Annotated in this window: 3 protein-coding genes and 1 pseudogene (1 of these 4 running past the window's edge); all 4 read right to left on the bottom strand. The window is 72.4% G+C overall.

Translation table 11 applies throughout. The annotated features are described in order from the left end of the window. A protein-coding gene (locus AB0912_RS22270; RefSeq protein WP_366702355.1) for a lonely Cys domain-containing protein crosses the window boundary here: on the bottom strand, positions 1-55,170 show its 5' portion. Its footprint begins 4,131 nt before the window's first position; only the first 55,170 of its 59,301 coding nucleotides appear in the window; its start codon is at positions 55,168-55,170; its stop codon lies beyond the left edge, outside the window. A gap of 3 nt (positions 55,171-55,173) precedes the next feature. Then, entirely contained in the window at positions 55,174-55,545 is a 372-nt protein-coding gene (locus AB0912_RS22265; protein WP_366702353.1) for a hypothetical protein, read from the bottom strand. Beyond that, on the bottom strand, positions 55,542-56,039 hold the full coding sequence (locus AB0912_RS22260) for a YbaB/EbfC family nucleoid-associated protein (protein WP_366702351.1): 498 nt from the start codon (positions 56,037-56,039) through the stop codon (positions 55,542-55,544). Before AB0912_RS22260 ends, AB0912_RS22265 begins: the two co-directional genes overlap by 4 nt. Further along, positions 56,040-57,671 (bottom strand): annotated as a pseudogene (locus tag AB0912_RS22255) (cell surface protein); the annotation flags it as partial.

Below are 57,671 nucleotides of genomic sequence, written 5' to 3'. Positions count from 1 at the left end.
CCGGCCGGTACCCCGGTGGAGCTGTGTCCGGTCCTCGTCGCCGGAGGACGCCGAAGCGCCGGACCCGTCGGACATCTCGGACGGGGCGGATACTTCGGTTGTGACGGAGGCTTCGGACGGGTAACCCGCGGGCAGCGCGGCGGCCGCGATGAGGTCGTCGGTGTCGTCGCCCTCGATCTCGCCCAGGACGCGGCCCTCGGACGTGGCCTCGCCGCGCAGGAACCGCTGGAAGCGACTGGGCCGGCCGGCCGGCCTCGTGGGGTCCCCGTCGGGATCGGCGCTGTCGACCTCCAGGGAGATCTTCAGCCGGTAGGGGGTGCTGTGCTGGGCATAAGCGCCTCGCAGCGAGACCGTCGCCACGTGCTGGACGGTCTCTCCCTCGAAGTCGGTCCGAGTGGTGGCGCCGGCGCCGGTCGACGTGTAAGCGGCGCCCAGGTCGTTTTCCCCGCCCCCTTCCAGCGCCCCTCGCTGGGAGATGGTCACGCCGACCTGGTTTCCGGAGGTCCGGATGACACCCTGGGCGTCGGTCTCCTTCGCGGTGAGGTCGTCGATCAGCAAGACCCCGTGATCAAGTTTTTCGAACGTGGGGCTGCCGGCGATGAGTTCGACCTTCACACGGACCTGTCTGCCGCCCACCCGGACGGTGTCCCATCCCCAGCGGCCGATCCGGGCCGACAGGGAGACGCCGGTGCCGGACTCCATGTCACCGCGCAGACTGCGGGTGACACGGCCGGACACCAGCCGACGCACGGCGTCACGGTCGGACTGACGGGTGAACAGCGCCCGCAATTGCTGCTCGAAGCGCTCCAGCACCGCGCTGGAGTCCAAGGAGTTGACGACGAATCTGCCGAACCTGCGTCCGTCCAGCCAGGATGAAGGCAGCCACACCTCGTCGGTGTAGCGCGGTATCGGGCCGAGATCGTCCCGGATGAAGCCGAGATCGTAGGCGCTCTTCTCCGCGACGGTGCCGGTCCAGCCGGCCGGCACCGTGACCTCGTAGCCGGCGGAGTCCGCCAGCCTGCCGGGGATGTAGGACGCGTCCACGGCGGAGAGGGTGCCCAGGAGCGTCGTGGCGGCGGCGATCTCATGTGTGGCGTCGGCGGTGACCAGCAGACGGTTGCCCATCTCCGCGCGCAAGGACGTGGCCGAGGCGGTCATCGTCACGAAGTTCACATGGCTCATGGCCCAGTGGTACGGCGCTCCGTTCATGCCGTAGAGGCCAGACCCGCCGGTCCCGATGGTGTTGGCCATGGCGGCCGTGCCGGACAAGCCGGCGGTGAAGGTCCTCGCGGCGGCGCGGCGACCGCCGAACTGCAGCGAGAGCAGCGGGCCTTGAACCGATTCTGAGTAGTGGGCCGGGGCGGTGACCCGCATGTTGGCCAGCGACAGCCTGTGCAGCATCACACCTCCCCTGTTCAGGTAGGGCCCGGCCGCCCACAGGCCGTCCGCCCGATACCCGGCGGGGCTCATGCTCTGGTCGATGTTCGAAGTGATGTAGGGGGCTTTGAACAGGGCCAGGGCGGCATCGTGCCCCGGGGCCCCGTCCAGCGTGAAGTGCCAGGAGCCATGCGAGGCCTCGGACAGGGCCCTCCGCGCGGCCTCAACCAGCTCGGAGCGGGCGGTGAGGGTGATGGTCTGCATGCCGTGCCGGGCCAGGTTGGGGGCCGGCTTGCCGATGCTGCCCGTGGGGCGGGCGGCCGAGCGGCGGAACGTGTCGGCCGGCAGGAGCTGCCGTACGTTGATGTTCCGGGCGGAGTTCCGGTAGGGGTTGCCGGGCCCGTCGGGGTCGGCCAGGGCGGCGTGCTCGGCCGTGGCGCTCAGCAGCACGCGGCCGAGGACAGCGTGCCCGGTGCTGACGAGAGCGGGAGGGGCGGTGGCCGTGGCAGTCGTCGACTGGCCGTCTCCACCGGCGACCCGGTGCAGGGCGAGCCGGTCCGAGTTCTGGGTGCGGACAAGGAGCTGGGTACCCAGCAGGCCACCGGAGAGCAGGCCGCGCAACAGGGCCGGCAGGCGCCAGTAGCCGCCCCGGCTGACCGTCAGCGACACCTGGTAGCTGAACAAGTTCGGCGGCCTGGTGGAGTTCGCTTCGACGTCCACACCGGCGACCGGTCCCAGGACGTTGCGCCGCTGCCGCTGAATGCCGCCGATGACACCACCGTTGAGGCCACCGAAGTTCCTGGTCGCCCCGTCCGCCGTCTTGTCCGTGTCACGGAACTGCACTCCGGCCTCGAAGCCCCCTTCGTTGGTGTGCGTGACCTGGGACTGTGAGCCGAGCTGCTCGTCACCGGCGATCGCGAACTCCACTACGTGCCCGGCCTGAGTGCCTTCGTAGCGACGGCCGGTGAGTTCGGCGTCCACCCACAGATAGCGGTAGCCGCGCTTGAACCGGGACTTCTCGCGCAGGGCGATGCGCAGCCCCGTACTCAGCATGGTTTCCAGGCCCATGGTGGCGCCGGCCTCGCTCAGGGTGCGCTGGATCTCCATGACGTTGGCAGTGACGAGGTCGAAGTGCTCCTTGTTGCGCCAGCGGGGATTGTCCGGCCCGAGGTCGCTGAGCGGCACGACAAGATCGGGGTACTCACGTGCGGCGGCGGCCAGGACGAGGTCGGTGACCCGCTCCAGCCAGGTCTCCTCAGGGCTGCCGACTCGACGCCTGCTGTAGTCGCCGTTGCCGAAGTAGAACTTCTCCACCCGGGTCAGGCCCAGCGTCGTGGGGTGGTCCTGAGTCAGATAGGGCGGGGCGTAGGGCTCCGGGGCGCCGGAGCGGTTGCGGGTCTGGCTGCCGTCGTCCCAGCCCGCGAGCCGCCTGGCCTCGACCCTGGAGAGCCGCTCGAGCGCCCATGTGGTGAAGAGTGCCGGAGTGTAGGGGGGATGCTGCCCGTCGGCACCCACGGGCAGGGTCCGGTCCCGGCCGCTGCGCTGCACGGAGACCGTCTTCTGAACCAGGTACAGGGCGGTGCCGTCACGCGGCATCAGGTCGGCCATGGTCTGCGCGGACGCCGAGCCACCGGCCGCGGTGACACGGCTGCTCTGGTGTCCGGCGCGGGCGACGGCGGCCAGGATGACGCGCAGGTCGATGCCGCCCGGCAGGAAGTCGTCGAGGAAGAAGGACGGCCCCAAGGCCGCGGAGAACTCCTGCACGCTGCTCTTGGTGAGCTGCCGCTGACCGCCCGACACGGACATCCCGGCGCCCTGCTTGAGGCGGTTGACGACGGAGTCGGTCAGCAGCATCCCGCGCCGGGAGACCGCCGAGACGGAGAACAGGCCGAGCGGCTTGTCCTTCTTCCTGCCGCCGAAGAGGGGTTCGGTCAGCACCCGGCCCGCGGAGAGACGGAGCGCGATCCGCTCGAAGTTGTCCGCGGAGAAGAACGTGTCGAGATAGGTGTGCAGGGGCGTTCCCTCGGCGGCACCGACCTCGGCGACGGCCCAGTCCCGTACCTGGCTGAGCGGGCCGAAGCGTTCCGTGACGCCAAGCCTGACGTCCGGGCGCGAGAAGAAGGTGATCTCCCGCGGAACGCGGCTCTTGGGCGCCTCCTCCTTGTCGTCCTCGGTGAGACGCGTGAGGAGGCCGTTGCGCAGCCCGAAGGCGTCCCCCGCCCTGCTGGTCCCGTCGGTGTCGAGGATCTCCGCCTCCACCCACACGTGGTCGACGTGGGCCGGAGTGTCCTTGCGTACCCGGCTCTCCGACACGCCGCTGACTTGTGAGGTCAGCCGGTAGGTGAGGGCCCGCTGCTGCCCCATCCGCATCCCCACGCGGGCGAACAACCAGGCCGGCAGCAGCAGCGGGAACAGCGGGAGAAGGACGTTCGCGTTGCGGGCGGTGTTGACCCGGGTCACCGGCCCCATGGTCTCCACGTCCTTCCAGCCGCCGCCGAGCCGCGCGCCTACGCCGTCGGGGTCGTCGAACTTCTCTCCCATGCCCATGGGCCGCAGCCGGACCTTGAGCCGCCGGGTCGCCCTGCCCTCGGCCGCGTAGGTGATCTCGCGCCCTTCGCGCAGCAGGCCTTCGGCGTCTTCCCGGAGCAGGTGTCCCAACCGCTCGCGCAGCCGGGCCGCCTCGTCGGCCGCTGTGGACTGCCGGGGGCGCGATCCGGTCTGTGCCTGGACGAAGCCAAGGATCTCGTCGGTGATCAGGGACGCGCCCCGCACGGAGGAGGCGTGCAGGCCGAGACCCCACACCTGGTCCTCGACACCGCCGACACCACCGCGGGGCATCAGGTGACGGACCACCTCACCGAGGACCCGCCTGCGGGCGCCGTCGGAGAAGGTCACTTCGCGGGGTCGGCTGCCGGGTGCTCGCAGGGCCCGGTCGACGCGCGGCGGTCGACGCCGGTCCAGTGCGTTGGTCAGTGCCTCCGGCCAGAGCGGCGGCTGCGCGGACAGCTCGCTCAACGAGCGGTCGAGGGCGGACCCCGTCTTAACAGGGGATCCGGACGGCGGTCGCTGCCATGTACGCCTGCGGGCCGGGTCCCTGCCCGTGATCGGCAGGGAGATGGGGTTGTCCCCGCGCTGGATGCCGCTCGCACCGCCGGCCACCGAGGCCTGCATCAGGGACTCACTAAGGCCCCCGATGGCCGGGCGGGGCAGCGACAGGGTGACGGAGGCGTCGCCCGGAATGAGTTCGCCCGTGTCCGGGTGGGCGACGGCCCAGTCGTGGGTCAGGTCGCGGGCAGGATCGGAGGGGACGGACCACAGTTCCTTGACCGTGGGGGATCCCGGCCTGTCGAACAGCGCGGCCAGTCCGGCAGTGATGATTGTGCGCCGGCCGGTCCGCAGGGCGACCTCGCCCTCGGGGGGCTTCGGCCGCTGGACCGTTCGCCAGGGGCCCTCGACGAGGAGGAGCACATCGACGGCTTCCGCCACGGTGTCGAGCACCGGGTCGAAGGACAGCAGTACGCCCAGTTCCGCGTAACTCACCGGATACGTCCCGGAGGGAAGGCTGAACCAGACGGCGTCCGGCCCGTTCTCCCGCACCTCGACCACGTAGGGGACCTGGCTCCAGGGAGCGTTCATGCTCCGGGGACCCTGTGGAGCACCGGGCCACACTACTTGGGACGCGTCGACGGGGTAGGGGGCCGCCGAAGGTTCCTTCCAGTTCCTGCCGATCTCCTTCCCGTTGATCACTCCGGTCGTGGCCGTGGTGTCGGCGAAGGCACCCAGCGTCTCCAAATGGAACGCGGCCAGCTGGTACCTCTCGTACGGATCACGACCGGCCGCGATCGCCCGGGTCGCGAGGTCCAGCAACCGATCACGAACGTCGGCGAAGGACTCCCCCGCCGACAGGTGCAGCGCCTCCTGAGCCGTCGCGTCCTTCTCGCCGTCCCCGATCCCCTCGATCCACAGCCCGGCACGGACACCCGCCCACAGAACACGCATCGTCTCCGTACCCGTGACCGAAGCCCCCGCCGGCAACCCCAGCACATCACGCACATGCTGGTGCAGTGCCTTCTCCCCGAAGGCACGCAGCGCGGTCAGCTCCGCCGACACCCGCGTCAGCTCCGGCAGACCCAGGAAAGACCGCAGCGTCGTACCCACCAGCCGGGCACGCGCCGTCGCCAGCACATCCCGGTAAACAGCCTCATCCACACGCCCGTTGAGAGCGGCCCCCCCAAGCGTGAACGCGGCCACATCCAGCAGATCCAGCGCGAACGGCCCCAGATGCCTCAGCTCCGGATCCGCACTACGCATCCTCTCCAACGCACCGATACCCGCCAGCAGATCACCGAACTCCGCAGCACCATCGATCTCCGGACCGAACCGCATACGCAGAGCACGCACCAGGCGCAACGTAGTCGCCCGCACACCCTCCGAAGCACCAACACCCGCACGCAACAGACCCGCCCCCCGGGCCAACACAGCAAGATCACCGTCCAAAGGCTCGGGCATGACCTTCAGAAGCGCCCCCCGATCGCCATAACGGGACGCCATAATCGAGTACAGGAACTTCCGCAGCCGGCCTGGGACCGGGGCAAGGGGCTGGCCCACCTGGACCGCCTGCCCCACGACGCGGTCGGCGCCGACCGCGAACCGGCGGGTGACGTTGGCGTGCTCCTGGGCCGCCGAGATCACACCCAGCGGATCCGGCACGAACGGACCGCGGCCCCTGACAGGGTAGAAACGCCCGCGATCTTGCGGGGCCACCTTGGCGAAGGCCCAGCACGCGAAGAACCCGGTGCCCTCACCCGGCGGACGGCTGACGAAACTGGGACGGCGCAGGTGATACCGCCCCAGCTCCGCACCACTCACCCCGACGTCACTCCCGTCCTCCAGAGGAACGTCGAAGCGCCCCGGAGCGGCGTGGCTGCTCCACCAGTAAGTGATGGCCGCGTCGTCGGGAACCGTCTGGGGGGCGCGATAAGCACCGTCCGCGTCTTCCAGGTGGTAGAGGGTCAAGCCCCGCAGGCCCCGGTGAGCCTCTCCCCGGAGCCCCATCTCCTCCTGACGATGCGCGGAGCGGCCCATCAGATTGTAGGCCGCATCGACGGTCGCCTCGGTGACCAGGTTCCTCTCCCACTCGGGGACGTCGACGGCGGAGGCCACCATTTGACCGGGCTCGGCGGGGAACCACTCACCCATCCCCCGGTCCTCAAGCATCAGCTCCCGAACGGCGACCGGCTCGGACGATCCGGGAGGGAGCAGGAAGAAGAGGTTGCTGCTGGTCGCCCAGCCCGAGCGCTGGGCTCTGTCGGCGAACTCCCTGGGAAATTCCATGTGCCCGCGGCCGAGCCGAGGGACCATGAACACAAAGCCGCCACTCCGCGGTGAGGACGTGAACAGCACATCGAGTTGCATGAGTTCGTGGAACACATCGGCGGCTATGGAGCGATAGCGGTTACGAGTTATGCGAACACTGAGGGTCGTGCCCGAAGGGTGTCCGCCCGCCGCGATGGCGAAAGGCTTGCGCTGTCCCCGCAGGCTCCACGGCGCACGGTAGAAACGGTCGGCGCGCAGATTCCACACGCCGTTCACCTGCTCCGCCAGGGCGACCCGATCCAGGTCGAGTCCCTGGCCGGGCAGGCCGATCCAGTCCCGTCCGAGAACGGCGTTGTCGGACGCCGCCCGCACCACGGAGTCCTCACCCAGCGCACCGGCGAACTGCAAATAGCGCGCCGTCAGTTGCGGCAGGCTCGTCGCACGCCGGGCGTCAGCGCTGCGCGCCAGCTCGATCAGCTCCCGCCAGTCCGCGGGAGTGACCCGCGCCCCCGGCCGCAGGGCCAGAACTTGCCGCGCCGCGATGGCGTCGAGCCCTGTCGATCCGATGTGGGTGCCAAGGAAGCCCCGCAGCCAGCGCAACCCCTCCAGTCGAGCGGTGTACTGCGGTTGTTGGGGCGCGTCCGCGCCAAAGGTACCGCGCAGGAGGTCGTACAGCCTCTGGTCACCGCCAACCGGAGTTCCGCCCGACTGCGTGGACGGCTGCCCCGGTCCCACCGGTGCGTGACTGAGGCCGGGGACCTGACTGAAGGGGGCCGACTGGGGAAGCAGCCGCCGGGCGGGCGCGCCACTCTGGATCAGCCCCGCCCGCTGCACGGCAAGGCTCCGGGTCAGGGCACTTCCCCCGGCCGGAACCATGCTCTGGGCTCGGGTACCGCCTCTCACCGGGACCAGACTCCGGGCCAGGGCGCTGTCCGTCGCCGGGGCCTGTGCCGGTGCCGGAACCGCTTCCGCGGCGGAACGGGCGATGTGGCGCAGGCGCAACGGTGCCGGAGTGAGCGCCGAACGCCGGGCCCGCTCCTCTCTCACATCGAGGGTCACGTACGCCTGATTGTGGTCGGCGGTGACCTCTCCGGGGGCGGCGGTGACCCATACGCCGCGGGCGAGGCCCTGTTCGAGAGCGGAGCGAAGCGTTTCGACCGTGCCGAGGGGATCACTCGTCGGAGGCTCGGAAATGACGACGGCCACGGTGTGCCGCTTGGCCAGGGTCTCCATGGCGGCCAGGGCGGGGTCGAAACGGAGCATTTCGGCCAGGTGTCCGTGGGGAGCGGTCACCGGCATTCCCCCCGGCATGACCAGCCGGACGTGGGTTGTCGTCAGCGCCCGGAGCCAGACCACGAACGCGGGGCTGGTCCCATGACCAGGCCACCGGGGATCCTGCCGGACGACGCCGCCGTCTTCTTCCACGACACGGACCTGAGTGTCGTCGAGGGGCAGGACGACGGGAGTGCCGGTGGCCAGGTTGCGGCCGCCGAACGGTGAGGCGGCGCCGGGTATAAGGGTCCGCCCGTCGTACGCCTGCCACAGTTCCAGGTGGAACGCGCCGAGGACGTTGGGGTCCGTCAGGTCCCGGCCGGCCGCCGCCGCTTGCAGGGCGACCTGGTACAGGGTGTCGAGGATGGACGCGTCGACGTCCAGGCCGTCCAGGTGCAGGACTTCGTCGGCGAGCGCGAGGAGCGTGTCCTCGTCCTGGGAGGCGAGCCATTCCGCCGTCCGGACCGCGGCCCACAGCAGGCGGGAGCGTTCGGCGGGGCCGACCGGGGCGGTGCCGTCGAGACGCAGGGCGAAACGGGTGACGTGATCGACCGTGTCGGGGGCGGCGTGGATGCCGCCGCTCCAGTCGTCGAGCCGGCGCAGGGCGGCCCACAGGTGCGGCAGCGGTGTGAAGTCGGCGAGGGCGGGGGCCGCTTCGTCCAGGAGCCGTGCCGACAGCTCGGCGCCCCGGGCGGCGTGCAGTACGGCGCGGACGTGTCCCGCGGAGGGGACCCGGCCGCCGGTGCCTGCCGCGTACGACCCGGCCACCCGGTGCAGCAGGTCGGCCGTGAACGGTCCGAAGACCCGCAGGTCCCGGTCGCCGAGCCACATGCGGTGCAGTGCCGCGAGGCCGGCCAGAAGGTCGAGGTACTCCGGGTCCGCCGCGACGGCGTGGCCCAGGGCAAGGCGCAGGGCGCGGACCAGGCGGAGCTGGGTGGACACGGTCTCCTCGGACACCGGTCCGGTTCCCCGATGCAGGTCCGACTCCCGCGCCAGGCGCGCGAGTTCGGTGGTTCCGGGCTCCGGCGAGAAGCGGAGCTGACGACGGTGTTCGCCTCGTGCGCCGTCGGTGATCAGTATGGCCTGCGGGGACCATCCCCTGCGCCGCTTGACGACGACCGGTGCCTCGCTGGCCGAGGTTTCCAGACCCAGCCGGTTGGCCACGAGCTGGGCCTTGGACAGCTGGGCGAGCGGGTCGGCCACGAAGGGGGGCGGGCCGGCCCGCCAGAGCTGCTCGGCCAGCCGCAGCTCCTGGCCGCCGGGCACGGCGCCGAAGCACGAGAGGAGATGGAGCCGGGTGTTCGCCGGCAGCGGGCCCACCTGGGCCAGTTGCTCGTCCACCCAGGCGGCGAACTCCGGGGCACGGCGCACCCGCTGTCGCCCGGACGCGCCGGAGGCCAGCAGGGCGACGCCGGGCAGGCCGTGGGCCCAGATGACGACACGGGGGGTGGTGCCGTCGAACTCGTCCCATTCCGGGGTCGTGAGGACACCGCCGTAGACATGGCCCGAGGCCATGGTGCGGTCGCCCACGCCCCGACGGACGACCTCGGCCTCGTCCGGACGGGCCGAGATGAGCCCCAGGTTCCGGCCGTCCGGGGTCGTGTACAGCATGGTGACCACGCCATCGCCCGCACCGGCGGACCGCGCGCGGGGAGCCGCCTTGCCCCAGCCCGGCCGGTGGTCCTGCTCGGAGACCAGGTAGAGGCCCGCGTAGCCGGGGCGGTGGCCGGGTCCGTACACCAGCTCGTCGCGGGTCCACCACACGTCCTGCCCGACCCGGTCCGCCACCGCCTGGGGGCGGGTGCCGCGTGAGAGCAGCATCGCCACAGGGCGCGGTCGTAGCGTGAACTGGCTGTCGAGCAGGATGAGTTCGGCCAGCACGTCCCACCGGACGTGGTGCTCGGACCTGCCGGCCGCCGACACGACCACGGACCGCCCGTCGGGCCCCAGGCGGGTCGCGACGACGTACGAGTCCCGCGGCCACGGCGCGGCGGCGGAGCCCGGTGCGCGGGTGCGCGCACCGCCCGGCTGATCGATGACCAGGCCGTAGCGGTGGGCGTCCGGGCCGTGGCCCTCACCCCAGGCGAGCCAGGTCCTTCCCGACGTGCCGCCCGAAGCGCCGTTCGGCGGCTTCGGGAACACGCTGTGATCGGAGAGCACACCGATCGCCTTGAGGTGGAGCGCGGCGAGCCCGGGCAGGCTGCGGGCGGTCACGGCGGCCGGACTCAGCGCCAGGTCGAAGAGCGCCCTGCGGTGCTCCTCGCTCACCGCCGTGTCGGACGGCAGGGAGAGCAGGCGGCGGGCCAGTACGTCGGTGTCGAACGGATGGCTCTGCAGCTCGGGGTCGCGGAAGCGGAGGAGGTCCAGGGTCTCGACGGCGTTCAGCAGCGGCATGTGGTCGGGACGGCTCGCGGCGTCGCTGCCGTACACCGCCTCGATGATGTCGTCGTAGGAGGTGAAGCGGTCGGCGGGCGGGATGGCCGGCGGTGTCGGCACGTCGGGCCCCGGCCCTCGGTGGAGTGAGTGCAGGCTCTGCGCGAGGGCGCTGTCCGACGCGGGGGTGGCGTCGTTGTCCGGCGCGGCGTGCGCGTCGGCGTGTTCGGCCAGGGGTTCGGCCGAGCCGCCGGCCGCCGCCCGGGCGACGGCCGGCGCGGCGGTTCCAGCGGTTGAGGGGGAACGGTAGGTGAGCGTGGTCCACAGCTCCCTGAGGAGCGACTGCGGGGTCTCGGGGGTTACGGTGATCAGTACCCGGCCGTCCTCCTCCAGCAGATCGGCCGGCCCCTTGGCCAGATGGGTCGTGATGCCGAGGGCCTGCGTGACCGGCCGGGCCGACGGCTCGCCGCCCGGCACAGCCGGGGTGGCGCCGGAGGAGACGACGAGAGCCAGCTCGACACCATCGCGCCGCCGGGACGCCAACGAGCTGTCCCACAAGAGGAGTTCGGCCACCTCGGCGTAGGGCACCGGGACCGGCCTGGGCAGGTTGGGAAGGGTCATGCGTACGCGGTCCGCTCCCGCGGCTTCGGCGAAGAGGGCGTAGACATGCTTGCCCCAGGGCGCGCGGCGCAGCGGGAGGATCGGGTACTGCGCCCTCATGTGCCGTGGCGGCTGCAGGTCGGAGAAGTCGGCGAGGGCGGTGATCTCCCGGCCGGTGCGCCAGTTGCGGCCGGCGGCGGAGCCGTCGGCCTCCCGCAGGCCGGTGGTGGTGTCGAGTGCTCCGGCCAGCAGCAGGTGGAAGGCGGCGACCGCCGTCCGGTCCGTCAGGTCCCGTCCGGCTGCGGCGGCCCGCACGAGCACGTGCCGCGTCTCTTCCATGACGGCCGGGTCGGGTCGCGTGCCGCCGGGGGGCGCGACCGTGGTGCCCGGCGCCAGGTGCAGGATCGTAGCGGCGGCATCCACCAGGTCCGGCGTGGTTGCCTCCCATCGCAGCATGGCGACCGTGGCCCACAGGGCCCTGGCGTGGTCGTGGACCGACACGGCGGCTGTGGGCTCAAGGCGCAGCAGATCACGTACGACGGAGTCCCGGCGTGATCCGCGTTCCGGTGTGGACAGGAGCTGTTCCCGCTCGCCCAGCCATTCTCGCGCGCGGTCCACCTGGGACAGGTCGAGCAGGTCACCGAGCGACGCGGCCTCCGCACGCCGCGCGAGGAGGGCACGGGCATCGGCGAGCAGCCGCCGGAACGCCTCCTGCCGAGAGGTGCCGGCGGGGAGGGCGGCCTCGTGGGTCTCGACGTCCGCTCCGAAGACCTGCCGCAGGAGTGCGACCGGTTCGGGTTGCGGCGGTGCGGCGGGGGCGGGCGGGGCGAGGTGCGCGCTCCAGCCTTCGGGGCTTTCGAACGGGGTGGCGGACCGCTGAAGCCAGGACAGCCCCGGGATGGGCACCTCGGGGTGCTCTTCCACCTCCAGCGTGCCGTCGTCCTGGTGCCACAGGGCCCGGAAGCCCTCGTACATGTCGTTGTCGGCCCGTGTGCCGGTGAGCGGGTTGACCGCCTCGTACGCCTCGCCGCCTGGCCGGCTGCCGTAGAGCCGTTCCAGCAGGGGCAGCAAGGCGGGTTCATGCGTGCGGGCCCAGTCCGCGCCGTTGTTGCGGGGAGCGTGCGTGTGACCGTCGAGACCGCTGTTGGTCCCCAGGTAGCTGTTGGTCAGTTGAGCGAAGTACTCGTACTCGTCGCGGGAGGAGTAGTTGGTGCCGGGGTGCCGGCCAGAGGGGTCGCGCAGGGGGCCGTCCGGCCAGGGCGCCTGGTCACCCTGGGCGAGGCGGGCCAGGTAGGCGTCGTGGACGAGTGCCTTCTCGGAGTCGGTGAGCGCGAACGCGTGGATGGCGTGGGCGAGTTCATGGGTCAGGTCGGAGTAGCCCTCGGCACGGGTCCCGGCGCCGGGCGTCTCGCTCGGCTCGCCGAGGAGGTTTTCCTCGCCGACCGCGACGCGGTGGCCCAGTTGCACCCCCCGCAGCGCGTCGGCGTGGCGCCCGCCGACGAGGGTGCCGCGCAGGGCGGCGAACGTGTCGAGGGAGGTCAGCGTCGTCGTCCGGGGGATGATGAAGAGCCGCGACCCTCCCCTGAGCAGCCGTACGGCGGTGTCCGGGTCGTGGAGCATCGGCGCGATCTGCGCCTGCGCCGCGTGGCGGGCCGTGACGGGCTGGTCGACCTCGTCGGGCACACGCACCAGCAGGCGGGCGGCGATGGGGACGAACTCCTCCGGCGGGAGGGCGTGGCGCAAACCGTCGATCAGGCCGGCGTCGGTGGCGAGGGCCTCCCGGTCGGCGGCCGACAGGGCGTCGAGGGCCTGAGCACGTTCCCGGACCGGCAGGGCGGGCAGGCGGGCGGCGGTCTCCCGGACGGCCTCGGAGACGGCGGGCGTGGTGAGAGGAGCGGGGGGAGGGGTGTGGCCGGTGGGCTCGCCGAGTCGGTCCAGGCCACTGTGGACGCGGGCCGCGTACTCGAAGAACGCCATCGTGAAGGGGGCGTCGGGGCCGAACCGGCCATCCCTCTTGAAAAGGGTGTACAACGCCCCCGCATCTTGGACGAGTTCGGTGTAGTCCGGCCGTTCGATGACGTCGGGTCCGAAGGCCAGACGCAGGGCGCGCAGCAGAAGCAGCGCGGTCTCGGCGTCCTCGTCGGAGGCCGGGGCGCCGGTGTCCGCGATCCCCATGAGCCCGGCCAGGTCGCCCAGTTCGTCACGTGTCGGCTCGGGCCGGAAGAGGTACTCCTGGGCGAGGGAGCGTCCGTCCGCCTGGGAGACGAGGAAGTGGTACCAGTGTTTGTTGCCCCGGTAGCCCTGGCCGATCACCCGGTCGGTCGCGTAGACGCTGTGCCGCGTCTCGTTGGCGATCGTCTGCCCTGTCTCGACGTGACGCAGCGGGTCGAGGACGTGGGGCAGCGGGCCTGCGTCCCACTGGATGCCCTGGGCGTGGGGGTCGTCGGACTTCATGGTGCCGCCGTAGCAGACGTTCAGGCCGATCAGGGCCCCCGGCGGCAGGGCGGCCACGCTGGGCCGGCGCTTGAGCATTCCGCCGTATTCCTCGGCGGTCAGGCGCTGGTGCCGCCCGTCCCTCCGGGCGACGTAGATCTCGGAGGGACGGCCGTGCGCGACGGTCCAGTACCGGACGTGACGGGCCCACTTCGACTCGGCCTGCGGTGTGATCTCCTCCCGGGTGACGTCGTCGATGTGGACGAAGTGGGTGCTGAGGTCCAGGTTTTGAAGCATCTGCTCGCCGTATGAGCTGTCGAGGAACGACGACCTGCCGATGGGCAGGCCGGTGGTCCTGCTCACGATGGTGTTGGTCCGCAGCTCACGCTCCCAGGCGGGCGCGGACGGGTCCGGCGGCCCGACGAGACCGGGGTCGGACGGGATCCATCGGACGGTCTTCCTGTCGGCGGCCGGAGCGATGCCGAACACGACCGGCGCGGCCGGCTCGACGCCCCAGAGCACGCGCCCGTCCGGGGCCCACACCCGGCGCTTGCTCTGGTCGGCCACGGCGCGCGGCAGCTCGAGTCCACGGGCTCCGGTCTGGGCGCCGACCAGCAGGATGTCGTGGTCGCCCGGACGCGAACGGACCTCGGGGTCGAGCGAGACCAGCGTGGCCAGCACGTCGGCGCGCGGGTAGCGGACGACGCGGTCGGCGCCGCGTACGACGAAGGAGGTCGCGGCGCCGTTGCCCTGCGTGACCACCGCGTAGGCGTGCTCGCTCCACGGCACGGACGTCTGCTCGCCGGTCACCGGGTCGACCGGGGTGAGGTCGATCCCGTTGGCCAGGTTCAGCCTGAGCCAGTCGCGGCCCTGCACACTGCCGTCGTCCGCCAGGATCCGCGTACTGGGGTGGTATGCGCCGGCTTCGCTGATCAGGAAACCGGCGGCCAGCCGGGCGAGGTCGCCGCGCATCCAGGCGGCGAGACCCGTCCAGTCGACGTCGTCGAGGAAGGCCTCCCGCTCGTCCTGGGTGACCTCCCGCCTCTCGGACAGCGAGAGCGTGCGCCGTACCAGAGCGTCGAAGTCGAAGGGCGCCGGACCCAGCACGGGGTCGGCGGCGCGCAGCGGCTCCAGCGTCCTGAGGAGGTCCATGAACTTCTGGTAGTCGGAGCTGTCCCGTATCGGTGGGCCGAAGACGCGGACGATCGCCTGGTCGAAGTCACTGTCCGGCGTGGTGGGGAGCGGCGCGGGGGCGCCGGCGTGCGGCGAGAGGTCCGTGGTGTCCGGGGCCGGCGAAGGCGCGCTGCCGGCCGGCGCGGACCGACGCTCCGCGCCCGAAGGAGCCGAGGTCCCGGACACGGCGGCCGTGCCGGAGCCGTCGTGCCGGGCGGGGCGGACGGAAGGACCGGGCAGCGCACGGGAGAAGAGAAGCAGCGCGCTGTTCGGCCGCGGCTTCTCGGCAGGGGTGACGGCCGCAGGCAGCCGCCGGGTGCGCGCGAGTTCGCGCAGCAGGGCGTCGACGTCGGTGCGGGGGCCGAGCCGGCCGACGTCCAGCACGGCGCCGGCGCGGTAGGCCTGCCAGCCGGCGGCCCGCCGCGAGGAGAAGCGGTCGGCGACGCGGGTCAGGAGAGGGGCCCGGGTGTCCGGGCTGCCGAAGGCTCCGATCACGTCGACCGTGTGCTCGGCCAGCGCATCGCTGAGTTCCCTGGCGAGACCGCTGCTGCCATGACCGTGCAGGACGATCCGGCGCGACGGCCGTACGCCTCCCGCGGTGAGCTTGCGGGCGATTTCCTCGGCCATCTGACGGCCGGTCAGCCGGCGGCCCCGCACCAGGTACGAGCCGTCGGGCCAGGCACGTCCGACGGCGATGGTGAGCGCGCCGGGCCGGGTGGTGAGGCGGTGGGCATGGGCGATCTGGACCTGGTTGTCGGCGATGACGAACCCTGCGCCGGCACTGTGCCACGCCGCGTCGACGGCCTCGTCGGCGGTGGCGTGGGCCAGGTCGCTCTCGTGGCGGGTCCGCTCGGTCCTCTCCTCGCCCGCCCATCGCGCGACCTGCCCGGACCGCGTGTCCGCGAGCGTGGCGAGGTTCCGCGCGGCCTCGACCGTCCGCAGGGCCTCTTCGGCCCGGCGCAGCTCCTCGCGGGACAGTTCGAGTCTGGCCCGCGCCTCCTCGGCTCCCTCCAGCGCCGGGCCGGTGTCCGCGAGCAGCGCCCGCCGCTGCCCCAGGAGCCCGGCGGCGGCCCGGGCGTCTTCCTGAGCCCGCGTCAGCGCGTCCCGCAGTTCCTGGAGTTGGGAATCGGGCGCGTCGCCGGTCCGGGTGGCCTCCTGCTCGGTGATCCGGCCGGCCAAGAAGGTGACCTGACGGGCCGTCTCGTCCGCCTGGTGTTCCAGCTGCTCCGTGGTGCCGTGCTGTTCGACGGCGGTATCGCGCTGCCGCTGGGCGGTGGCTCCGGCTCGCAGGACGGGGCCCAGTCGTTCGGCGAGGGCGGCGGTCGCCTCTCGGTACTCCTCGACGACGCGGGGGTGCGCCGTGTTGTCCGCGGTCAGCTTGGCGTGGTCGGCCCGTGCGGACGCCGCCTCGCGGTGGGCGAGGTCCGCGGGGTCGATGAGCAGGTGTTCCACGTGGTCGGGTCGCTGCCCGTCGTAGTGCACCAGCGCCAGGTCGACCGTGGCCCTGATCCGCAGAGCCAGGGCGCGGGCGGCCCGCAGGACGTCGGCTTCGCGTACGTCGCCGGTCAGGTCGGTGACGAGACGGATGGGCTCGTCCGGCGTGGTGGTGCCGCCCTGACGGTCCCGCCGGACCGCCTGCCCCAGGTCGTTGAGGAGGGCGTCGCGCGCGCCGGCGTCAGAGGGCAGGGCCAGCGCGTGCGGGTGGATGACCTGAGCGGGAAAGCGTTCGGCTGCCTCTATGGCCCACAGGCCGGGGAGCAGCCCCTCCAAGTGCTCATTCGTGGCGATGGTCAGGGCGTGCCGGCCGCTGCCCCTGACGACGTAGCTGAATGATCCGCCATAGGTGTAGGAGACGGCGTTGAAACGGCGGTTGTGTTCGACGAAGTCGCTGCTGTTGCCCTCGCTCGTGGTTCCGCTGTGACGACCCGGCTCGGCGAGCTCGGGTTCTCCGGAACCTGCCGTGGTGCCGCCGCCGATACCGAGACTGCCGTTGAGCCTGCTGGAGGCGTCACTGCTGAAGGTGGGCTCGGTGGCCTTCTGGGTGAAGGTCAGCCCGGAGAAGTCGGCGGGCGGCCCGGTCGGCCTCAGCACCCCGACGGTGACGCCGAGCGTGGGGCCGTCCTGGTCGGTGGTCAGCCCCAGCTCGTGCAGGAACAGCTTGGGCGCGCTGTCGCGGATGTGGCGGTGGCGCAGCGCGGAGAGCAGCTCCAGACCCCGGTCGGTGGTGGGGCCGTAGGCGGCGATGTGAGGTGCGGTGGAGCTGTCGACGAAGTGCGCGGCGATGGTGCGGGGCAGCGTTACCGCCGCCGCCCACTCGGCGACGGTCGCGAGGGCCGGGAAGGTGATGGCCTGCAGCTTCTCGCCGAGCAGGCGCTCCACCAGCCGCGGCCCGTCGGCAGCCCGGGTGGTCAGGGCGATCGTCGGCGGGGCCGGAACAGGCCGTGAACCGGAAGGCGTCGGGCCGGGCTCGGTGAAGAGTCGCGGCACCACGGTGCGGGTCGCCACCGGCGTCGGCCGCCCGGTGTCCGGGTCGACGGAGGTGAGGGAGACGAGGGGGCGCCGGGGGGTGTGTGCGACCCGCAGGTCGGGAAGGCGGCGGACCGGCTCGGGGAGTTCGGTGTCGGCGTAGATCTGGATGGTGAGTTCCAGGCCGTTGACGAACTCCTCGCCCAGCGCCCCGTCCGGGGCGGCCGCACGGGGATAACCGAACTCCGCCGTGCCGTCGTCCTGCGCGGAGTCCTCGCTGATCTCCGGCAGCACCGCCATACTCCTGCGGATGTCGCGTTCCATCGACGTCTCGCCGGTGTCCGAACCGTGCTCGCGCTCGTACCTGAGTGCGACGCTGCCACCGAAGTTGGAGTGTCCGTCGGGGCTGTAGCGGGCTGTCGTCCCGCCGCCGAGGGCCCACTTGAAGGAGTGCATCTTCCCCTTGCCGGACTCGCTCAGGGCCTGACCGCCGAACGTGACGGCGCCGCGCTCGCGGGTCCGCAGGTGCTGGAAGGTGCGTGGTACCCCCTTGACCAGGATGGTGACGCGCTGGGTACGGCCGACACTGACGGGGGCGCCTTGACGGCGGCCGGCGGGGACGTCGGCGAGCGGGAACTCGGCCCGGTGCGCCAGACCCACGTCGAGCAGGTCGTCGGGGTGCGAACGCAGGTTCTCTGTGTGGTACTTGACGACGATCGCGCGCCAGGTGTCCGAGGTGTCGTTCAGGTACTCCTCAGGCACCAGGCCCGAGTCGCGGAGCCCTGCCCGGATGGCGCCGAGCAGGCCCTCGCCCTGCCGTACCGTGATCCGCGTGACCTTGAGGGCGCCGGTCAGGCCGGTGCCGAGGGCCTGTCCGCTGAAGGCCGTGGCCCCGTCGTCGAGCCGGGTGGTGTAACCCGTGCCGAAGACGGTCGCGCTCCGCACGACGTGCCGTGTCTGCCGGTCCGTCGGAAGCGGCGTGAAGTGGTCCGGGTCCTTGCGGTGCGGCACGTCGGCGGCGAGCTGCGGTGTGAGCGACAACTGACCGGAGTTCTCCACGAGCAGCCGCACCCACCGCTCGGAGAGCCGCTTGCCTCCGGTCGACTGTCCGGCCATCGCCTCCAGCACGAGGTCGGCGGCCTTGCGGGTCGTGCCGGCGTCGACGTGCTGGCGCAGGCTGGTCGCCTCCAGGACGAGGTGCGCCCGCTTCATGTGCTGGCCACCGTCCTCGGCGAGCAGCGAGACGTCGATCGTGCCGTTCATGCGGCTCTGCCTGCGGCCGCGCAGCGTGACGCCCACTTCGGCCTCGAGGTCGAGGCCGATCTTCGAGGTGATGGCCCGCCGGGAGTCCAGCTTGGCCGCAGTGCCGGCTGCCTCGTGAGGGGAGTCGAACTTGACGAGGGGGCCGACGGAACCACTCACATTGAGGTCAAGCGCGCCCTTGCGGTCCTTCTCCACCTTCAGGTCGGCCTGGAGATAGCTCTCCGCCGACACGGAGGGGGCGCCGAAGGAAGCGTTCTCGTCGGCGGTGACGAGGAAGGCCCGCAAGGTCAGCGCCCGGTGGACGTTGGAGGACAGAGGACTGGAGCGGTACTCCTTCGGCAGCGACACCGCGATGCCGGTGGGCGACAGCAACTGCGGCAGGCCGGAACGCAAGAAGCCCTCCGCGACGGCGATCTCCACTTCCGCGACCGTCTCCGGGGTGCCCAGCCGGGCGGCCGCGGACGGGTCGTCGTCGACGGCGTGGTCGATCAGCATCCGCGTCACCTCGCGGACGGCGCGCGCGAGGCCCGCGAACGTCACGTGCAGTCCGTCGACGCCGGTCAGCCGGAAGTCGAGGACACGCCGGTCCTCCCGAAGGTTGATGAACTCGCTTGGCGTCAGGACCGTCGTGCGTCCGGCAGTGCCCGCCGTCTCCAGGAACGCGGCGAGGAACTCGCGCTTCCGCGCGGTGTCGGCGTCCGGCTGGAACGAGGAGTGCACGCTCAGCGGGACCCGCACGCCGTCGCCCTGGATCACCCGGCTCGCCGTCCGGGTACGGGGCCGCAGCCCGCCGCGGATCTCCTTGACGGTCACCAGGTACCGGGCCGCGTGGTCGGGGCGCGCGGCCTCCCCCTTCTCCGTCCGCAGCCGCCGGTACGACGGGGAGCCTTCACCCACCCCGACGTGCTGGTCGGCGGCGTAGACGAAGCTGAAGTCGAAGTCACCGAGCTCGGCGCGGAACATCTTCCGGGGGGTCTTGACCATGACACCGGCGCCCCCGGAGGACCCGATGTCACCGGATCGCGAGGTCGTGACCGTCGCCCCGGGCATCCCCTTGGCCTGGAGATCGATGGCGACGTCCGCCTCCGTGGTGATGGCTCCGGAGCGGTCGCGGTCGAGAAGGACCTGTTCGGCCGTCACCTCGTAGCGGCGGCCCGCGACGCGGAAGGTCTCACGGACAGTGCTGTCCATGCCGCGGCCACGGGCGGCGCGCATCCGCGCCACGCTGAGCTGGGTCTGCAGGCGCCGGTCGATGGCGAAGCGCTCCTTCGCGGCGAGCCGCTGCGAGCGGGACCACTGACTGCGCAGGCGCAGGTACTGCCGTACGAAAGCCATCGCGTCGGGGCGCAACGGTGCGGCGTCGGTGGCGGTGCTGTCGTCGACGAAGCGGTGGACCAGCCGGCGGGCCTCGACCTGGATGTTTTCGGCACCGGGGAGTTCCTTGGTCACCGCGCTGCCGAAGCCGCTGCGGGCCACGACCTCGGGGGTCTCCTGGGCGGGGTCCGCCGGGTACAGCGCGCGGCGAACGTGCGGGGCGGCCTGCTCCGAACCGTCCTCCCAGCGCACGCTGCGGCTCAGCTCGCCGTCGTGGCGCAGGGCGTACTCCTGACCCACCGGGTCCGTCAGGTCGAGGTGGTCGGGGCGGATCTCGACGACGCCGTTCGCCCGACCGTCCGCGGCCAGGGTGCCGCCGAACAGGGGGCGGCTGTTCCACTCCTCGTAGACGGTGCCCGCCTCGTCCACGATCCTGATCCGGCGGTCGGAGACGAGTCCGTACAGCAGGTCGCCGTCGGACAGCAGTCCGAGGCCTCCGGGCGTGGTGGCGGCGTGTGTCAGCCTGCGCTGGAGGACGTAGCGCTCGTCGGGGCTCATCGCCCTCAGCTCGCTCGCGGTCCTGGCCAACAGGGTGGCGGCCGGCGCCGCGGGGTTGATGACGAGCTGGAGGCCGGAGGTGCCGGCGGTGCGCAGCAGGCCGGTGAGGGCGGCGCGGGCCGGGGCGGCGGCGGTGCCCCAGTCGGCCAGGGTGCCCGGCTGCCATCCCGAGACGACGCGGCCCACCATGTTGACGATGAATCCGTGGCGGGGCAGGTCCCGCCGCTGAAGCAGGCCGCCTGCGCTCTCCCGCATGAGCCGGACGGGGAACGCGGCGTCTTTGAGCCGCTCCAGTTCGAAACGTGCCGCGTCGGTCAGACCGGACCCGCTGACCACCAGGGTACTGGAGTGCGGCCCTGTGGGACCGTGGCCCGTCAGATCGGGAAGGTGGCGCAGCGTCCAGACGGGCGGCGTGCCGCCGGGCCGCGGGGCGGCCGGGGGTGCGGTGTCCGGCGCGGCGGTGACCGGCGCGCCGGTGCTCTGCCCGCCGGCGGTGCCGGAGGTCTCGGTGCTCTGCGTGCCGGAGGTACCGGGAGCCGCCTCGGCGCTCTCGGCACGGGAGGCGATACGGACCGGGTTGGGCACGACACGGCGGCCGTTGCGCTCCCAGCCGTGGCTGACGCCCTGGTCGTCCAGGACGAAGCCCTGGGCGATGGCCGCGCCGAACATCTCGTCGGCGGGCACCGGCGTGTGGTCGACGCGGATCTCGGCGCCACGGCTCAGGGAGGCCATCTCCAGCGCGGCGTTCTCGTCGCGCGGCGCCGGAGGACGCGAGAAGGTCAGCCGCCGGACGGTGGAGCGGCCGTCTTCGTCCGTGGTACCGCTGGCGGTGCCGTCCGTACCGGTGGCGGCCGTACCGGCGGGGCCCGGCGCCACCTCGTAGACCCGCACGTCCCTGCGGGCCTGGAGGTCCGCGAGGCGCCGCGCGGTCTCCCGGTCGGGGCGCTGTCCGGCGGGCAGGACGACGGCGACGGGGCCCTTCAGCGTCGCGAGGTGGGCGATGAAAGCCGCCCGTGCCGCACGGTCGGTGCCGTCGGGCAGTCCGGCCGCCGGGAACGGGCTGCGCCCTCTGCCCCAGCTCCAGCCCGCCTGAAGCTTGTTGAAGCGCCGGTAGGTCTGCGGAACCGTACGGGAGGCCCAAGCGGCCGCGGCGCGTCCGGTCCGGGTGCTCCAGAACGCCTCGGCGGCCCGCTTCGCCCCTTCGCCGGTGAGCCGGGCAGGGCGCCGGGTCTGGGCGCGCGGCGGTTCGGGAAGCGGGGCGGCCAGGGCCGGCCCGGGACGGCTCATCCGCTTGATGAAGGCCTCCGCCTGCACCTCGGGGAGCTGGATCTCGCCCCACAGCACCGCGCTGAACGGCACCTCGGGGTCGGAGTGCAGGGCGCGCCGCTCCGCGCTGGGCGACAGTCTGCGGTCGGCCACGATTCTGCCGCGGACCAGGACGCGCGCCCTGAACCGGCGCTGTGGCCCGAAGTGCATGACGACCGTCTTGGCCTGGGCCTGGGCCCTCGTGGACACCTCGTGCTTGGACTTGGTCCCCAGCCTCAGCGGATAGATGTTGAGCATGCCGGCCGGCAGGAACATGACCTTCATGCCGACGCTCGCCTTGATGCCCTGGCCGTGATCGGTGTGGTTACCGATCTTCTGGGTCTCCGCGATGTCGTCGCGTACGAGTCCCTCCTCCGAGGTGCCGAACTCTTCCAGGGAGAGCACGTCGAGTCCGAGGAGCAGGTGCCCGGAGAAGTGCGGGGTACGCAGGTGAGGCGAGACGAGCGAGTCGCTGAACAGGAATTCGCTGCGGTCCCGCAGCGACCGCTCGTTGAGGATCTCCTCGGATGCGGTGTGCAGGACTTCGTCGGCATGCTTCAGCGGGACCATCCCCGCCTTGAGCAGCGCGAGGAGGAACTCGTTCTGAAGGCCGGTGACGTCCAGGGCGCCGAGCGTCCGCTCGAACGCCTCGACCGCCCGCGGCTCTCGCACCCCGATGACCCGCTGCGCCGGCTCGTCGGGGCCGCCGACGAAGGTCGTGGCGTGCGCGAGCGTCAGCTCCGCTCCGTCGACCTCGTAACGCGAGCGGGCCGAACGGCCTCCGCGGTCCCACACGGTGAACTCCATGACGACACCGTGCCTGGCGTGACTGAGGTTCTTGGTGGCGGCCCGGCTGCCGGACTGCAGCGCGTCGGAGGCCTTATGGCCCTCGCCGCGGCGCGTGGAGTAACCGACCCGGACGGGGATGAGGTAGGCGAGGACCTTGTTCACGCCGTCGGTGATCGGCGTGCTGGAGAACGTGCGGCCGCTGCTGCGCTCGTTGGACGTCCCCGCCTCGCTGTCGACACCGCCGTACTGGGCGCGGAACTCCCGCAGGAGCGGGTCCGCGGGCGGTGCGTCGACAGCCCTCGGCTTCACCGGGCGGAAGCGCACCGCGACCAGGGCGTGTTTGTCGCTGACGGTGATGCCGTGGAGGAGGAGATCCTCCCACCGCTCGGGGTCGCTGGAGTCGAAGGCCGCCACCAGACGCTTCTCCAGCTTGCGCCGCAGCTCGCGGGAGATCTCGGGGCGCGGCCCGGCGCTGTCCTCCGCGGACCGGTCCCCGGGCCTGCGGCCGGCGGCGGGGGCGTCGGTGATGCTCCCGGCCGCGAGATGGGCCTGCACCGTCGCGTCCGCCGGCCTGCGTACGGACATGACCTCGGCGTCGCCGAGCGCGTGGACGCCGGCGTTGCCACGGGCGTACCAGGGCGCGTTGGCCGAGCGGGTCTCCGCCGCGCCGCTCGCGCCGTCGGCGTTGGCCGAACCGCCCGTAGCGGGGCCGGTGTTCGTGGTGTCCGTGCCGCCGGCGCCACTCGCGCCGGTACCGCGCGTGGTGAGAGCGGTGCGCAACGCGCTGCCGGGGCCGGGCCGGCTGTCGCCGCTGCCCGGTGTGGCGGTGCCACGCCCCGGACCGCTCCTGCCGGGAGCCGTCCTCACCAGGAAGCGTGGGCGGCGGGACGGTTCGGGCAGCGGCGCGAAGGTGACCCGGGGGGTCGCGGGGGCGTCCTGCGCCGTGCCCGTCGGGATCTCCCCCGCGCCGCCGAGAGTGATCGAGGTGGAGAGTGCGCTGGGCAGTTCCACCGTGGGCTCCAGCCAGCGGTTTGCGGCGGGCGGAACCTGCTGCGCCTCGTGGCGGACGGTCACGACGGCGACGCCGTTCGCGACCTGAAGGGACATCAGCCCCGTGGAGGCCACCGCCTGGCGGTTGGCGGCCCGCTGCACCTGCGTCATCATCCCCAGCGAGGCACCCGGCACGGCGAGGAAGACACGGGTCGTCGCCCAGGTGCGCAGGATCTCCGGGTCCCGGGCGACGAGGTGGGCGAACTCCGTCTCGGGGACCGGCACGCGCCGGTTGTCCGGCAGGCGTACGGAGACGAGTCCGGCGGGGGTGGCGCCGGCGAAGACCAGGTGCGGTGGCTGTCCGCCCGCCGGTGTCGCCGTCGCAGGTTCCGCCAGACCACCGCCGTACTGGCCGTCGGGGAGCCGGTGGAAATGCAGCACCCGGTCGGTGTCCAGAGCCAGAGGGGAGGTGCTGTCGTATCCCCAGTTGCGTCCGCGCGACGTCCCGCCCGGGCCCGCCTGGACGAGCAGGGTGCCCGGCAAATAGGCGCCGAGGAGCGCCAGGTGGTGTGCGGCGATCGCGGCGGGCTGGGTGAGGTCGACGCCGGCGTCGGCGGCGGCAGCCACGAGGTCGAGCACATCCGTCGTGGGGCCGACGCTGTCCAGGTGGAGCAGTTGACGCTCCAGGGCCTGCCGGGTGGGCAGCGCGGAGGTCCGGCGATGCCAGTCCGCCGCTTTCGCCATGGCCCAGAAGAGGCGCACCAGTTCGGCCGGGCCGACCAGCGTCTGCGGGCCGAGGTACAGCATCCGGCGGGCCAGCGTCGCCGTGTCGGCGCTCCCGGCGAGCCTGACGGCCACGTCCACCACGTGCGGGACGGAGAACGCGTCGGTGAGCTGCGGCGGTTCGTGCGCCTGCGCCGCGGCGCCGTCGGCCAGCGACAGCAGCAGCCGCCGGTGATCGGCCGCGTCCAGCGGCCGGCCGGAATCCGCGGCGGCGTGCTCCCGGACCACGGCGTCCAGCAGTTCCATGTGGAAGGGGGTCGCGTCGGACAGATAGCGGTCGGCTGCCCTCATGCGCTCCAGGAGGCCGATGCCGCGCTGGAGCCGGCCGTGGTCGGGGTCGCGCGCCACGTCCGGTCCGAAGACCAGCCGCAGTGCCCGCACCAGTCGCAGCGCCGTGGCCAGCCGTGTCTGCTCGTCCGATGCGGTCCGCCCGGGCGGCAGCCCCATCGTGTCCGCCACGCGCACGAGGTCGGGGCCGACGGGCTCGGGGCGGAACCTGCGCCAACCGGGTCCGGCCGCCGACGCCCGGTTGAAGGCGCTCCCGGTGCCGCCGAACCCTCCCACGTCGCTGCTCAGGCTGTAGTCGGCGAACGGGCTGCGGGTGTTCTTACCGGTCTGGTTGGCGATGAGCTGGCCATAGGGCACGTCGGTGAGGGGGTCGGAGGTGCGCGGGTCAAGGGCGCGCCTGAGCGAGAACATCCGGGACGGTACGTCACCTTCCGCCGCCCCGGACCAGCAGATGCCCGTGGTGAGCCACTCCTCGTCCGTGAGAGCCCGTACCCGGGTGTCCTGCGTGAGGAAGTTGCCGAAGCTGGACGCCTCCAGGCTGACGCTGTACCCGCCGACGACGAGCATCGCCCGGCCGACTGTTCCGTGCGCGTACCAGGTGTGGTCGTGTGCGTTGCGTTCCGCTGCCGGGATGTCGTTCGTCTGCTCGAAGAAGCCGGCCGAGAGCGGCGCGGCGGTCCGGAACCGGTGCGCGGGGCTCAGCACCGACAGCGCGCGCAGCGCCTCGGCCGTCTCCGCGTCGTTCAGGGACGCGGTGGCTTCGCCGGTGTCGCCCGTCCGCCGCGCGAACTCGGTCCGGGCGACCTTGCCGGCCCAGTCGGGCAGCCGGCCGGCACGGAGGGCGTGGCTGGCTCCCGCCGCCTGCCAGACACTCTCGGCCGCGGGCGGGGTTGCCGAGGGCTCCAAGACGGAGAGCAGGGCGGGCCCGGGTGTGCCGGGCTCGGGGAAGACCAGCGGTGTCCGCAGAGGGAACCAGGCGAGCGTGTTGAGCTTGCGTCCCACGGCGAGAGGCAGGAACGCGCCCTCGTGATGGAGGCCCGGCACGATCAGCACGGTCTGGATGCCCGGGGCCGTCGGACGGAACGGGTCGAGCGACAGCAGTTCCGCGAACACGTCTTCGTCGGCCTGGTGCGCGGTGTCGTGTTCGTCCCAGACGGTGACGTGGGTGCCGGTGGAGGAGGCGATGACGCCCCAGGCGGGGGCGTCTCCCATCGTCAGCCACGGTGCCGGGCGGACGCCGGACCTTCCCTGCCGGGCTCCGTCGCCGGACCAGACACCCACGGTCGACAGGTCCACGGACGCGGGGCCGCCCTTGACCCATATGCGTCCGCCGACGCTGCCGTCGGGGGCCCGGTAGGTGAAAGCGGGCGACAGAACGCCCCGCTGCTTGAGGATGAGGGCGCGCAGCCGTGCCGCCGAAGGGGCGGGTCCCGCCTGCGGATCGACGGCCGCGGCGAGGAAGTCCCGGCGCTGCCCGTCGGTGACGGTCTGTACCTCACTGCTGGCGGCCGTAACGGTGTGGTCCTGATCGACGGGGGTGATCCGCCGCACCAGGGTGTCCAGCTTGGCGTGCAGGGTGGCCGAGCGCGGTGCGCCCATGGCGTCGAGCCGGGCCAGGACGCCGAGCCGGCGGATATGGTCCGGGTGGTCCGCGGCATCCGGGCCGTAGAGCTCGGTGAGAAATTTCTCGGCTCCGGCGGGCGCCGGGGTGACGGGGTCTTCCCGAGCGGTCCGGCTTCCCTCGCCGTCGAGTTCCAGGACACGACGGACGATGAAGGTGTCGTCGGCGGACAGGGTCGCGTGGGGCGGCAGTTGGACGGTGAGGGCGCGGGTGCCCTCGTGCGGGACGAGGCCGGTCGGCACCGTCGGCAGCCACACGTCCCGTCCCGCGCGCCGGGCCACGGTGTCCACGCCGTGAGCGGAGCCCGTCAGTGTGGGCGGCGTCAGCAGCAGATCGGCGCCGGCGAAGTCGTCCTCGGCCAGCAGCGGGTCGCGGACGAACAGCTCGCCCACCTCCGCGAAGGAGGCGGTGAACTCGCGACCGCCGAAGCGCAGGAGGAACCCGCCACCGGGAGCCTGTCCGCTTTCCCGCAGCAGGGCGACATAGGGCGGCTGCTTGCCGCGTACGGCGTGCGGCGCGGGGACCGCCGGCAGGTGTACGGGGTGATCCGGACCCGCCAGGGTGGGGACCACCGTGTCGACGTCCAGCGGGAGACCGGACCCGGCGTCGTACCAGTCGCGGCCCCGGTGACGGTCGTCGGTGCCGGTCACGAGGGTGTCCGGGGCGAAGGCGCCGGACACCTCAAGGTGGGTGGCGGCGAGGTGGACGTCGTCGGCGAGGGGGTGCCCCGCCAGCGCGGCCCGGAGCGCGAGGCCCTGCAGCTCGGCCTGTTCGGCGGGGGTCAGCACCCGGCCCGGCTCCTGCTCGGCGTGCAGAACACGGCGGCCCCGCTCGGCCGCGTCCGGGGCGGGGAAGAACGCGCGTCGCCACTCGTCGACCGCGACGGTCGCCCAGAACAGCTTGGCGCGTCCCTCTTCGGTGCCGACGTCCGTGGGCAGGGACCACTCGCTCGGATCCGACTGGGAGAGCACCTCCGCCGCCCGGACCAGGGAAGGCAGATGGACGAACTGGGTCACAGGAGCGGGCGCGTTCCCCTTGGCCCGGGAGGCGGCGGCCAGCAGGGCCCGGTAGTCCTCGGTGGTCAGCGGGCGGGATCCGGCTTCCGGGGCGCGCCGCGCGTCGGCGGCCCGCTCCAGCAGGTTCAGCGAGAAGGGCCCGAAGGAGCCGAGTTCCGGCGTGGCGGCCCGCATGCGCTCCAGCGCGCCGATCCCGGCGAGCAGGTCCGCGTACTCGGCGCCGCTCTCGACGTCCGGCCCGAACGTCAGCCGCAGGGCCCGCACCAGACGCAGTGTCGTGGCGCGCGCCCCGGCGGACGCGGGACCGCTTCCGTCGTGCAGGTCCGCCACACGGGCCAGGGCGTCGAGCTGTTCACCGTACGGTTCGGGCAGGAAGGTCAGCGGTGTGGCGGGGTCGGCGGGCGGGGCGGCCTGTCCCAGGGCGGCGTGCTGGCGGTGGTGGAGCGCCGACTGGCCTGCCGGGGCGGTGACCTGACGACCGGTGTCGTTGGCCGCGCGCTGGGCCGGTGACACGTACCCGAGCGGGTCGGGGATATAGGAGGGGGGCCGGTGCGGCACCGGTCCGCCACGCCAGGGCAGCCCGAGCCGGAGCGGACCGGAGTTCTCGCCCGGGGCGTCGCTGGATCCGATCGCCTGGGCGGTCTCCGGGGCGTGGGTGGCGTCGGCGGCGAGCACATCGAACTCACCGGGTCCCGCCGAGGAGTTCAGGGTGAGGGAGAGAGCCCCCGGGCTGTGCAGCAGACCGAGAGGTACGGCCGAGTGCCACACCGCGCCGCCGAGCCGGGCACCGGCCACCGGGACCGCGGAGGGCGCGAGCGGGTCCGAGGTCAGCAGCACCGTACGGCGCTGCCCGGCGGGCACGTCCGGCGTGTCGAGTGCCATCAGGGCCGCGGCGACGTCGAGGGGGGTGTGATGCAGCACCTCGTGGCGGTCCGCGATCATGAGGTGGCTGCCCGACCCCGCGGCGAGCACCACGTAGGTGCCGTCGGGCCACGCCCCGGTGGCGCCGGTTCCGTCAGGGGCGGGCGCCCTTCTCAAGTGGTGTGTCCGTACCGGGACATGTGCCATTCCGGGCAGCCAGTTGCGTCCCGTACGTGTCCCGTCCGGGCCCTTCATCCGCCACTTGTCGTCCAGTGCGCCCAGCGACCGCAGCCGCAACGCGGCCAGACCCGCGAGTCCGGAGCCCGCTGCGGCATGGGTGTCATGCGTCATGACCCACGTCAGCGCCTCCCGGTACTGCCCCTCGGTCAGCCGCCCTCCGGCCCCCGCCTCCAGCAGCAGCACCCGGCGCGCCGCGGCTTCCATCGTCCGGGCCACGGCCGGCCGGCCGCGCCGCCTCCCGGTTTCCTCGGCGTACCGGGCGGCGAGGCGGGACGCGGCGAGGAGGAGCAGCGGGTGCCCCGCCGAGTTCTCGACGTCGGCGCCCAGCGTCTCCCGCATCCACCGGCGGGTCGCGGCGTCACCGCGCGCCCCACCGGTCGGTGGCGCCGGAGGCAGGGAACCCCTGCTCCCGCGCGATCCGTTGCCGCCCCGACCGGCGCGGGACCCACCGGAGGCCGCGGTCCGCCCCGGGGCCGCCGGGTCCCTGCGGCGCCCGGTGCCGCCGGCGAAGACCGTCTCCTGAGGCGCCTGCGCCGGGATCCGCCCCTGCCGTGTCCTTACGAGGTCGTCGGCGGGCCTCATGCCCAGCGCCTGGGCTTCGGGCGTGAGGCCGAGGCGGCGCGTGCCGTCGTCGGCCTGTTCGATGACGAGCCCGTGCCTGGACACCCAGACGTCGCGTCCGGTGATCCTGAGCATCGTGTTGGCGGCCCTCAGCGGGGCGAGGAGAGGCTTCGACGAGGCGAGGAGGATGTTGTCGCCATAGAAGAAAGCCGCCTGCCCCGGGTCGTCCCGGACGAGGACGGAGACTTCCGCCCACGAGGCCGTGACCGGCTGTTTCCGGCCGGGGAATTGGAGCGCGGCCGGTCCCGTCGTGGCCTCCCCGGTCCAGTACACCGAGGCACCGCCCCAGGGAGCCGTGCCGAGTTCCGTCCGCTCGGTGCCGTCGTCCGCGACGGTGCGGTGGCTGATCGCCGAGACGTCGAGTGCGCCGCCTTCCGACGTGACCCCGGCCCAGTCGCGTCCGATGCTGTTGCCCGCGCCGTCGGTCAGCTCGGTGCGGGGGTCGTAAGCCCCGATCATCTCCAAGTGGAGGGCCGCCAGCTCCACGAGGCTGTTCAGGTCGCGCCCCGCCCCCGCGGCGAGCCTGGCCAGCGTGGCGAGTGTCCTGCCCTCCTCCGCGGACAGCGGGGTCGACGGGTCCGCGGAGGAATGGATGATCCGGCGGGCCCGGGCGCGTTGGGCCGGATCGTCGAAGGACTGTGTCCGCCCCCATTCGTCCGCCTTGACCACCGCCCAGAACAGACGGGTGATCTCGGTGTCGGTGACCGGCGTGTCCGGGGCGAGCCGCAGAACCGTCCGCGCGGTCCTCTGGAGGTCCAAGCCGCGCAGTTTGGTGATCACCGCGTCGAGAAGCGGCAGACCGACGACCTGCCGCAGGGGCCGAGGGCCGGCCCGCAGTGCCGACAGCATCGTCCGCAGTGCCGCGGGGCCCTCCATCGTCCCGGCCCGGCCGGTGGCCTGGAGGAATGCGTCCGTCACCCGGTCGAGAAGGTCAAGGGTGAGGGGGGTGAAAGTGGCCAGCTCGGCGTCCTGGCGGCGTGCACTCTCCAGGTGCCCCAGCCCGCTCAGCAGTCCCGCGTACCCCGGTTCCCGCTCGACGCCGACGCCCAGGCGGACCCGCAGGGCACGGACCAGGCGCAGCGTGGTCAGCTCGGCGTCGGGGGTGAGGGAGGTGGCGTTCCCGCCAACGGTGCCCGCCAGCCTGGCCAGGTCGAGCAGTGTCGCGCCCTCGGGCTCCGGGTGTACCAGTTCCCAGACCCCGTCGGCGCCGCTCGGGTCGGAGAACGACGCCTGCTGGAACTCGTCGGTCCGCGCATCGAGTCGCAGGGCGACGAGGCCGCGGGTGGCCCGGACGACGCGCCGGGTGGCGTTGGCCGCGTGCTGGGCCGCCGAGACGGCCGCCAGCGGATCGGGGACGTACGGGAGCCGAGTGCGCCACGCGCGGTCTCCGCGGGAGACGCCCGGGGGGGCCAGGGCCCGGCACACGTTGAGGTTGATGCGTCCCTGTGCCGGGAATCGCGCCGCGGTCAGGAGATGGTCGAGATAGACGCCGAACTCCGCCCCGCCGACCCAGGTCTCTTCGCCACCGGACAGGACGAACCTGACGAAGCCGGGTATGCCGTGCGCCACGAAGTCGACCGCCGGGTGGTTGAGTTCGTCCGCCGCGAATCCGGTCCGGGCCAGGGTTCCGGTCACCGGGTTCTTGACGTAGAAGCGTTCGAGTTTGTGCCACCTCCCCATGGCCTCCCGGGCGGTGCCACGCATCCACACCCGGTCACGGACGGCGAACGCCAGTACCCGGCCGTAGTTGAGCGGCCGGCGGTCGACGACCGCGCCGACCTGTGCCTTGGTCTCCCACGAACCGAGGCTGTCCAGGGCCGGCAGGGCGGACCCGGGAGCGAGCGGTCCGGCGAAGTCGGCCACCGCCCCGACCAGGGCGATGGAGAGGCCGGTGCCGTCGTGCAGCACACGCACGTCGTGCAGGCCGGCGTAGACGGGGCGGCCCGTCGCGTGCGCCACCCGGTGAGGGCCGACCTGGCGCCCGTCACCGACGGCGCCCAGGAGAACGACGGGGGCGTCCTGCGCCATGGCCTGCAACGAGGGGTCGAGGCGCAGGAGTTCGCCGGCCACCGCGAGGGGCACCCAGTGCAGGGTGTCCGAGCCGTCCCGGACCATCAGGTGTTCCGGATCACCGTCGGTGATCACCACGAAGGCGTCCCCCCACGGCGCGTCGAACCGCTCGGTGACCCGGAAGGAACCGTCCTCAGCCAGGTCGCCCCGGACGAGGGTGTCGGTGCGCACGGTGAGCTGCCCGCCCTGCCCGCCCTGCCCGCTCCAGTCCCGGCCGCCGATACGGCCGTCGGGGGTACGGAAGCGGTACTGGTCGGCCAGGGCGCCCAGTGATTCCAGCCGCAGCGCGGCCAGCTTCGCGAGGGTGAGGTCCGGTGTGTCCAGGTGCCGCATCAGCAGCGCGAACACGTCGGCACGCTGGGCGTGGGACACCTCGGACGCCGGTGCCAGGGACAGTACGTAGCGGATGGCGGCTGTGACGGCGTCGGCGGCGCTGACGCCGTCACGTTCCCGCGTCTCGGCACCGATGAGACGTGCCAGCAGGAGATGGACCTGGAGAAGCCGCGGGTAGAAGACGGCCTGTTCGACGTCGGCGCCATAGACCGACCGGAGCAGGTCCAGTGGGTGCTGGCTGTTCCGGTCGTCCCCGCTCCCGCCGGCCAGAGGCCCGGCGGGAGCGCCGGGCGCGCGGGAGCCGGCGCCCGGCTGCCCGGCCGCGACCGGAAGTCCGGGCCTGGCCTGCGGCCAGGGCTCGGTGGCCGTCCCCTGGGTGGTCACCACCGGCTCGTGCACCAGCTCGCCGTCCGTGGCCGGAGCGACGGGAGCGAGATGGACGGCGCCGGGGACGGCCGTGCCCCGGCGGCCGGTGGCCCCGACGAGGGCGTTCAGCGCGGCGGCGGTGTCCGCGGGGCCGTTACGCACGGCCACCATGACGTCCCGGGTGGGGTCGGAGCCCATGAGCGCCGGATCCCAGGAGGCGAGTTCGGCGATCTCCTCGGCGGGCACGTGGAGCGGTCCCGCGCTGTGGCCGGGAAGCAGCAGGGCCGGCCCGTCACCGTCCGCCGAGTGGAGGAGCACCAGATGGGGCGCGCGGGCGGGCGTGTCCTGCCAGAAGGCCGGCCGGGTGCCGGTGGAGCGGACGCGGCCGTCGGCGTCGCGGGTACGGAAGTGGAACCGGCCGAGGTCGACGGTGAGCGGACCGGAGCCGGGCCGGCTCCAGTCGCGTCCGGTGTGCGCGCCCGTCTCCTCACGCAGCGCGGTGACGCTGTCGAAGGCGCCGAGCAGTTCGAGGTGGAACGCCGCCAGGGCGGTGGGGTCGGCGATGTCGCGTCCGGCGGCGGCGGCCCGCAGCACCAGATCCCCGACGGCCCTGCGCACGTCCGCGTCGGCGGTGAGGGCGAGCTGCCGCGGATCGGTGTGCAGCACTTTCGCGGCCAGCGTGAGGAGTGCCTCGGGGGTGGCGGGGGCAGCTGAGTCCCACCACTGGCCGGTGCGGACCTGAGCCCAGAACAGGCGCGCAGTGTCCGCCTCCCCCACCGGAGCGCCGGTGGGCAGCCGCAGCACGTCCCGGAGCCGGTCGGCGTCGCCTGGAGAGCCGCCCGACATCGCGCGCGTCCGGGACGCGGCCATCTGAAGCGGGCTCAGGGGCAGGAAGCCGGTGAGCGCCGCCCGCGGGTGAGCCGCCAGGTGACCAGCCGCCGCCCGGAGCACGGCGCGGTACACGCCGGGACCTGGAGCGCCGCTCGCGGCCGGGTCCTCGCGCCGCCGCCACGCCCGGGCCAGTTCGTCGAGCAGGTCGAGGGTGACGGGGGTGAGCTGGGCGAGCAGCGCGTCGTTCGCGCGCATGTGCTCCACCGCGCCGATGCCTCGCGCCAGCTCCCGGAAGGCCGGTGCGGCAGGCTCGGCGTCGACGTCCGGCCGGAACACCGTGCGCAGTGCCCGCAACAGCCGCAGCGCCGTCCCGCGGACCGCGTCCGGATCGGTTCCCCGGAGCCGGGACAGTCCGAACTCGGTTACCAGGTAGTCCAGTTCGGCTTCCTGGGGTTCGGGGCGGAACCACAGCCATCCACTGTCCGGGCGCGTGAAGTCCGCCGCGGCGGCGTGCGGCCCTGGCGCGTCGGCCCCGTGGGAGAGGGGGTGCGGGGCGACAACGTCCCTGCGGGTGGCGTTGGCGGTCTCCTGGGCGACCGAGGTGTCGGCGAGCGGGTCGGCGACGAAAGGCGGCCGGGTGACGGCCGCCCGGCTCCGGTGCTCTCCGTACGGCGTCGGCACACCGCGGCCGTACCCGGCCCGGCGGTCGTCCAGCGTGATCACCGTGTCGGGCACGGCCACCAGACTGGGCCGCCCAGCGTGCAGCCAGGTGGCGAAGGCCCTGCGGTCCACGGCGCGGGGGCCGGCCGTGGTGTCCAGCAGCACCGCGCCGGGTGCCCTTTCCGAGAGGAAGTGTCGGCGCGGCCCGTTCGTCACACGGGCCGGGATGTTCCTGGCTTCGCGCGGGACGCCCGTTGCCGGGGCGATCTGGCGGAACGGCTTGGCCCGGTCGGTCCCGAGACGCCACAGGCCCTCGCCGAGGACACGTCGCGCCGAGGAGGCCGACGAGCGCCGGACGAACCGCGCGGACCCGTTGGTGCCGACCAGGGCCGGGCCGAACACCATGCGGTACCAGTCCGGATCCGTGGCGCGGTACGGCAGCACCTGGCCCGGTGTGCTCGGAATCCACTCCAGTACGCTCCCCGCGGCGGGCGTCACGACGTGGACGCCGGGGCGGTCCGGGGACTCGGCGATCCGCATCGGCCCGGCCGGCGACCAGAAGGTGCGGCGCCGCCGGTCGGCGCTCCACCGGGCCAGCTCCACCTCGCCGTCGCCAGAGCCGGTCCACAGCGTCACGACCGGGACGAACGCGGGCAGGGGGGCGAGTAGCGGTTCGAGAGCGAGGAGTTCGTCGAAGACCTCCTTGCCGACGTACTGGAGCGTGTCGTCCTCGGTCCGGACGAAGACGTGGTCCGGGCCACCGGCGGCCAGAATCCCGAACGGCGGGTATGTGCCGTCCGTCGCCCGGTGGAGGGAGTCCGTCGCAGCGATCCGGGTCAGGTCCAGGACGTCGACGGCGTGGCCGCTCCAGTTGCGGCCGAAGACGCCGCCGTCGTGGGCGCGGAAGGTGAAACGGCCCGCGAACGCCCCCCGGTCCACCAGCCGGCGCGCGGCCAGCTCTTCCACGCTACGGGCCCGGGTCGCGTACGGGGCCGTGAGGGCTGCCGCCAAGTCGGCCCGGTGCCCCGCGGTGAGGGTGACGCCGGGCGCGAGACCGAGCACCGTCCGGGTGATCCGGTCGGTCACGGAGTCGTCCAGGGCGCCGTCGCGCAGTGCCGGCGCGGACCGTGCGCGCAGCTCTTCCAGACGACGCCTCACCGCACCGTCGTCCGTGAGCGGCTGGGGTCCGGCGAGGTCCTCGGGGGCGCCCGGTGAGGTGGACGGGAAGCGGGTCCATCCCGAGCCGGCGGCAGCACCGCCGCTCGTGACGGCGAACAGCCGTCCCGCTGTTTCCGCACCGCTCGGCGGCGAGACCATATGGGGCAGTGGCGAGGTCCACACCGCCCGGCCGGTCTGCTCCAGCACCTGCGATGCGGCCGACGCCACGGATCCGCCCGGCAGCGGCAGGACGATGTCCCCGCGGCCGGATCCGGCCGCCAACTGGGGGTCGCGGGAGAGCAGCACCGCGAACTCGTCCCACGGCACGCGTACGGTCTGCCGGGCGGCCAGCACCAGCGTCACGCCCTGCGGCGACGAGTCCTCGACCTGGGGAACGTAGGGCGTGGCCGTCCCGTCGGGCGTTTCCGCCCCGTCGGGCGTGGCCGTCCACGGGGCGGCCGGCGCGGCGAAGGTGCCGTCGGGCTGCCGCACCGCGGGGCCGAGAACGCGGAAGTCGACGTCCGCGCTCCCGGCGGCCGCCCAGCGACGTCCCAGCGGGTCGCCGGAGGCGTCCCGCAGCAGGGTGCTGTCGGCGAACGCCCCGGCCAGTTCCAGTTGGAAGGCGGCCAGTTGCGTGGTGTCGTAAAGATCTCGGCCGGCGGCCGCGGCGGCGGCCGCGAGATCGGTCAGCTCATCCGCAAGGGCGGCCGGGTCGGCGTCGGCCGGGATCTCCCGGTGCAGCACCCTGGCGGCCAGCGACCGCAGGGCGGCGGCGGATGAGGTCGCGGTGTCCAGGAACCAGCGGTGCGAGGCGGCGGTCGCCCAGAGCATCCGGCTGATCTCGGTTGGCCCCGCCTCCGCCTCAGGGGGCAGCCGCAGGCCGGTCCGCACATACCGATCCAGGTCGGTGGTGCGCAGGCGCTCGGCAGCCGTGACCACGTGGGGCAGATGCAGGAACCCGGTGAGGGTCAGGTCGCGGTCCGCGCGGTGCGCGGCGGCCGCCGCCCGCAGGAGGGCCCGGTAGTGGGCGGGCTCCAGCAGGGCGCTCGTCGTCAAGTGGCGGGCGGAGTGGGCGCGGGCCGCCTCGTGCAGGAGGTCGAGGGTGAACGGGGTGAGGGTGCCCAGGTGCGGATCCTGGCGGCGCATCCGCTCCAGTGCGGCCGCCCCCTCCAGCAGTGTCCGGTGGCCGGCGGTGGTCTCGGCATCGGGCCCGAACACCTGCCGAAGGGCCCGCAGAACGCGCACCAGCGGGCCCGGCTCGCCCTCCAGGAAACTGAGTCCGGCGGGCGCGAACAGACCGGTCACGCGCGCGTGGTCCAGCAGCGCGCTTCCCACCGGGTCCGGCGCGAACCGCGTCATGGCGCCCCGGTGTGCGAGCGCGACGCTCGGCTCCGGTGCGGGGGTGCCGCTCTCCTCCGCCGGCGACAGCGTTCCCTGAGGGGCCAGGACGGCACGCTGAGTCAGTGTGGCGAGGCGCTGCGCGGGCGCGATGTCGGCCAGCGGGTCGGTTACGAACGTGGGGCGCGCCTGGTCCGCGATGTGCAGCCCCGTCGCCGGCGTTCCGTCCCCGCCGGACGTCAGCAGCACCGGCCGGGAGGCCGACGGGGCGGTGTCGGGCCGGGCCAGGAAGCTGCGCGGGCCGACGGCGAGTGAGAGCGGCGCACGCCGTTCTCCCGGGAGGGACAACCGCAGTGCACGAGTGGCGAGTTCGGCCGCCGGGACGGTGTTGTGCCCGGCCCGGCCCGGCAGCGGGGACCGGAAGCGCGAGCCGATCGGCGCGTCCCAGGCCGTGGCCGTTCCCGGACCGAGGGGGATGGCGCTCTCCCTGTTCTCCGCACCCGTGCGTGCCGACGGCGGGCTCTTCCACGCGAGCGGGGCGCCGCCGGGCAGCACCTGCCCCGGCCGGGTCCGCCGCGAGGATCCCGGCGTCGGGGCCTGGGCCGGCGCGAGGGTGCCGTCGGGGCGCACGGCGAGGGAAGCCGTGCCGAGGGCGACCGTGCCGGCCGGTGTCCAACTGGCGCGCCCGGTGCCGGTGACGATCAGGTGGACTGCCCGGTCGACGGCTCGCGCTGCCGTGGTGAACAGGATGAAGGGCACGTCGGCGGCCCGATCCGGGTCGAGGAGGACCAGTTCGTCGTAGGCTTCCGCCGTGACCGGGTACAGATGCCCCCGCGCGTCCCGTACCCACAGGCGGTGTCCATCGCCGTCCGCGATGAACGGGAAGACCCGGTCGCCGTCGCGGCCACTCAGCTCCAGGTCGGTCAGGGGCAGGCCGGTCCAGTCGCGTCCCACAACCGTTCCGTCGGCGGACCGCAGGGCGCTGTGCTCGCCGAAGACACCACAGTCGGCGAGATGGCGCGCGGTGAAGGAGGCGAGGGTGGTGGCGTCACGGTGGCGGGCGGCGGTACGCAGCAGAGCGTCCCGGTGGGCCGCGGTCAGCGGCACGCCGGGGGCGAGCCCGAGAACCTGACGGGCGGCCCGGGCCAGTTGGCCGGCCGGGGTCGTACCCCGGCGCCGAGTGCCCGTCGCGGAGCGGGCGACGGCGGTGAGCCGGGCCCACGCGGCCTCCTCGCTCCCGGCCGCGGCCGGGTCCCGCTCGCCGGTCCACGGTGTGGCCCAGGCGGGGTCGCCGGGCCGGCCGGGAGGCAGCAGGAGGGCGTGCGCGTTCGAGACCCGGGCCGAGCCGTTCCGCCGCGCCGCCGGGCTTCCTTCGGCGCGGGAGTCCGCCGCCGGCGCTCCCGGGGCGCCGGCCGGGGCCGGCGCGGCGGGGACATGGGCGGTGTAGGCGTCGAGGAGCTGCAGGTGGCGGGCGCGGATCCCGAAGGAACGGCCGACGCCCGCGCCGGTGGTCTCGTCCATCGCGCCGGGAACCGCGTCGCTGGCGGTGTCGTCGGCCACCCGTCCATACTCGCCCGTAATACTGCCCGGCACATGCGCGAGGCCCGCGTCACGGTCGGCGACCGTACGGGTTCCCCCGGGGCCGGGGATGGTCCGCGTCGCGCTGGTCTCGTCCAGCCGGAACTCGTCCGGCAGGCCGAGCCGGTGGGTGAACTCGTGGACCAGGTCGAGGACGGAGATGTCGGCGGGCCACTGTGACAGCGTGACGGGTGTGCCGTCGGCGGTGGTCGTCGGCAGGGAGCGCGGCGTCCAGTGGGCGTTCGCGGCCCGGGTGGCCCACACCGGGGTCGCGGTGACGGTGTCCCCGCTGGGGGTGCGGAATCCGGGCCGGTTCCAGATCGCGTCCACACCGCGCAGCAGGTCGTCGAAGTGGCGCCGCGTCTGCTCGGGGTCCGCGCCGGAGCCGGCGGTGACATGGGTGCGCACCTCCAGGTCGAGGTAACGGACGTTCTGATAGGTGAAGCGGCGCGCGGTCAGCCGGGCGCGGGTGACGATCGGCTGGGCACTGCCGTCCCCGGCGGTGGCGAACACGGCGGGGTTGAGGCGGGGCTGGTCGATCTCGCGGGCCTCGGCCAGGGCCCGCGCCGCCCACCAGCCGGCGTCCCGGGTGCCGAGTCCGGCCGCGAAGAGAGATCCGGTCGACGCCGGCCCTTGGGGAGCGGGCCCCGGTACGGCAACGGAGGCGGCCGCGACTCCGGCCGAGCCGGCCGGAGCGTACGGCTCGGCTCCCTCCTCCTCGTACGCACTGGCGGAGGGGGCGGACGGCCCCTGCGCGGCTTGGCCGAGGATGGTGTCGAGTTCGGCCAGGTCCTGCTGGAGGACGGCCGCCTGGGGCACCAGGAGCAGTATGCCGGCGACAGCGTCCCACGCCGCCTGAACCTTGCGGGGGTCATTGCCGTGTGCCAGCGCGAGCTGGTGGGTGGCGGCGACGATACGCTCGAGCATCTGCGTCTGCAGGGGGGCGGCCCAGGCCGGCGGGTCGATACCGAAGGGTATGTCCCTCACCAGGGTGACAGCGTCCAGAAGCGAGTCGAAGAACGGCGTGGGCTGGTCGAGGGCCTCGTCCACCAGAGTGTTGAAGCGCATCCAGTCGATCGTGACCCACCGCGAGATGACGGAGCGGTGCTCGTCGGCATCCTGATCGCCGACGTCGGCCGGAAACAGGGGGGCGCCGTCCGGGCCGTCGCCATACAGACGCCGCAGCGCGGCGCGCGCGGCGTCGAGCGTCTCGGCCGTCAGACCGGGGACGTCGTCGATGAGGGACTCACGCGTCGCGGAGGGGTGGAAGGCCAGATACTCGGCCATGCGATGCAGCACAGCGGTCTGCTCCCCCTCCTCTTCGTCCGGCCTTCTCCCGCCGAGGATGCGCACTTGCGTCGAGAGAGGCGGCGTGACATAGCCGCGCCAGGGGTGGAGCAGTGCGAGGACGTCGTTCCGCTCCTGACCCGAGAAGGAATCGAGCAGGCCCCGTGCCGTCGCCGCGACGTAGCGCTCTCCGGTATCGCCGAGCAACGGCACTGCCACATCCCTCAGGTCACGCAGAACGACGGCGGAGGCACGCAGGCCGAGCATCCACTGAGCCCGGTCCCACGCGGCCTGCACCCGAGCCGGGTCTCCGGACTCCAGGTGAGCCCGTACGACGGTGTGCGCGACGCGGGTGATCCGGTCCAGCATCTGGTTCCGGTGCGGGATCGCCCAAGCAGGAGGATTGGGGCCCATCGGTGGGCCCTGGACCAGGGTGAGCAGACGTTCCAGCTCCGGGACCCCGTCCTCACCGCGGCCCAGGGCGGCTTCGGACTGAGTCACGAAGTATTCCCAGTCCGTAGGCACGGAGAGCGTGGGCGCCTTGTCGTTGTCCGACGGATGTTCCGCAAAGAAGGAACCGGCAGGAAATGCCGCGGCCAGCCGGACCTTCAGGCGACCGACGGCGTGACGCGCCATGGCGGCAGACTGGTTCCTTCGACGGTAGAGGTCGGCCGCCAAGTCCTTGTAGGTCATCCCGGGTTCGAGATAGAGCCTTGCGGCGAGCTGGTTCATCCGCCATTCGGACGAACCGTCTATTTTGATGGGGCCGAGCAGATACAGCAGGAAAACTTCCTTACGCCGCGCCGTCGGCTGGTCATCCGGATCCCGTTCGGGCACCCCTGGTTGGGCGGGATCCGGTTCGAGCGCTCCGCCCAACCAGGGGATGAGGTCTTCGGGTCGTTCGATCAGATGTGGCTCGGCGTGCTGGCGCCGCACCTCACGCAGCCGGTCGGCGACCTCGGCGATCCGCGCCTCGAGCCGCCCTCGCAGCTCGCTGACCCACGGGCGTTTCACCAGGGTTATTCCGGCCAAAGGCCTACCACGGATCATGCGCAGGGCCCGCACCAAGTCGGGCACACCATCCGCACCGCGGCCCAGCCCGGCCGCAGCGTAAGCCTCGAACTCTTCCCAGTCACGCCGGACCAGAGGCGAGAGGCTGTACCGGGTACCGCCCGGCGTTTGCACCACCCGCACAACCCGATGCTCCGACGCGGCCTCCAAAATGGCCGTAACCCTTTCCACCGACCGCTGCGCGCCCCAGACACTGGTGTTGGCCGCGATCTCCTCCGCGGAGGAATCGGGATGGACCGCCAGATAAGCGAGTGTGCGGGCAGTATTGGTGTAGAACTCGGGCCAGTTCACCGTAGGACGCCCCAGCAGGCTGAGTGTGAGCGGCTGCGCCTCAGTCATACTGACACCGCTAACGGCGTCCTCTCCCTGGTGGAGGGATGGCGCGTCCTCTCCCCGGTGGGGGGATGGCGCCGCGCCTTCGAACTCGTCCGCCAGCCAAGGGAGAAGGGCCCGCGGGCTCTCGATCTCCTCCGGGCGGGGGTGCTGGCGCCGGAAGCCGTCCAGCGCGTGGCCCACTTCGGTGATCCGCTCGATCAAATTCCGCTGCAGATCGACCAACGTGGGGTGGGCGGCCGGGCCGGTGGCAATCTGCGGCTTGCCACGGACCATGCGCAGCGCCCGCACCAAGTCGGGGACACCATCCGCACCGCGGCTCAGCCCGGTTACGACCAAGTCCTCGAACTCCATCCAGTCCAACCGGACCGGCGCCGAGATGCGGTACCGATCACCGTCTGGGGTGTGCTCCACCCTCAGAGCCTCATGCCTTTGCAGGAAGGCGACGTACCGGCGGAAGAGAGGCATCTCCCACATTTTGCCGCGGTGGTCGGCGTTCTTCCGGATGTCCGGCTCGGAGGCACCGGGCTCAGCCACCAGATACGCGAGCAACAGGGCGGGGCCGCTGTTCTTGCCCTTCCTCCCGGTCACGCTGAGCGGCCCCAGCATCCCCAAGGTGAAGTCCTCCTGCCCATCCGCGGGCTGCGGCGCGGTGGCGGGCCCCTGCTCGTCCGCGACTTCCGGCTCATTGAAGATCTCCGGCCCGTCGGAGTCGTCCTCGATGCTCCCGGCAGGACCCGGAAATGACAGCGCGGACGACGGTCCCGCCACGGAAGGTCCGGCCGCGTTCATGCCGAGGCGCACGCCCTGCGTCGGGCTCCACCCCAGCTCGCCAAGCCGGTCGGTCACTTCGCTGATCCGCGCTACGAGGCGCTGCCGGAGCTCCGCCACCAGCGGATGGCCCGCTGTCCTGCCCCCGCTCAGGGGCGCGCCCCTGACCAGCCCCAGCGCGCGCAGCAGCTCGGGCACGCCCTCCGCCCCCCGGCTCAACCCGGCAGCGGCATGAACCTCGAATTCCTCCCAGTCGCGCGCGACCACCGGCGAGATGCTGTACGTCGTGCCGTCCGGCGTACGGGTCACCGCCAGGGCTTGGTGCGAGTCGAGGAAGGCGACGCTGGTCTGGAACTGCTCCCGTGTCCACGGCTCGCTCTCGTGTGAGGCGTTGTGCCTGATCTCCTCTTCGGATGCCTCTGGGCGAACAGCGAGATAGGCGAGCAGCAGGGCGGCTCTGCTGTCCACCGCGTCCCGACCCGTTACGACGGGGGGCCCGAGCAGAGAGAGCCGGAACGCGTTCCTCGGTGCTTCCGTGACGATCCTGCGCCACTGCGTCTGCAGTCCGGCATGGTGGGGCAGCAAGGCCAGCAGTTTCCTGACCAGGTGCGCCACGGTGTCCAGCCGGTCGGCGCCGCCGTTCTCGGCGAGCCGCCATTGGGCAAGTGTCCAGGCTGCTTCGGCGACCGACTCGAGGATCTGCTGGTACATCTCGGGTGCCCATGCCGGCGGGCGCCCGCCGAAGGGTGGGCCGGTGAACAGACCGAGCGCGCGCTCCAGGTCCCCCGCCGCGGCGGGACCCTTGCTGACCGCCTCGGCGGCCAGCATCTGGAACAGCGTCCAGTCGTCCCAGACCTGCGGCGAGAAATGCCATCTCATTTTGGATGACTCGACAAATCCCTGCCCCGCGGCGAATCCCGTGGTGAGTCTCTCGCTCCATTCCCGCAACATGGTGATGCCCTCGAGGCCCAGGTGGACGCTCAGCGCGTCTTCCGGCAGGTGCGTACCGAAGCGCAGGGCGACGGCGAGATCGGTGAGCTCACTTCGCTGCAACGTCGTGACGTTGACGGTTCCGAGGATCGAGATGCCCGGCACGTTCTCCATGAGGTACCGAAGAGGATCGAAAGCACCCTCTGTCAGCACCGCGACGCGCTGTGCCGCCCGCAGGAGCTTCGGGGAAAGCGGCAGGGTCCGCAACCCGGTCACCAGACTCGTGTACGCCTGCTCCAGGCTCTCCGGTCGGCCCTCCGCCAAGCGCAGTTCGACGGCGTCGAGCACGGTGCTCTCCACCGCGTCGAGCATCTCCTGGTAGAGGCCCACGGCCCAGGGGCGGGGCCGGGACAAGAACGGAACGCCCTGGACGAGGCTCAGCGCCGCCTCGGCGAGAGCAGCCGATCCCGTCCGTCGGCCCGCGGTGCTCAGCTCCCGGAACCGCGTCCACTCGTCCCAGAGGTCGGCGGGGAAGTCAAGCGAGAGAACACTCTCGTAGTACAGGCGCCTGTTGTGCGATACCGGGATACCGAGCGCCCGCTGGATCGTACGGCGAGCCTGCAGCAGGTCGTGCAAAGTCTCTCCACCCAGCGCGGGAAGCGCCTGCTGCGCTGTTGCCCCGGGCCGGAACCACAGGAAGGCCAGCAGATCGCATTCCAGGCCCGACAGCCTGTCAGCGAAGTGTGACGGCCCGAAAACGCCCAGAGGGGGGGTCGACGGGACGAGTGGGCCCTCGAAGACCAACTCACGGTTGGGAGGGGTGAACACGAACGGCAGTGACAGAGCCGGATCTCCCAGCGCGGACAGTACCCGCAGACGTCTCGTTCCGTCCGGCAGGTGGTCCACGGTCAGCGCGCCGTTGTTCGTCCACACCCCCATCCGGAGAGCGTCCGTCAGGGTCGTCCGCATGTCGGACGACACCCCGCGGTAGGGATCCAGCAGGCCCAAAGCCACGACCATGCCGGGGTCGAGCGGCACCCGCCGCAGCAACTCGGCCAGTTCCGCGTGCGGCACCGTGGCCGTCAGATTCGGCAGACTCATCAGAACCGACGCGCTGTCGACGCCCATCCGCGCCAGGAGCAGCCGCACGGGTCGCGTCCCTCCGGCCCAGGGAGCCTGCACCAGGCCCAGGCGTATCGGCTCGCCCTCTTCCGCCGGGACGGGGGAGCCGTCGACGTACATCTGCGCCATGTCCACAGACGGACGCGGAGCCCCATGCGCCTCCGTCCAGTCGAACCCGATCCGGTGGCCGGTCGAGTCGTGGACCGCGGCGGCGGCACCGAAGGCCCCGGCAAGTTCCAGGTGGGTGGCGGCCAAGACGGTGTCGTCGGAGAGGTCGAACCCCCGAATCGCCGCGGCTCGTGCGACGTTGAACAGCGCCACCATGTGCGTGCCGCTCGCCTCGGTCAGGACGGCGGCGTCGTGCAGGATGGCGGCGGCCCGCCTTGGCCGTTCGGGGACGCGGCGGAACGCCGACCACCACGACCAGACGCGGACGCTTGACCACAACAGCGCGTCGCGGGGTGATTCCCGGTCGGAATCCGCATGCACGGCCCTGATCTGTTCCTCGATGGAGCCGAACCGTTCGGTCTGGTTCAGCAACTGCAGCGCCGCGTCCACGTCCGGCATGGGGAGGAAGGTGCGCAGCGGGACGAGTTGCTCGGCCGCGGCCTGTCCGGCGCGTCGGAGAAACTCCACGCGCTCGTCTTCGGTCACCGGAACCAGAGAAGCCCGGTGGAGCGCGGTGCGCACCATGTGGTCCACCAGCTGGGGTGTCAGGTGCGCGAACGCCGCCAGCTCATGGTCGAGTCCAAGCATGTTGCGGATGGCCTCAAGTCCCTTGCGCAGATCCAGGAAATGAGGATGCTCGCGGGGCTCGACGCTCAGGAGCTCCCGCAGGACACCGAGGTGTTGCGTGTGGTCGCTGTTGGCTTCGTACAGCGGATCCGGCCCGGTGTCCAGGCCGGCTATCCCCGCCGGGGCACTCGGCCGAGTCCCCGACGGCCCGGCAGTCCCCGACGGCCCGGCTGAGGTCGTCCAGTCCTGCGACAGCCATCTCAGGGCCAGGCGATCGATGACCTCGCGGCCGACTGCCAGCCGAAGCTCGCGCGTCCTTTCCTCGACGGCAGCGATCCGCTTGGTCATCATCCCCTGGAGGTTCGTGGCCCACCAGAGGCTGCGGCGTTGGCCGAACGGGCGACCGCGCACGAGATCCAGCGCCGCTTCGAGGTCGGGTAGACCGTCGGCTCCCTTGGCGAATCCCGCCAGGGAGAGCTCTTCGAATCGGTCCCAGTCCGTGAGGATATGGGGCGCGAGGTCGTAGACCTCCTGACCGTCCTGCATCCGTGCGTGGACGTTGTGCGCGCCGACGGCATGCCTCAAGGCGTCCAGGTGCTGCTGGAAGTCCTCATCCGTCCAGGTCCTGGTGCCCACGCCGGGAGTGTGGAAAGCCACCGCCTCTCGCATGGCGGCGGCCGAGGACCCCGGGTTGAAATAGAGGTAGGCGGCCAGCAGCGCCACATCCGCCTGGGTGTCCCCGGCTACCGATGGGGCTCCCAGCAGGGAGATCTCCGGTACGGGACGGTCTCCCTGGGGAACGACCGGACCGAGCGGCGACCGGCTTTCCCCGTTCAGCTCGGCGAGGCGACCGCGCAGCTCGGCAGAGTCCGGGACCGCCTCCAGGGCGTGGGTCAAGGCTTCGTAGGCCCTCCGGTGGCTGTCCTGGGCGTTCTCGGCAAGACGCCACTCGGCGATGGTCAGCGCCGCACGGGTGATGGCGGCCGTGATCTCCGCGTTCAGCCGGCGCGCCCAGCCCGGCGGCTGACCGCCGAACGGCCGACCCTGGACCAGGCGCAGGGCGTACTCCAGGTCGGCGACAGCCCCAGGGCCGATCAACAAGGCGTTGTCGAGAAGGAGGCGGAAGTCGGTCCAGTCATCCTTCACGTCGGCCGCGATGACCGGGCCGTCCGCCGTCAGGACCACACGGCTGCGACCCCGATCGCCGATGTGGAAGGCCCGGGCGAGCCTCTTGATGTCGTTCTCGTAGAGTTCTGGACGCTCCCCGTAGCTGCCGCCCAGCAGAGCGACGGCCTCGTCCTCGGTGGTGTCCGGGCGGAAGCGCAGCAGCAGCGCGGCCTGGACGAGCTCGCGATCGGTGACGCCGGTCACCTTGACAGGGCCGAGTACGGAGATAGTCGGCACGTGCTCGCGTATGGCGTCCAGCGCTTCCAGACGCCTGCCGGACGCGTACGAGACCCGGCGCGCCAACGACACCAGTACGGGAGAGTTCGGCAGGGTCTGCAGGGCTCCCATCACGGCGCGGTAGGCCCGGTTGGTCGCCTCGGCGGTGCCTTCCACCAAGGTCCAGTCAACGGCCATGGAGACGTCCCGCTCCATGGTGTCGATCATCGTTCGGTAGAGGTCCATGCTCCAGGCCGGAGGGGCCCCGTCGAAGGGGGCTCCGAACACCACGTTCCTGGCCGTGTTCAGCACCTCAGAAGAACCGGTCTCCTCCCCGATGGCAACGAGTTCGGCATACCAGAACCAGTCGATCCACGCGTTGGCCGGCAGGCGGGCAAATCCGGCGGCACCGCTCCCGGGATTCAGCAGCGTCCCCGGGAGCGCCTTTTCCAGCTGGGTCTTCAGCTGGGCGAACCGTCCCCGCCAAACACCCATGGCCGCACGCAGTTCCTCTTCGGATGCCTCCGGCCTCAACCGGATGAGCAGGGCAAGCTGGATGATCTGGGCATGGAGGTTCGATATCCCGACGATCTTCTGCCGCCCCAGCACGGCGATCCTCCTTCCTTCCGGAGGCCGGAGGCCGGGCCGCCCGATGCTTCCGTCCGAAGCTCGGGTGTCAGCCAGCACCATGGCCGCAGAAGGCGCCGTCCGTACGAAGGACGGCGTCGGGGCGGCGGCGGACGGGCGGACAAGGTGGAGGCTGATCGAGCCGTTCGGGCCGGCCGTGGCCCCCAGGCCCCCCGTGCTCGTCCACACAGCACGGCGCAGCGCACTCACGATGGTGTTACGCAGCCCCATTACGGGCGCAGTCCCGGCGTTCATGAGGCCCAGGACAACCTCCACCCCAGGCTCCGCCGGCAGCAAGCGCAGCAGCTCGGCGAACTCCGCGCGGCCCACGGTGGCGGTCAGCCGTGGCAAAGCCAACTTGACGGACTCACCGTCGTCGGTGAGCCCGGCAAGCAGCCAGCGCACCGGGCGGGGCAGGATCGTCCAGGGCGCGGCGGTGCCGTAGGAAGAGTGGGCGGATCCTGTCGTGAGGAAGATCTCGGACAGGTTCAGCGTCGCGCCGGTGATCGCCGGATCCAGCCAGTTGCGGCCCCCGATGGCCCCGTCGGTGCCGGTCATCTGGGTGGCGGGCTCGAAGGCGCCGCTCAGCACCAGGTGGGTTGCCGCCAGGACCGCGTCGTTGGTGTGGTCAAGTCCCCGGGCGGCGGCGGCACGCATCACGTTGAACACGGCGACGACGTGCGCGTGGCTCACCCTCTGTGGAGCCCCCGGGAGGTGGAGGATGCCGGCGGTCCGCGCATGGCGGGTGGGATCCGCCCACAAGGCGCGCACCGTGTCGCCGATCGCGACGGTGGCCCACAGCAGATTCTCCACGGCGTCGTCGTCCACTTGAGGCAGCACTGTGCGGAGCTGAACCTCCAGAGGGCCCATGTTCTCCTGACGGATCATCCGCAGAGCCTGGTCCACCTCGGGCAGAGCGACGAACTGCCGGAGCGGCACGGGCTGCGCACGCCACGCCTGGCCGGCGCGCAGGATCAGGTCGACTCGTTCCTGCCCCCGGACGGGTCCCGGGACCCGTCCGGGGGTGCTGAGCAGCATGTGATCCACGAGCCGGGCGGACAACGGGACGAGGTCCCTCAGGTTCTCGTCGAGGATCAGCATCCGGTCGATCGCACCCAGTCCGGCCAGCAAGTCACGGAAAAGCGGGTTGTTGTGGACGTCGCCGCCCGCCAGTTCCCGCAGGGCGCGCATCACAACATGGGCCTTGTTGCGCACGTAGTCGGGCGCGAGACCGTCGGCGGCGTGCATTCCCGCGTCCCGTGCCAGCTGGTCGAGCTGTTCGTCGGAGGGACGCTGCTCGTCGCGGCCGGGGGCCATCGGGTCGGCCCCCTCCCGCGCGAACCGGTTGCCGGGCCGGGCGGTTCCCGTCGCCGGGCCGCCGAGCTGCTCGCGCGGTCCGAGCTGGGCGGAGAGCCGGCGCAGGTCCCGGTCCCTGATGCCGTGGTCGGCCAGATAGCCGGCCGCCAGCCGCTGTACCGGTCCCCGCGCGGCCACCTCGGCGGCCATCGCGGCGAGTTCGACCGGGGCGTCCAGGGCGCCCATGAGCGTGCCGGGCGTCCGGGGCAGGGTGTCGCGCTGCACGACGGCCCGCAGTTCCCGTCCCGCGACCAGCGCGCCCTGTCCGACCGCGACGGGTGTGCCGTCGGCGGTGAGGGACACCCGGGGGGTCTCGTCGTCAACGCGCAGGGCGTCCACCATGCCCGTGCCGTGGCCGCCGACCTCGTGGGCGGCCTCGTCCTCCGTGACGTCCGTGGCGAGGCGGTGCTGTGACTGCGGCTGCCGGGGGCCGTCGACGGGCTGGCGGAACACGGACATCGTGAGGTGCGCGGCGTCGGCGTCCGTCACGCGGACAGGGGTGACCGACAGGACCTCCAAGGCCGTGTACCTGTCGGGGGCTTCCGGGTCGGGCAAGCGGTGGCCGGGTTCGGTGAACCGCCTTTCGACGCCCTTGCTGATCCGGTCCCACACGACGTCCAGTTCCCCGGCGTCGACGTCTCCTTCCGGCGTGAGCCGGACCCGGATCTCCAGGTCCACGAAGGTGACATCGCCGGCCCGGAAGCGCCGCACCGCGTACGCGCCGGCCGTCACGACGGGTGCGAGTCTGCCCGGGTCACGGCGTGAGACTCCCCAGACCACCGGGTTCATCGAGGCGAACTCGCGTTCCACGGCGGGGGTGTCGGCGCGGGCCTGCCACCACGCCGTGTTCGCGCCGCCGCCGCGCGGGGTGAGCGGAGCGGGGCCGGGCAGCTCACGTACGGCAAGCGGATCGCCGGTTCGCGAGGCCGGGAACAGGGGCGAGGGGGCAGCACTCTCGTCGTCCGCCCACGTCTCGGCCGCCAGGTCCAGGTCCGGCCGGAACTCCAGCAGCGGCCGGCCATCGTTGTGGGGGTGAGTGCTCCGGACGCGGTTGAAGGTCTCCGGTCCGGCTTCGGTCCGCGGCTTCCACGTCAGGGGGGTGACGCTCAGGCCCGCCGACCGCAGGGAGTCGACGAGGCCGCCCTGCTCGTCGTCGCGCACCGAGTCGCCACGGACACCCCGGATGAGGAAGACGTCCTGATCGCCCGCGATGGGGCGGCGCTCTCCCCCCACGACCTGGTGGACGACGCCGTCCTCGACCACGTACGTGCCCAGCGCCGCCAGCCGCTCCATGTCCTCGCGCAGCCGCCGGTACTCCTCGCCGCGCTGCTCGAAACGCTCGGCCACCTTGGCCCACAGCTCCGGATCGCCGTCCGGCGCGACGGTCTCGGGCCGGGGCATCGTGGGAGCGAAGTAGCCGACGAGTCCGACCTTGTCCGCGGGCGCGCCGAGGTGCACGTCGTACGGGTTGATCGCCTCCGCCGTGATCTCCCGCGGCCGGGAGACGGCCCCTTCCGGCAGCCGGCGGGACGTCTCGGGGCCGTCCGGCCGCACCGCGAAGCGCAGGTTGTTCGTGCGGGAGAACTTGCGGAATCTGGCGTAGTCCCGCCTGGCCATGCCGAAGGCGGTCAGCGCGTCACCCGGTGTAACCGGCCGACGGGTCCGCGGCCTCGCGGGCCGCTCGACGGACAGGTCGGCGCCGTTCGCCGTGGCGGCCGTGTTCCCGGCGAAGTGGGGGTTGGGTATCCAGTGGACCGCGAGGCCGGCTGAGGATCCCGCGTCCCGTGCGCCGACGATCTGCCAGGCCCCCCGGATGTACTCGCGTGCCACACCGCCGGGGTAGGCGATCTCCTCCTCCGCGAACTCGTTCGGAAGGTGGGACCGGCTGCCGAATGTCTCGGCGACGTCGATGCCGGGCTTGTCGACGATCTCGTAGACGTAGGCGTCGGTACCGCGCCGGTCAAGGGCCCAGTCCAACGAGAAGGAAGCGCTCACGAACCCGTAGGCCGCCGTGTCAGCCGTCCCGAACTGCACGTAGTCGTACAGGTCGATCCGCTCCGGGTCACGGACGGCGAAGCCCTGTTCGAAGATGGTCCGCGGAGGCCGCTTGTCGGAGCGGTGGACGCGCCGGGGCCGCGTGACGACCGGCTCGGGGCGCAGCCGGGACACGTCGATCTCGGTCGCGGCCCCTGTCTGGAGGTCCAGTTCGTCGAGGCCTTCGAGGCTTTCCCAGCGGAAGGAGCGATCGACTTTGAGGGAGAACGAGGACGAGGTTCCCGCCGGGGCGAACCGGAGGACGGGGGAAAGGTCCGGCTCCTCGCCGTCCGGCAGCACGGCGCGTTCACCGACCGCGTCGGCGGCGGGCGTCCGGCCGGTGTCCGGAACCCCGGACTGGGTCCGCGGGGCGCCGGACGCCGCCGTGGCAAGGGGGCTCGTGGCGGCCAGCAGCGGGGTGCCTGCGTGCCAGGCGAGGTAGGTGCGGCCCCGCGTGTCCTGGGTGAGCCAGGCGGGTCCGGCGACCGCCAGGATCCCGGTGAGCGTGGCCTGCCGTACGGCGCGGCCCAGCTCCCGGACGTGCTCCAGGAACGGAGGGTGTGGGCCGTCCGCGAACAACAGGGCGGTGACGAGGCCGTCGCCGTAAGCGTCCAGGGCGGGGTCGTGCGCGAGCAGTTCGAGGAATTCGGCCCGCGGCACCGTGAGTTTCCCGCCCGGCAGGGTGAGGGTGACGTCATCGGCGCCGGCGTGGTCCAGCATGTGGAGGTAACTCCCCATACCGGCGGGCCACGGGACGGGCCTCAGTGTCCTGCGGCCGTCCCGCTCCACGGCGACGAAGGTGCCGTCGGGCAGCAGCCACGGCCCTGGCGCCGCGGTGGTCGACCAGATGCGGCCCGCGACGGCTCCGGCGCCGTTCGTGGCCGCGGTGCGGGCGTCGTCGAAGGCGCCGAGGACTTCGAGGTGGAAGGCGCCGAGCGTCACCCGGTCGGTGAGGTCCCGTCCGACGGCCGCCGCCTGCGCGAGGAAGACGCGCAGATCGTCCGGGCTCACGCGCGTGTCGCCCGGCAGGTGCAGGACGGCGCGTGCGAACCCGTCGGGGTCGGAGTCCGGCGCCTGCCACTGCTCGGCCTTGGTCAGGGCCCACAGCAGCCGGGACCGTTCCGCGGGGCCCACCGGCTCGTCGGGGCCCAGGCGCAGGACCGTCCGGGCGCGTGCGGCGAGTTCGGCGCCGGTCAGCGCCGACAGGTCGCGCGCCACGGCGGCGGCGTGCGGCATGGCGACCCAGTCGGTCAGGGCTCGCTCGCCCAGCTGTTCGAGCGCTGCGTCCAGGAGACGTTCGTACACCGCCCGGGGAATGTGCTGCGCCGCGTCCAGCCCGCCGTGGGCACGCGCCGCCGACTGGAACAGGTCCAGGGTGAACGGGCCGAGGGGGCTCAGCGTGTCGTCGGCCCGGCGCATCCGCTCCAGGGCGGCCATGCCCTGGAAGAGACGGGCGTACCCCGGGTCGCTGTCGATGTCGTGCCCGAGGGCCAGTCTGAGGGCCCGCACCAGCCGGAGAACGGTGTCCCTGCTCTCCTCGGGGACAGGGCCGGGCCCTTGGTAGAGCGCGGACTCGACGGCGAGCCGGTCCACGTCCTCGGCAAGCGGCTCGGGCAGCCGGTCCTCGAAGCGGGCCGGCCGGCCCTGGGCGTCGGTGACGGAGCCCCAGCGGTACGTGTCCTGCCCGGTCGCCGGGTCCAGGACGGGCGCGGTGCCGAAGACCCCCTCGGAGGCCGCGGTACGCCGTCGCGTTCCGTTGCTCACGTGCTGGGCCAGGGAGACGGTGCCGAGCGGGTCGGCGACGAACGGGAGCGGACCGCCGGCGCGGGGGTAGTTGCGCACACCTCGCACGTCGCTCGCCGGCGTCAGGGCGAAGCACTTGTTCAGCAGGATGCGGCCGTCCTTCGGCAGCGCGCGCACAGCGCCGCGCCGCGCGAGGAAGCCGGCGAACGCCTTCGGTGTGAGCCACGCGCTCGCTCCGGACCGGGTGACGAGCTGGGCCCCGCCCGGACGGGCGTGGGAGGACCAGATGTACGTCTCCTCGTTCCAGCCGGGCAGGGCGTGCGGGGGGCCGACCCGCCGGCCGGCCGGGTCGAAGTGGACGATCGTCCTGCTGCGGCCCATGTGCCGCAGATCGCCGTCGCGCGCCGGCATGTCCTGCACGGTGTGCGAGGCGTCCCCCAGCAGCCGCCCGTCCATGTCGTGCACCGGATGGACGAGGAACTGTTCGTCGGCCGGCGAGAGGGCCGGATCGAAGGGTGTGGACAGTCCGGTGCGGGCGGGGACGAAGCGGGGTTCCGGCTCGTCCCTCCGCGCGGTGAGGACGATCCGGCGCGGGGTGTCACCGGATCCCTCGACCTGGAGTGCGGCGTCGGTGTACCAGGCCGGTTCTCCCCTGCGGTCCGAAAGGGCGGAGTAGCCCTCGTGCGGCAGAGCTCCCGACGGGGCGAGGACGACGAGCCCGCTCTTCTCCGGACGGGCGGTCAATGCCGGGTCCAAGGCGGCCAGTTCGACGAAGACGTCCCAGGGCACAGGGCGCGGGCTGTCGTCCACCCGGATGGGCACCACACCGTCCCGGCCCGAGAGCACCACGGCGAACGGCTCGCGGGCTTTCCGGTCGCGCACCCAGGGTGCGGGCCGGGATGTGGTGCCGACGGCCCTGCCATCGGCACCGAGTTCGCGTGTCTCCACCTCGGTGAGGTCGAGTCGCGTCGGCCGTGTGGCAGTCCAGTCGCGCCCGACGGCCGTGGCGCCGTCCTCGCCGAGCATCAGGCTGTCCGCGTCGAAGACCCCCCGCGACGCCAGGTAGGTGGCCGCGAGTTCGGCGAGGCTCTGCCGGTCCGCCGCCCCGGACCGTCCCGCGAAGTCGAGCAGCTCGCTGATCTGCGCCGGGGTGATCCGGCCGCCGGGAGGCGGGACGAGCACCCTGCGGACAAGCGCGCCGGCCGACAGCGGGTCGACGTGCAGGAAGCGGTCGCGTCTCGCCAGATCCACCAGGGCGGCCAGCGTCTCGACCCGGGTCTCGTGATCGGGCCGTTCCCGGTGCGCGTCACCGAGCCGGTTCAGCAACTCGGCTTCGACGTCGGCGCGAGAGGGCGGCGCCGCATCGTCTGACGGCCGGGGCCGGGGCGGGACCGCGGGTGACGCTGCCGAACCTGTCTGCCGCAGCAGGGCGCTGCCCCGATGCGGGCGGCGACGGGGCGGACCGCCGCGTGTGAAGAGGCCGGCCCGGCCACTGCCGGGTCCCTTCTCGCCGAGCAGCGGCGCCGAGCCGTCGTCCGTACGGGACTCCTCCGCGTCGCTGTCGTCCGCGGAGACGTCTGAGAGGTCGGTGAGGTCGCTGAGGTCGGCGTCCGAGTCCGGCAGGGTCCGCGACGCGGTGTCCCAGACGTCCCCTTCGACGTCGCCGGTTTCGGACTCTCCCGTCGACGACTGTGTCAGAGACCGAGCGACCGGCTCGATGCCTCGCGGCTCCGGCTCCGCCTGACCGCTCGTCGTAGGCAGGGCGGCGGCGGGCAGCACCCGCTCCTCGGACGCCTCCGGACTCTCCCCGGACGCCTCCGCCTCCGCCTCTGGGCGGGAGACGTCGGTACGGCCGGTGGTCGGTACGCGGGGGGCGTCGGGCGCGGGTTCGGCACGCCCGCTCGTCAGGGGCTGGAATCCGCCGTGCTCCCCCGGGCCCGCGGCGGGGTCGGCGATACGCGCGATGCGCCAGGGCCGGTAGGGGTTGCCCGTCGGCACCAGAGCCACGTTCCCGGCGCTCGCCCAGCCGGCCGGCGCCGGCGCGCCCCACTCCGCGGCCGAAGCACCGGGCCGGGAGGGGACGCCCGCCTCCGCGCTAAGAGCCTCGTACAGTGCAGTGACGAAGGGGCCCGGCTCGTCCTGCGACGCGCGGGCGTGCGGGATCACGACGACGACCGGGGCCCGCGGGTGGCGCGCCGGATCGTGCGCGACGAGTTCGGCGGCTTCTTGCGCCGGCACCCGGTGGCGGACGCCGTCCGCGGTGGTGACCAGCACATGATCGCGGTCGCCGTCGGCGACGAGCACATAAGGGGCGACCGCGGCCGGCCGCGCCGGGTCGGGGGCCCACGGTGCCGCTTCCGTGCCGTGGGCGGCCAGGCCCTGTTCCCCGTCCGGGGCCAGAACGCTCACCCGTGCGGTGTCGACGGCTCCGATGTGCTGCCCCGTCCAGTTGCGGCCCGCGGTCATACCGCCCGACTCCACCTGCAGACTGGTCGCGGGCGAAAGGGCTCCCTGCCGCTGCAGTTCGTAGGCGGCGATCGAGGAGACGCTCGTGGCCCGCCCGGCGTCCGCGGCCTTCAGCACGGTGTCGAGGGCGTCTGCGCGGTTCCGGCCGGAGACCTCCGCGTCCGGCGCGAGGTGCTGAACGCGCCGGGCGACCGCGTCGATGTCGGCCTGCGAGACCGGCGTCGCCGCCGACGGGGCGGATCCGGGTGCCGTCCCGCCCCGCAGACCGTCCACGATCCCGACGGCGTGGGTCAGCCGTTCCACGGTCTCGGGGCTCGCGCCAGGGCCGGCCACCTGCCGGGCTATGTTCTGCCACGTCTCACCGGCGGTACCGGCGGACTCTCCCTCGCCAGGGGCATGCACACCGTCCTGGCCGGGCTGCTGGTCCAAGGAGGGGGAGTGCTGGCCCGTGTTCGGGTGGGAGGCGCCGGCCGGCTGGGAGGCGCCCCCCGGGACGGGAGTGCCGCTCGGATTCTGGGTCCCGCCCGGGTGCGGGGCACCGGACGGCTGCGGCGTCGCGCCCGGGGCGGAAGCGCCGCCTGCGGGGATGGCCGACGGCCCGCCGAGGAACGCGTCTGCGGGGGCCGCGGCGCCCGGCTCGAACGGGTCGCCGCCGAGGGTGCCCTGCCGGCCGAACTCCTCTGACCCGACGGGCGAGTTGGTGCCAGTGAGCGGGGTGGTGCCGGGGAGCGGGTTGGCACCCGTTAGTGGATCAGTGCCGGGGGGCTGGAGCGGCGAGGGGGAGGAAGGAAGGTCGAGCTGGGAGGTGGACGAGGTACCGGGCCGGCCTATGGGCGGCAGGGGTGAAGTGGCGGAGGGCGCCAGGGGGGCCTCGCCGGGCAGCGCGTCCCGGAGAGGATCGCCGGGGCGCGGGTCGGTCAGGGGCGCGGCAACGTCGTCCGGCCGTGCGGATGTCGCTCCCGAAGGCATTCCCTGTGAGGTCCCCGGCGTGGCGCCGGGCGGCGGGAGAAGTGGGAGGAGGCCATGGGCGGACGGCCGCGTGGTGAGGCCCTCCAGCAGGTCCGGGACCGTGCCTTTCGGACCGCCGGTGTTCGTGGTCGGGACGGGACCGCTCGCCGGAGGCGCGGAGTTGACCGGAAGCAGGGGAGCGAGCGGGACGACGGGCGGCTCGAGAAGGGGCGATGTGGCCTCGCGCGGTGTTGCCGGATTCGTGCGTACGGGCCGGGTGTTGAGGGTTGCCGACGAGGTCGTGATCGGGGCGGCCCCGGTCGCGGTCTTGTGCGGCGGCGGCTCGACCAGCTTCCGCGTGGTGTTGAGGTGGTGATCGTCGGCAGAGCCGGGGGTGGTGGTGTCCACCGTGTTCACCGCCGTACGGACGGTGGAGAACATGCCGGTGAGATCCTTGAACTTCTCGAAGGACGCGCTCGCCCCCGCGAAGAGCCCCAGGGTCACCACACTGCTCGTGCCGGCCCCGTACATCGTCTGCCAGGAGAACTTCCAGTCTCCGCGCAGGACCGCCTGGGTGATCCCCTCTCCGATGGCCTCGCCGAAACCCTCGGCGACGAAGGCGTTGAACACCTCGAACGTGGGCCGCGCCCACTTGTTGCTGTCGAAGGTGTTCTTGAAGAGGTTCTGGAACGCGCCGCTGAACAGATGGATGAGACCACCCATCACCGCGCCCCCGAACGCGCTCTCCCCCACGTCCTTCCAGTCGACTCCCCCCGGCTTGAGGGGGCCCGAGTTCGTCATCATCAAGAGCCGCGTCGCCAGCGTCGTGAAAGCCTCTTCGAGTGCCTCCGTCAGCGACGGCATCAGATGCGAACGCCGTGCGATCGTGTCGATGATCGTGGCAACCTGCATGACCGTACGCATCTTGGCCAAGTAGCCCTCAAGGGCCGTGAGATACGGCGCGAGGAAGGACATGGCCGCGATCGCCGCCAGCTCCAGCGCCAGGATCACGAACTCCATGATGAGCTGGTAGTTCGACTCCATGATGCTCTGGGACTGCTGGTACTGCCCGGACTGGATATCTCTCATCTGACGGGACAGATCCGACAGGTTGTCGGCCGCGCCCACTCCCATGAGCTGGGACATCGCGGCCTCATAGTTCTGCAGCACCTGCGGAGGCAGAGCGTTCCGAGCCATGGGGAGAATCCGCTGGAGCAGGTCCCGGAACTCGTCGATCTTGTCCGCCGTGTCACCGAAGGTCTCGGCGACAGCATCCGACTTCCGCCCGTCCGCCTGCAGAGGGATCTCCCCCAGCAGGGCGAAGGCAAGCCGCCGGGCGTCGTCCGGCCAGTCGAGGTGCTGCAGTCCCATGGTTCAGTGGCCCCGTCCGCCACCGCTGTGCTCGTTGCCGATCTCGTCGGTCTTCCCCTGCAATTCGGCGACCTGCTCCTGCGCCCAGTTGGAGGTGCCGGTGATCTTGTAGATCTCCGCCCGCCGGCCGGCGTTGATGCCCTCCACCGCTTGGCCGAGTGCGCCGAGTGTCTCCACGAGGGTCTCGATCGTGCGCTTGTACTGCGGGCCGGCGCTCTGCGCGTATTCGTCGTCAATGCCGTACCAGGACGTGTTGGGGCGCAGTCCCTCGATCATGTCCTCGGCGATGGCCCGCGCGTTGGCGGAGACTCCTTCCAGCCGCGCCATGAAATCGCGGAGCTGTGCGGGGTCGCCTTCGAAGGAACCGCCCGTCACCTGCCACCACCTCCCGTTCGACTGGCGGGCCCTGACGGTTCGTCGGGGTCTTCGACGATCTCGTCCCTGAGCCTGGTCTTCGGCTGGGCGCGCGTCGCGCCGCCCTCGGCGACCGCCTGTTCGAACGGGCCGAAGATGCGCCCCCAGTCCAGGCCGCCCCCGCCGCCACGCTCCTCACGCAGGGCCGCGGTCCGCTCGGTCAGCGGCTTGAAGGCTCCCATCACCGCTTCGGCCATATGGGCCCGGCTTCGCTGGGAGGCTTCCAGCACGGCTTCACCGAGCTGGTCCGGCGTCATCGACTTGTACTTGTCCGCGAGGAACCGCACGCGGGTCACCTGCCCCTGCGCTCCCACCGTGACCTCCACGGAGCGGTCCTTGGACCTGCCCGTGTACGTCGCGGTGCTCATCCGCTTCTCCGTCTCCTCCAGGGCACTCTGAGCCTGCTTCAGCTCGTCCAGCACCCGCTGGAAACCACTGCTCTGCACTTCCGGCACTTAGTCCCTCCCAATGGATGCCGGCGCGCCGCCTTCGTCGGCGCCCCATACGTCCTCGTCCTCCGTCAGCCAGGACTCGCGCTCACGGTCACTGCTCTGTGTGTCCTGCTGCTGGCCCGCGCCGCCCTGTGGGCTCATGGGCGGCATGAACGGAGCGGAACTGGTGGAACCGCTGCGCTGGGCGACTCCGACGTCCTCCTGCTCCGTCGTGCCCCTCCCAGGCCGGCGACGAGTGACGGTCTGCGGCTCGTCGTCGAGGACGGCCCGCACTCGCTCGCTGGTGCTCGGGCCGCCCGAGGTCGACCCGTTGATCCGTGTACCCATGGGAAGCATGGGTTGCGCCCCGTTGGGTGTGGTGATGTCGCCCTGTCCCTGTCCTCCCCGCCCGCTGTGCGGCGGGGCTCCCAGGTCACCGGCGTCGAGCTGGCCGTTGTCGACGAGGTCTTCCTCGAAGTGCGGCTGGCTGTGCTGCGGGTTTGAATCATATGGGTTGTCAGGTCGGGCTGGGAAGTCTTGACCGGGTTGTATATGGGTGGTCGAGCGGGAGCCGTCGGGAAGGGTGGTACTGACCTCGCCCGTGTCGGGGTCGACGTTGGTTGAACTCCCGTCGGGGAAATCAGTGGTGAGCGTGCCGTCGTGCTGTCGGGTGGTCCAGCTTCCGTCAGGGTTGTGGAGGGATTCCCCGGGTGCTAGCTGACTGATCTCACGGTGACCATCGGGCGACGTCACGATGGTCTGCCCGGTGTCGGGGTTGAACGTGGTGGAAGAGCCATCCGGGAAGTCGGTGGTGACCGAACCATCCGGGTTGATGGAGCTGACGCCGTCGCCGGCGTGCTGCGGGATCGACGTGCCGTCCGGCAGTGCGTCCAGGGGCACGCCGCCCTGGTCGCCGCCGAGTCGGCCGGGTATCTGGCTCTGCACTTCGTCCTGGCGCCGCTGCGCCTCCTGGAACTGCTCTTCCTGGCGCTTCTCCTGCTCGGCCCTTTGCTGTTCCTGCTTCTGCTCCGCCTCGGCCTGCTTGGCCTCCTGCTGAGCCTGCAGCGCCTCCTGCTTCTTCTCCTGTTCCGCCTGCTTCTGCTCGGCTTCCTGCTCCTTCTGTTCCTGCTTGGCCTCCTGCTGAGCCTGCAACTCCTCCTGCTTCTTCTCCTGCTCCGCCTGCTGCTGTTCCTGCTTCTGCTCCGCCTCGGCCTGCTTCGCCTCCTGCTGAGCCTGCAGCGCCTCCTGCTTCTTCTCCTGTTCCGCCTGCTGCTGTTCCTGCTTCTGCTCCGCCTCGGCCTGCTTCGCCTCCTGCTGAGCCTGCAACTCCTCCTGCTTCGCCTCCTGCTTCGCCTCCTGCTCCGCCTGCTTCTGCTCGGCTTCCTGTTCCTTCTGTTCCTGCTTGGCCTCCTGCTTGGCCTGCAACTCCTCCTGCTTCTTCTGCTGCTCCGCCTGCTGCTGTTCCTGCTTCTGCTCCGCCTCGGCCTGCTTCGCCTCCTGCTGAGCCTGCAACTCCTCCTGCTTCGCCTCCTGCTCCGCCTGCTTCTGCTCGGCTTTCTGCTCCTTCTGTTCCTGCTTGGCCTCCTGCTTGGCCTGCAACTCCTCCTGCTTCTTCTGCTGCTCCGCCTGCTGCTGTTCCTGCTTCTGCTCCGCCTC

Source organism: Streptomyces sp. NPDC007084, assembly GCF_040703595.1.
Classification (GTDB): domain Bacteria; phylum Actinomycetota; class Actinomycetes; order Streptomycetales; family Streptomycetaceae; genus Streptomyces.
Note: the sequence above shows the minus strand (reverse complement) of the source record. Positions and strands in the feature narration are given on the sequence as shown.